This is a genomic window from Nocardiopsis sp. NPDC058631 (assembly GCF_042716955.1).
In the GTDB taxonomy this organism is placed as follows: Bacteria; Actinomycetota; Actinomycetes; order Streptosporangiales; family Streptosporangiaceae; genus Nocardiopsis.
This window is the reverse complement of record NZ_JBHXQY010000018.1, coordinates 1-56,352: the sequence shown is the minus strand read 5'-3', so window position 1 is coordinate 56,352 and position 56,352 is coordinate 1. Positions and strand designations below refer to the sequence as shown.

General features: G+C 71.8%; 49 protein-coding genes, 1 tRNA gene and 2 pseudogenes (1 of these 52 only partly in view). 16 read left to right on the top strand and 36 right to left on the bottom strand.

Annotated elements, in window-relative coordinates:
* From ACFWTE_RS09075 to ACFWTE_RS08985, 19 genes and pseudogenes are all read right to left on the bottom strand, one after another.
* Positions 1-726: the 5' portion of a F0F1 ATP synthase subunit delta gene (locus ACFWTE_RS09075; RefSeq protein WP_378778775.1), read on the bottom strand. 99 nt of this gene lie to the left of the window's left edge; only the first 726 of its 825 coding nucleotides appear in the window; it begins with the start codon at positions 724-726; the stop codon falls past the left edge of the window.
* Positions 726-1,268, bottom strand: coding sequence for a F0F1 ATP synthase subunit B (locus tag ACFWTE_RS09070; protein ID WP_378778801.1), 543 nt, complete (start codon positions 1,266-1,268; stop codon positions 726-728). The genes ACFWTE_RS09075 and ACFWTE_RS09070 overlap by 1 nt, the downstream gene beginning before the upstream one ends.
* Positions 1,269-1,324: 56 nt before the next feature.
* A complete protein-coding gene (atpE, locus tag ACFWTE_RS09065) occupies positions 1,325-1,552 on the bottom strand; it encodes an ATP synthase F0 subunit C (RefSeq protein ID WP_267946340.1) in 228 nt (75 codons plus the stop codon).
* Between the two features lie 121 nt (positions 1,553-1,673).
* Positions 1,674-2,504: a F0F1 ATP synthase subunit A gene (gene atpB, locus ACFWTE_RS09060; protein WP_378778800.1), complete on the bottom strand. Its 831-nt coding sequence runs from the start codon at positions 2,502-2,504 to the stop codon at positions 1,674-1,676.
* Between the two features lie 105 nt (positions 2,505-2,609).
* Positions 2,610-2,840: a hypothetical protein gene (locus tag ACFWTE_RS09055; protein WP_378778774.1), complete on the bottom strand. Its 231-nt coding sequence runs from the start codon at positions 2,838-2,840 to the stop codon at positions 2,610-2,612.
* 105 nt (positions 2,841-2,945) lie between these two features.
* Positions 2,946-3,368, bottom strand: a complete 423-nt coding sequence (locus tag ACFWTE_RS09050) for a hypothetical protein (protein ID WP_378778773.1) — start codon at positions 3,366-3,368, stop codon at positions 2,946-2,948.
* Between the two features lie 226 nt (positions 3,369-3,594).
* Positions 3,595-4,761: an MraY family glycosyltransferase gene (locus ACFWTE_RS09045; protein WP_378778772.1), complete on the bottom strand. Its 1,167-nt coding sequence runs from the start codon at positions 4,759-4,761 to the stop codon at positions 3,595-3,597.
* 12 nt (positions 4,762-4,773) lie between these two features.
* Positions 4,774-5,760 (bottom strand): L-threonylcarbamoyladenylate synthase, encoded by a 987-nt coding sequence (locus ACFWTE_RS09040; RefSeq protein WP_378778771.1) that lies wholly within the window; start codon positions 5,758-5,760, stop codon positions 4,774-4,776.
* An 83-nt stretch (positions 5,761-5,843) separates the two neighbouring features.
* On the bottom strand, positions 5,844-6,707 hold the full coding sequence (gene prmC / locus ACFWTE_RS09035; protein ID WP_378778770.1) for a peptide chain release factor N(5)-glutamine methyltransferase: 864 nt from the start codon (positions 6,705-6,707) through the stop codon (positions 5,844-5,846).
* Positions 6,704-7,774 (bottom strand): peptide chain release factor 1, encoded by a 1,071-nt coding sequence (gene prfA / locus ACFWTE_RS09030; RefSeq protein ID WP_378778799.1) that lies wholly within the window; start codon positions 7,772-7,774, stop codon positions 6,704-6,706. The genes prmC and prfA overlap by 4 nt, the downstream gene beginning before the upstream one ends.
* 111 nt (positions 7,775-7,885) lie before the next feature.
* Positions 7,886-8,095: a 50S ribosomal protein L31 gene (gene rpmE, locus ACFWTE_RS09025; protein ID WP_378778769.1), complete on the bottom strand. Its 210-nt coding sequence runs from the start codon at positions 8,093-8,095 to the stop codon at positions 7,886-7,888.
* Between the two features lie 196 nt (positions 8,096-8,291).
* Positions 8,292-10,121 carry an L-lactate permease gene (locus ACFWTE_RS09020; protein WP_378778768.1) on the bottom strand — a complete coding sequence of 610 codons (1,830 nt, stop codon included), beginning with the start codon at positions 10,119-10,121 and terminating at the stop codon, positions 8,292-8,294.
* A gap of 250 nt (positions 10,122-10,371) precedes the next feature.
* Entirely contained in the window at positions 10,372-12,438 is a 2,067-nt protein-coding gene (rho, locus tag ACFWTE_RS09015) for a transcription termination factor Rho (protein ID WP_378778767.1), read from the bottom strand.
* Between the two features lie 440 nt (positions 12,439-12,878).
* A pseudogene (gene thrB, locus ACFWTE_RS09010) lies at positions 12,879-13,816 on the bottom strand (homoserine kinase).
* 98 nt (positions 13,817-13,914) lie between these two features.
* Entirely contained in the window at positions 13,915-14,973 is a 1,059-nt protein-coding gene (gene thrC / locus ACFWTE_RS09005) for a threonine synthase (RefSeq protein WP_378778798.1), read from the bottom strand.
* Between the two features lie 291 nt (positions 14,974-15,264).
* Positions 15,265-16,551: a homoserine dehydrogenase gene (locus tag ACFWTE_RS09000; protein ID WP_378778766.1), complete on the bottom strand. Its 1,287-nt coding sequence runs from the start codon at positions 16,549-16,551 to the stop codon at positions 15,265-15,267.
* A 67-nt stretch (positions 16,552-16,618) separates the two neighbouring features.
* Positions 16,619-18,004 (bottom strand): diaminopimelate decarboxylase, encoded by a 1,386-nt coding sequence (gene lysA, locus ACFWTE_RS08995; protein ID WP_378778765.1) that lies wholly within the window; start codon positions 18,002-18,004, stop codon positions 16,619-16,621.
* 131 nt (positions 18,005-18,135) lie between these two features.
* Complete coding sequence (locus tag ACFWTE_RS08990) at positions 18,136-19,248, bottom strand: DALR anticodon-binding domain-containing protein (RefSeq protein WP_378778764.1); 1,113 nt, start codon at positions 19,246-19,248, stop codon at positions 18,136-18,138.
* A complete protein-coding gene (locus ACFWTE_RS08985) occupies positions 19,245-19,637 on the bottom strand; it encodes a response regulator (RefSeq protein ID WP_378778763.1) in 393 nt (130 codons plus the stop codon). The genes ACFWTE_RS08990 and ACFWTE_RS08985 overlap by 4 nt, the downstream gene beginning before the upstream one ends.
* 131 nt (positions 19,638-19,768) lie before the next feature.
* Here ACFWTE_RS08985 and ACFWTE_RS08980 point away from each other — a divergent pair.
* The 3 genes from ACFWTE_RS08980 (at position 19,769) to ACFWTE_RS08970 (ending at position 21,625) form a co-directional block, all read left to right on the top strand.
* A tRNA-Arg gene (locus ACFWTE_RS08980) sits at positions 19,769-19,840 on the top strand.
* Positions 19,841-20,065: 225 nt separating this feature from the next.
* On the top strand, positions 20,066-20,860 hold the full coding sequence (locus ACFWTE_RS08975) for a GntR family transcriptional regulator (RefSeq protein WP_378778762.1): 795 nt from the start codon (positions 20,066-20,068) through the stop codon (positions 20,858-20,860).
* A 3-nt stretch (positions 20,861-20,863) separates the two neighbouring features.
* Positions 20,864-21,625: a glycosyltransferase family 2 protein gene (locus tag ACFWTE_RS08970; protein ID WP_378778761.1), complete on the top strand. Its 762-nt coding sequence runs from the start codon at positions 20,864-20,866 to the stop codon at positions 21,623-21,625.
* Between the two features lie 116 nt (positions 21,626-21,741).
* Here the strand turns inward: ACFWTE_RS08970 and ACFWTE_RS08965 are convergent, their stop codons facing one another.
* Both ACFWTE_RS08965 and ACFWTE_RS08960 read right to left on the bottom strand, forming a co-directional pair.
* Positions 21,742-22,443 carry an exonuclease domain-containing protein gene (locus ACFWTE_RS08965; protein WP_378778760.1) on the bottom strand — a complete coding sequence of 234 codons (702 nt, stop codon included), beginning with the start codon at positions 22,441-22,443 and terminating at the stop codon, positions 21,742-21,744.
* Positions 22,444-22,645: 202 nt separating this feature from the next.
* Positions 22,646-23,854, bottom strand: coding sequence for an MFS transporter (locus ACFWTE_RS08960; RefSeq protein ID WP_378778759.1), 1,209 nt, complete (start codon positions 23,852-23,854; stop codon positions 22,646-22,648).
* A 147-nt stretch (positions 23,855-24,001) separates the two neighbouring features.
* On the opposite strand from ACFWTE_RS08960, the gene ACFWTE_RS08955 reads away from it, so the two are divergent.
* Together ACFWTE_RS08955 and ACFWTE_RS08950 are read left to right on the top strand one after the other, a co-directional pair.
* Entirely contained in the window at positions 24,002-24,454 is a 453-nt protein-coding gene (locus ACFWTE_RS08955) for a MarR family winged helix-turn-helix transcriptional regulator (protein ID WP_378778797.1), read from the top strand.
* Between the two features lie 120 nt (positions 24,455-24,574).
* Complete coding sequence (locus ACFWTE_RS08950) at positions 24,575-25,093, top strand: LURP-one-related/scramblase family protein (protein ID WP_378778758.1); 519 nt, start codon at positions 24,575-24,577, stop codon at positions 25,091-25,093.
* A 190-nt stretch (positions 25,094-25,283) separates the two neighbouring features.
* Here the strand turns inward: ACFWTE_RS08950 and ACFWTE_RS08945 are convergent, their stop codons facing one another.
* A complete protein-coding gene (locus ACFWTE_RS08945) occupies positions 25,284-25,751 on the bottom strand; it encodes a hypothetical protein (protein ID WP_378778757.1) in 468 nt (155 codons plus the stop codon).
* Positions 25,752-25,988: 237 nt separating this feature from the next.
* On the opposite strand from ACFWTE_RS08945, the gene ACFWTE_RS08940 reads away from it, so the two are divergent.
* Together ACFWTE_RS08940 and ACFWTE_RS08935 are read left to right on the top strand one after the other, a co-directional pair.
* Positions 25,989-27,209 carry a sensor histidine kinase gene (locus ACFWTE_RS08940; RefSeq protein ID WP_378778756.1) on the top strand — a complete coding sequence of 407 codons (1,221 nt, stop codon included), beginning with the start codon at positions 25,989-25,991 and terminating at the stop codon, positions 27,207-27,209.
* Complete coding sequence (locus ACFWTE_RS08935; protein ID WP_378778755.1) at positions 27,197-27,841, top strand: LuxR C-terminal-related transcriptional regulator; 645 nt, start codon at positions 27,197-27,199, stop codon at positions 27,839-27,841. Before ACFWTE_RS08940 ends, ACFWTE_RS08935 begins: the two co-directional genes overlap by 13 nt.
* Positions 27,842-27,866: 25 nt before the next feature.
* Here the strand turns inward: ACFWTE_RS08935 and ACFWTE_RS08930 are convergent, their stop codons facing one another.
* The 4 genes from ACFWTE_RS08930 to ACFWTE_RS08915 form a co-directional block, all read right to left on the bottom strand.
* A complete protein-coding gene (locus ACFWTE_RS08930) occupies positions 27,867-28,754 on the bottom strand; it encodes a bile acid:sodium symporter family protein (protein WP_378778754.1) in 888 nt (295 codons plus the stop codon).
* A gap of 279 nt (positions 28,755-29,033) precedes the next feature.
* Positions 29,034-29,588, bottom strand: coding sequence for an ATP-binding protein (locus ACFWTE_RS08925; protein ID WP_378778753.1), 555 nt, complete (start codon positions 29,586-29,588; stop codon positions 29,034-29,036).
* Between the two features lie 275 nt (positions 29,589-29,863).
* Positions 29,864-31,399, bottom strand: coding sequence for a glycerol-3-phosphate dehydrogenase/oxidase (locus ACFWTE_RS08920; protein WP_378778752.1), 1,536 nt, complete (start codon positions 31,397-31,399; stop codon positions 29,864-29,866).
* A 79-nt stretch (positions 31,400-31,478) separates the two neighbouring features.
* Positions 31,479-32,066 (bottom strand): TetR/AcrR family transcriptional regulator, encoded by a 588-nt coding sequence (locus ACFWTE_RS08915; protein ID WP_378778751.1) that lies wholly within the window; start codon positions 32,064-32,066, stop codon positions 31,479-31,481.
* A gap of 92 nt (positions 32,067-32,158) precedes the next feature.
* On the opposite strand from ACFWTE_RS08915, the gene ACFWTE_RS08910 reads away from it, so the two are divergent.
* A complete protein-coding gene (locus ACFWTE_RS08910) occupies positions 32,159-33,736 on the top strand; it encodes an FAD-binding oxidoreductase (protein WP_378778796.1) in 1,578 nt (525 codons plus the stop codon).
* Positions 33,737-33,806: 70 nt separating this feature from the next.
* On the opposite strand, the gene ACFWTE_RS08905 is transcribed toward ACFWTE_RS08910, so the two are convergent.
* The gene (locus ACFWTE_RS08905) at positions 33,807-34,427 is read right to left on the bottom strand and encodes a hypothetical protein (RefSeq protein WP_378778750.1); all 621 of its coding nucleotides are present in this window, start codon (positions 34,425-34,427) and stop codon (positions 33,807-33,809) included.
* Between the two features lie 513 nt (positions 34,428-34,940).
* On the opposite strand from ACFWTE_RS08905, the gene ACFWTE_RS08900 reads away from it, so the two are divergent.
* A complete protein-coding gene (locus ACFWTE_RS08900) occupies positions 34,941-37,493 on the top strand; it encodes an ATP-binding protein (RefSeq protein ID WP_378778749.1) in 2,553 nt (850 codons plus the stop codon).
* Positions 37,474-38,151, top strand: a complete 678-nt coding sequence (locus tag ACFWTE_RS08895) for a response regulator (RefSeq protein WP_378778748.1) — start codon at positions 37,474-37,476, stop codon at positions 38,149-38,151. The genes ACFWTE_RS08900 and ACFWTE_RS08895 overlap by 20 nt, the downstream gene beginning before the upstream one ends.
* 23 nt (positions 38,152-38,174) lie before the next feature.
* Here ACFWTE_RS08895 and ACFWTE_RS08890 read toward each other — a convergent pair whose 3' ends face one another.
* Together ACFWTE_RS08890 and ACFWTE_RS08885 are read right to left on the bottom strand one after the other, a co-directional pair.
* On the bottom strand, positions 38,175-39,104 hold the full coding sequence (locus tag ACFWTE_RS08890; RefSeq protein WP_378778747.1) for an aminoglycoside phosphotransferase family protein: 930 nt from the start codon (positions 39,102-39,104) through the stop codon (positions 38,175-38,177).
* A 370-nt stretch (positions 39,105-39,474) separates the two neighbouring features.
* A complete protein-coding gene (locus ACFWTE_RS08885; protein WP_378778746.1) occupies positions 39,475-40,152 on the bottom strand; it encodes a sirohydrochlorin chelatase in 678 nt (225 codons plus the stop codon).
* A gap of 789 nt (positions 40,153-40,941) precedes the next feature.
* On the opposite strand from ACFWTE_RS08885, the gene ACFWTE_RS08880 reads away from it, so the two are divergent.
* From ACFWTE_RS08880 to ACFWTE_RS08870, 3 genes are all read left to right on the top strand, one after another.
* The gene (locus ACFWTE_RS08880) at positions 40,942-41,754 is read left to right on the top strand and encodes an aminoglycoside adenylyltransferase domain-containing protein (RefSeq protein WP_378778745.1); all 813 of its coding nucleotides are present in this window, start codon (positions 40,942-40,944) and stop codon (positions 41,752-41,754) included.
* A gap of 78 nt (positions 41,755-41,832) precedes the next feature.
* Complete coding sequence (gene def / locus ACFWTE_RS08875; protein WP_378778744.1) at positions 41,833-42,396, top strand: peptide deformylase; 564 nt, start codon at positions 41,833-41,835, stop codon at positions 42,394-42,396.
* A gap of 217 nt (positions 42,397-42,613) precedes the next feature.
* Entirely contained in the window at positions 42,614-43,576 is a 963-nt protein-coding gene (locus ACFWTE_RS08870) for a hypothetical protein (RefSeq protein WP_378778743.1), read from the top strand.
* Between the two features lie 307 nt (positions 43,577-43,883).
* Here the strand turns inward: ACFWTE_RS08870 and ACFWTE_RS08865 are convergent, their stop codons facing one another.
* Positions 43,884-44,270, bottom strand: a complete 387-nt coding sequence (locus ACFWTE_RS08865; protein WP_378778742.1) for a VOC family protein — start codon at positions 44,268-44,270, stop codon at positions 43,884-43,886.
* Between the two features lie 63 nt (positions 44,271-44,333).
* Here ACFWTE_RS08865 and ACFWTE_RS08860 point away from each other — a divergent pair, with 63 nt between their 5' ends.
* A complete protein-coding gene (locus ACFWTE_RS08860; RefSeq protein WP_378778741.1) occupies positions 44,334-45,308 on the top strand; it encodes a helix-turn-helix transcriptional regulator in 975 nt (324 codons plus the stop codon).
* Positions 45,309-45,447: 139 nt separating this feature from the next.
* On the opposite strand, the gene ACFWTE_RS08855 is transcribed toward ACFWTE_RS08860, so the two are convergent.
* From ACFWTE_RS08855 to ACFWTE_RS08845, 3 genes are all read right to left on the bottom strand, one after another.
* Positions 45,448-46,731, bottom strand: coding sequence for an MFS transporter (locus ACFWTE_RS08855; RefSeq protein ID WP_378778740.1), 1,284 nt, complete (start codon positions 46,729-46,731; stop codon positions 45,448-45,450).
* Between the two features lie 82 nt (positions 46,732-46,813).
* Positions 46,814-47,602, bottom strand: coding sequence for an alpha/beta hydrolase (locus tag ACFWTE_RS08850; protein ID WP_378778739.1), 789 nt, complete (start codon positions 47,600-47,602; stop codon positions 46,814-46,816).
* Between the two features lie 17 nt (positions 47,603-47,619).
* Entirely contained in the window at positions 47,620-49,617 is a 1,998-nt protein-coding gene (locus ACFWTE_RS08845) for a type II CAAX prenyl endopeptidase Rce1 family protein (protein WP_378778738.1), read from the bottom strand.
* Positions 49,618-49,799: 182 nt separating this feature from the next.
* On the opposite strand from ACFWTE_RS08845, the gene ACFWTE_RS08840 reads away from it, so the two are divergent.
* Positions 49,800-52,001, top strand: a complete 2,202-nt coding sequence (locus ACFWTE_RS08840; protein ID WP_378778737.1) for an elongation factor G-like protein EF-G2 — start codon at positions 49,800-49,802, stop codon at positions 51,999-52,001.
* Here the strand turns inward: ACFWTE_RS08840 and ACFWTE_RS08835 are convergent.
* Complete coding sequence (locus ACFWTE_RS08835) at positions 51,998-52,801, bottom strand: M48 family metallopeptidase (RefSeq protein ID WP_378778736.1); 804 nt, start codon at positions 52,799-52,801, stop codon at positions 51,998-52,000. The two genes, ACFWTE_RS08840 and ACFWTE_RS08835, sit on opposite strands and share 4 nt — an antisense overlap.
* 6 nt (positions 52,802-52,807) lie before the next feature.
* Positions 52,808-54,661 (bottom strand): amidohydrolase, encoded by a 1,854-nt coding sequence (locus ACFWTE_RS08830; protein WP_378778735.1) that lies wholly within the window; start codon positions 54,659-54,661, stop codon positions 52,808-52,810.
* Positions 54,662-55,107: 446 nt separating this feature from the next.
* Here ACFWTE_RS08830 and ACFWTE_RS08825 point away from each other — a divergent pair, with 446 nt between their 5' ends.
* Positions 55,108-56,256: an acyltransferase family protein gene (locus tag ACFWTE_RS08825; RefSeq protein ID WP_378778734.1), complete on the top strand. Its 1,149-nt coding sequence runs from the start codon at positions 55,108-55,110 to the stop codon at positions 56,254-56,256.
* Here the strand turns inward: ACFWTE_RS08825 and ACFWTE_RS08820 are convergent.
* A pseudogene (locus tag ACFWTE_RS08820) lies at positions 56,235-56,352 on the bottom strand (hypothetical protein); the annotation flags it as partial. The gene ACFWTE_RS08825 and the pseudogene ACFWTE_RS08820 overlap by 22 nt on opposite strands.

Genomic DNA, 56,352 nt, shown 5'->3' with positions numbered 1-56,352 from the left:
GGGGACGACCTCGGTGTTCAGGTGGATGTCCCGGCCGTAGGTGCGCGAGAGCGCGGCCCCGAGCCGGGACTGCTGGTTCTCGTTCAGGGGGACGGCGCTGCGGACGACGGCCACGTAGCGCTTGGCGCGCTCCGCGACGAGTTGTCCGAAATGATCCAGCGCCTGTTCCAGGGTACGTCGCCTGGGGCGGGTGACCGCCTCGCCGATCAGCGTGAGCGTCGCGGCGTTCACCTTGCCCGAGAGCAGGTTCTCCAGGAGGGAGAGTCGCCGCTCGGGAGCGACACCCTCACGGGTGAGGGCGTCGCGCAGCGCGGGCTGGGCGGCGACGATCCGCTGGAAGCGGAACAGTTCGTCCTCCAGCTCGCCGAGCGCCGAGGCGTTCTGGAGCGAGGCGACGGTCGAGTAGACCGCCATCCGCTCCATCGCGTCCACGAGGTCGCGCGGTCCGGACCACTTGGCCGAGACCACGTCGCCGGCCACGATGACGGTGGACGGCGAGACCTTGGTCTCCAGCAGCTGCCCGATCAGCTCGGTCTTGCCCTCGGCGGAGTTCGCCTGGTCGGCGAGCCACCGGCGGAGCGAGTGCTGGCTCCCGAGAAGGGCGACGACCTCGAAGAGTTCGCTGCCCAGGGCGACACTGCTCTGTGCGGTGCCCGCCGACGCCAGGACGTTGTCGTCCAGGCGCCGGGTCACCTCGACCAGCGACGTGCGGCTGATACCACGCATCAGCGCACCTCGGCTTGCTGCGTGCTCTCGCTCTGCTCCAGTTCCTCCAGGAACCGGTCGATGACACGGCTCTGGGCGGCGCTGTCGCTGAGGGTCTCACCCACGATGCGACCGGCCAGGTCGGCGGACAGGCCACCGATCTCACCGCGCAGCTGCACCATGGCCTGCTGGCGGTCGGCCTCGATCTGGGCGTGGGCCGCCTCGACGATACGACGGGCCTCGGTCTGGGCCTCCTCGCGCGCCTCGGCGATGATCGCCGCCCGCTGCTCCTTGGCCCTCTCCAGCTCCTGGGCGGACTCGCGGTGCGCCTCTTCGAGCTTCTCCCGGTACTGCTGGCGGATCTCCTCGGCCTCGGCCTCGGCGCGCTTGGCCCGCTCGATGCCACCCTCGATGGCGTCATGACGCTCGTCGAGGACCGCCATCACCTTCGGGACAGCCTTGCGGGCCACAAAGAAGTAGACCACGGCGAGCGCGATCGCACCGAAGGTGAACTTCACCCAGTCGATCCGCAGAATGTTGTAATCGGCTGCCAACTCCACCAACATGGTCAGCCCTCCTTCGCGTCAGTTGCCATCAGAAAACGGTTGGCAAGTTTCGACTAGCCCTGGGGAGCGGCGAAGGCGAGAACGAAGCCCAGGATCGCCAGGGCCTCGATGAGGGCGAAGCCGAGGTAGATGTTGGTCTGCAGCGGGCCGCGGGCCTCGGGCTGGCGGGCGATGGCCTGCATGCCGAGACCGAACACGATACCGACACCAATACCGGCGCCGATGACGCTGATGCCGTAACCGATGGTGTTGATGTTGCCGGTGATCGCAGCGATGTCCATTGATGTTTCCCTTTACTCGACGTCCGGCGTTGCTCGTCGCAATTAGTCAGTTCGCCGGTGTGGACGGGTCAGTTCTTCTCACCCCTGGACGGCCGGTCGGCCGGCAGGGGAGGGAAGGGGTCTAGTGGGCCGCTTCGAGCGACTGGTTGATGTACAGGCTCGCCAGCAGCGTGAAGATGAACGCCTGGACGAGCATGATCACGATCTCGAAGACGAAGAAGGCGAGGTAGCCGAACAGTGCCGCACCCGAGAAGAGGAGCGAGACACCGACCAGCAGGGGCTCGGCCGTCAGGTTGAGCATGTACCAGCCGCCGTAGGCGAACACGGCGAGCAGCAGGCTGCCCGCGAACATGGTCGCGAACAGACGCAGCGCGTGCGTGACCGGGCGGATCAGGAAGACCGAGAGGATCTCGATCGGGGTGACAAGGACGTAGATGGCCTTGGGCATCCCGGGCGGGAAGATCTGGTTCCGGAAGTAGCCCCAGCCGCCCTGGTGGCGGATACCGATCACGATGGTCATCACGTAGATGACCACGGCGAACATCGCGGTGAAGGCCAGGTTGCTGTTGACCGGGAGCATCCCGGGGATCAGCCCGGTGAAGTTCATGGCCAAAACGAGTGTGAAGACACCCGTCATGAACGGGATGAACCGGTCGCCTTTGGCGCCCATCGTCGGGCGGGTGATCTGGTCCCGGATGAACAGGACCAGCATCTCGCCGACGCTCTGCCTGCGGCCAGGGACGAGGCTCAGCTTCCTGCTGAACCACGACCACAGAAGCAGGACAGCACCGACGGCGACCAGAAGCAGGACCAGGTACAGGTCGATGCCCGCGCTGCCGGGGATGTTGGCGAACCACGGTTCCGGGAAGAACATCCCGATGGTGGGCGGCGTGAACCCGCAACCGTTGTCACCGAACAGGTGGCAATTCGGTTCGGCCGCGAGAATGCGCACGTCAGCACTCACGGCGAATCCTTTCGTCGTGACGCAAGAATGCCTCGTTGATGGTTGTTACAGAGCGTCGTCGCACGATCGTCGACGCCGGACTGGCGGGAGGGTTCAGACCTGGCGGGTCTTGACGACGATCAGGTAGATCGCGCCGACCATGCCCAGAACCGCCCCGATGGGCAAGAAGAGCGCCTGGAATCCCAGGAGCTTGTCCGCGGCCCAGCCGATCGCGCTCCAGACGAGCACGCCCGAGAGCAGAGTGGAGAAGAGTGCCCAGCCGTCGGCTTCGCGCGGTGCCGGGGGCTCGCGCTTTTCCGTCGTTCTGGCTGGTTCGCTGCTCATCTCGCTCCGGAATATAGCATGTGGGCCTTGGCGGGAACGGGGCCGTCCGCCTGCCGAGGTTCAGGGTAATACGCCCTCCCCGACGGGCTGCAACGGGGCACCCCATCACGCGCTCTCCGAACCTTCGTTCGGGTTCACGTGAAGGATCTTGGCCTTCGAGATCGCCCAGGTCTGTCCGCCCAGCCAGGCGAGAACGACCGCCAGAGCGCTGTACACGAAGGCGGAACTGCTGAGGTCCTCGATGAGGGGACTTCGGCCGAGGGTGACGAGGATGATGCCCAGCAGCGCCATCTTGACGACGAAGCCGAGCATGTTCGCAGCCAGGAAGAGGTCCTTGTTACGGCGCGTGATGATGAGGACCGCCCACTGTCCCAGCCCGAAGCAGCCGAGCACGATCACCACGGCGAACAGAGAGCTGAGCGCTCCCGTGACACCGGCGAAAAGCGCGGATACCGCAATGGCCAGGACCCCGCACGCAGCGCTGGGAAGCGCGGCGCCACGGAGGATCCGGGCGTCGTGTTCCTGCATCACAAAGCTCCGTTGGGGTTCAGTGGTTACCTGCTCGTGAAAGCTATCACAAGGTTCTCGGTGCTGAATCCGGGGGTTCCTTAACGCGACCTTAACGCTCCGGGAAACGCCCGTTCCGGGCACTTCCCGGGCCCTCTGTCACCTTCACCACACCGCTTCCGACCACTACTCGCGCAGGTCATCGCCCCCGCCTTTCGAGGCCTTGGTCCCGAACACCGGGGCGCCCTCAGGCATCAGATGGCGAATCGTGACCTGACTCCGTCTTAACGCGCTCTTTGCGCTCCCACGGCAGAAGGCCCCGGCGCCGCAGGCGGGGCAGCGCGATGAGTCCGACCGCACACGTGGCGACCAGCGCGGTGACCGTCAGCACGATCACCGGGGAGTCGAAGACCGACAGGGACACCGCCGCGAACGCCACGATCCCCGCCCACAGGTACATGAGGAGCACGGCCCTCATGTGGCTGTGGCCCATGTCCAGCAGGCGGTGGTGGAGGTGGCCCCGGTCCGGGGCGAACGGGGACTTGCCCGCGAGGGTCCGGCGCAGCACCGCGAGCACCAGGTCTGCCAGCGGCAGCGCGATCACCAGCAGCGGCAGCGCGATCGGCAGGAACACCACGAGTCCGCCGGAGTTGAACTCCTCACGCGCCGTGTTGGCGTCGAACTGGCCCGTCACCGTGATGGTGATCGAGGTGAGCAGCAGCCCCAGCAGCATCGAGCCGGTGTCACCCATGAACACCCGTGCCGGGTGGAAGTTGTGGAAGAGGAATCCGGCACAGGTGCCCGCGAGAATGATCGCGATCATCGCCGGATACGACTGGCGGACGAAACCCTGCTCGACCGCGACCACGTAGTAGTACGCGAAGAACGCCAGGGAGGAGATACCGACGATGCCCGCCGCCAGCCCGTCGAGGCCGTCGGCGAAGTTCACCGCGTTGATGGTCACCACGATGAGCAGGATCGAGACCATCGCGCCCAGCCACGGCCCCAGCGAGAGCTGGGTGCCGGGCAGCGGCAGCCACAGCAGCTGTACCCCGTTCGCGACGAGGATGCCCGCGGCCACGACCTGGCCCGCGAGCTTGCTGAGCGCGTCCATGCCCCAGCGGTCGTCGATGATCCCGATCACCGTGATGAGGCCGCCCGCCAGGAGCAGACCCAGCCAGGTGTCGGCCACGAAGACGTTCTGCAGGTGCGGGAGCTGCGCGGAGATCAGCAGGGCGGCAGCGAACCCCCCGTAGATGGCGAGCCCGCCCAGGCGCGGAATGGGTTCGGTGTGCACGTCACGGTCGCGCACCGGGGGGGTGGCGCCGATCTTGATGGCGAACTTGCGCACCAGCGGCACGAGCAGGTACGTCACCGCCGCGGCGATGACGAAGGTGAGCGCGTACTCTCGCACGGCCTGACCCCTCTAGTTCTCGGAACGGTCGCCGTCGGGGCGCTGCCCCGCTGCGGGAGCCGTGTCGGCCTTCCCGCCTTCGCCGGCCCCGCCGGCCACCCCCGGCGCCTCGGGGCCGGCGGCCCGGTCGGCACCGTCCGTCTCCGTGCCCGCCGCAGCGGCCTCACCGGTGGGCGCGGCCTCGCCCGTCTCCGGGGTCGTCCCGTCCCCGGACGCCGGTGGCGCTTGCGGTTCCGGCGTCCCACCGGCGACGGGCCTTTCGGAGGTGGACGCCGACGCGCGTTGCGCCTTCGCGGCCTCGCCCGCCTTGGCGACCTCCTCCTCCTTCACCGGCTTCATGCGGCCCTGCCGCAGCTCCCCGATGACCGTGCCGCACACCGCGCGCAGCTGCTCGATGGAGATGGCGCCGGCCCGCAGCACCCTGGGCACCGCGTAGGTCAGGTCGACGATGGTCGAGGCGACGGGTGAGTCGGTCTCCCCACCGTCCAGGTACACGGCGACGTCCTCGTCACCGAGCTGTTCCAGGGCCTCGTCGATCCGCGTGGCCGCCGGTCGGCCGGACTTGTTGGCGCTGCTCACCGCCATGGGCCCGACCTCCTTGAGGAGTTCCAGGGCCACGGGGTCCATCGGCATCCGGACGGCCACGGTGCCCTTGGTGTCACCGAGGTCCCAGGACAGGCTGGGGGTGGCGGTGCACACGAGGGTCAGCGGTCCGGGCCAGAACTCCTCCATGAGGTCGCGGCCGTGGTTGCCGAGGTCCTCGATGAGGGCCGTCGCCGCGCGCATCGAGCCGACCAGGACCGGCGGCGGCATCTCGCGCCCGCGCCCCTTGGTGGCGAGCAGGTTCGCCACCGCGGCGGGGCTGAAGGCGTCGGTGCCGATGCCGTACACGGTGTCCGTGGGCAGCACCACCAGCTCACCTCGGCGTACCGCGGACGCGGCGTCGGCGACGCCGTCCTTGCGGGCGGTCTCGTCCGCGCAGTCGTAGATGCGGCTCACCTGCGTTCACCTCATTCTCGAACGGGGTCGACCGGGTTGAGCGGTCCGACGGGAGTACGGGGGGTGGTGTGGGGCACGGCCTGTCAGCCGTCCTCGTCGACACGGCGCATGACCACGAAGCGGTCGCGCCGGGCCATGTCCTTGCGGTTGAGGACGTCGCGCCAGCCGTTGTCCTCGGGGAACAGCCAGGGGATGTCGATGCCCTGGCCGTCGTGGTGCTCGACGGCCATCGACCCGCCGGGGCGCAGCAGCCTGCGGCCGACCGCCTCCAGTTCCCGGATCATGTCGAGGCCGTCCTCACCGGCCCACAGGGCGGGCGCGGGGTCGTAGTCGCGCACCTCGGGCGGGATGGTGCCGGACCCGTGGGTGGGGACGTAGGGGGGGTTGCTGATGAGGAGGTCGACGCGGCCGTTCAGCTCGGGCAGCGCGGTGCGCATGTCGCCGTGGTGGGAGGTGACGCGGTCGGCGTGCCCGCTGGCGTCGATGTTGCGGCGCGCCCACCCCAGGGCCAGGGGGTCGATCTCCACGGTGTGCACCCGCGAGCGCGGCACCTCCTGGGCGAGGGAGATGGCGATGGCGCCCGACCCCGTGCCCAGGTCGACGACCAGGGGGTCGGCGACGTCCATGGCGCGCAGCGTCTCGATCGCCCAGTCGACCATGATCTCGGTCTCGGGCCGGGGCACGAACACACCGGGTCCGACCTGGAGGTCCAGGTAGCGGAAGTAGGCGTGGCCGGTGATGTGCTGCAGGGGTTCGCGTGCCTCCCTGCGGGACACGCACTCCCAGTACCGTGCGTCGAAGTCGGCGTCGGCCACCATGTGCAGCTCCCCTCGACGGACACCGTGCACGAACGCCGCGAGTTCCTCGGCGTCGGTACGGGGTGAGGCCACGCCCGCTTCGGCCAGCCGGAGCGTGGCGCGGGCGACCTCGTCGAGTAGCAGGTTCATGATGACTGGGCGGCTTCGAGCCTCTCCTTGGTGTCCGCGTCCACGAGGGCCTTGACGACCCCGCCCAGTTCCCCGTCGAGGACCTGGTCGAGGTTGTAGGCCTTGAAGCCGACGCGGTGGTCGGAGATACGGTTCTCGGGAAAATTGTAGGTGCGCACGCGCTCGGAGCGGTCCACGGTGCGAACCTGGCTCTTGCGCTCGGCGGAGGCCTCGGCGTCCGCGCTGGCCTGGGCCTCGGCGTAGATGCGGGCGCGCAGGATGCGCATGGCCTGCTCCTTGTTCTGGAGCTGGCTCTTCTCGTTCTGGCAGGAGGCGACGATGCCGGTCGGCAGGTGGGTGATGCGCACGGCCGAGTCGGTGGTGTTGACGCTCTGGCCACCGGGCCCGGAGGATCGGTAGACGTCGATGCGCAGGTCCTTGGCGTGGATCTCGACCTCCACGTCCTCGGCCTCGGGGACGACCAGCACGCCGGCGGCGGAGGTGTGGATGCGGCCCTGCGACTCGGTGACCGGGACCCGCTGGACGCGGTGCACGCCGCCCTCGAACTTGAGCATGGGCCACACGCCCGCGCCCGGTTCGGGGTTGCCCTTGTTCTTGAAGGCGATCGTGATGTCCTTGTAGCCGCCCAGGTCGGAGTGGGTGGCGTCGATGACCTCGGTCTTCCAGCCCTGGCGTTCGGCGTAGCGCAGGTACATGCGGACCAGGTCCCCGGCGAACAGGGCGGACTCCTCGCCGCCCTCTCCGGCCTTGACCTCCATGATGAGGTTCTTGTCGTCGGAGGGGTCGCGTGGGACGAGGAGGACCCGAAGCCGTTCGGTGAGCCGCTCGGCCTCCTCGGTCAGGCGGTCGGCCTCCTCGGCGAACGAGGAGTCCTCGGCGGCGAGCTCGCGCGCGGCCTCGATGTCGTTCTCGACTTCCTTCAGCGCGCGGTAGGCCTCGATGATCGGGGTGAGCTGTGAGTAGCGTTTGCCCAGCGCACGCGCCCTCGCCTGGTCGGCGTGCACCTCGGGGTCGGCGAGCTGCTGTTCCAGCTCGTAGTACTCCCCCAGCAGGTCATCCAGCTTCACTTCTGCCACGTCCCCGTCTTGTTCGGCTTGCCTCGCCTGTCCGTCTCCCCCTCGGGGGCCAACCTGGCCCCGTGGCGCCGGCGGTGCCGTGCCACGGGGCAGCGGGCTGCGCTACTTGCGCTTGCCGAAGCGCTTCTCGAAGCGGGCGACGCGACCACCCGTGTCGAGGATCTTCTGCTTGCCGGTGTAGAACGGGTGGCACTCGGAGCACACCTCGGCGCGGATCTTGCCCTCGGACACCGTGCTGCGGGTGACGAAGTGGGCACCGCAGGTGCAGGTCACCTCAGTGGCGAAGTACTCGGGGTGGATGTCGGCCTTCATCGTGCTCTCCTCATCAGGGGCGCGACCGCCGGACGCATGCCAAGCCGCACCACCCGTCGGGTGGGTCGGCGTGGTGGGTCATGCGCGAACCGGTGTCGCGGCGATCCAGGTAGTCAGGGGCGGGTCCTGCCGGTGGACGGCGGACCTTTGCCCCGATACCAGTTTGCCAGACCCACAACGATGCCGGGACCAGTGTCTATTCCGCCCCCTTCCCCCCTCCGCCGGGGGCGGGGTCCCGGACGGCCCCGGGCGCCCTTCCCGCGTCCGCCCTGCGCATGAGGAGGACCAGCGCTGCCAGGGCCGCGAGGACGAGGGCGAGCATCACGGTTCCGGCGTTGGCGCCGAACCCGTGGACGAACACGTAGCTGACCGAGCCGGCCAGGAGCACGTAGTAGACCATCGGCAGGACGGTCTGCCGGATGAGGTCGCCCTCCCTGCCGACCAGGCCGACCACCGCGGAGGCCGCGACCACGTTGTGGACGGTGATCATGTTGCCCGCGGCTCCACCGACGGCCTGGGTGGCGACGACGGTCTCCGGCGGGATGCCGATGCGCTCTCCTGTGGAGAACTGGAACAGGGAGAACATCAGGTTGGAGACGGTGTTGGAGCCTGCGACGAACGCGCCCAGGGCACCGATCCACGGCGCGTAGAGCGGCCAGGCGGTGCCGCCCAGCTCGGCGGCGCCCGTGGCCAGGGTGAGGGGCATGCTCTCCAGGGCGGTGTCGCCGAAGTCGGCACCCGTGTTGATGAACACGCGGACGAGGGGCACGGCGAAGAGCAGCGCGACGGCGGCTCCCGCCAGCTGCGACCCGGCCATCTTCCAGGAGTCGGCGATCTGGCGCGCCGTCATACGGTGCAGGCCGCAGGTGACCAGGCAGACCAGGATGAAGGTGGCGCCCGGCGAGTAGAGGGGTTCGATCACCTGCGCGACGGGGGTTGCGAAGATGTCGCTCGCCCCGACCGTGATGCCGGTCAGCCACTCCTTGACGGGTCCGATGGTGCGGGTGGCCACCAGGAGCGCGGCGACCAGAAGGTAGGGGGTCCAGGCCCGCAGGAGTCCGATCCGCCGGTCGTCGGCGAGGACGGTCTCGCCGTCACCGGGCGCGATCCTGCCGCTCCACCGGGCCAGCCAGTCCTCGCGCGGCGGGAAGTCCCACGCCCGTTCGGGCATCAGGAAGCCCTTGCGTGCGGCGAGGACGACGATGACCAGTCCGGTCAGCCCCCCGAGGAGACTCGTGAACTCCACGCCGAGGAAGAGGTTGTAGAGCACGGAGGGGACGGTCATGGCGAAGGCGGAGAAGAGCGCGAACTTCCACACTCCGAGGCCGTCGGAGAAGCGCCGCCCGCCGCCGTAGAAGCCGCAGAGCATGCAGCAGATGATCAGGGGGACGAGGGTGCCCGCCACGGCGTGCAGCAGGACGGTCTGGAACCCGATGTGGCTGATGAACCCGGGCAGGGTCAGTCCGAGCACGGCGGCGCGCTCGGCGACCTCGGGGGACCCCTCCAGTCCCCCGGCGACGCCGACGAGGATGGGGGTCCCGACGGCGCCGAAGCTGACCGGTGTGCTCTGGATGACCAGGCCGACCATGACGGCGGCCATGGCGGGGAAGCCCAGTGCCAGCAGGAGCGGGGCGACGACGGCGGCGGGGGTGCCGAACCCCGAGGCGCCCTCGATGAAGCTGCCGAACAGCCAGCCGATGATGATCGCCTGGACACGGCGGTCGGGGCTGATGTCGGTGAAGGTGGAGCGGATGGTGGCGATGGCGCCGCTCTTGGTGAGGGTGCTGAGCAGGAGCAGCGCGCCGAAGATGATGTACAGGAGCCCGGCGGCGAGGATGAGCCCCTGGACGGTGGAGGCGGCGACGGCCGTCCAGTCCGCCTGCCAGCCGAGGACGGCGATGGCGACGACGACGGCGTATCCGACGGGCATCGCGTACATGGCGGGGACGCGGAATCCGACGAGCAGGACTCCGACGAGCAGGATGGGGGTGAGCGCTAGGAGGCTGAGCAGGGCGAGGTTGTCCATCGGGACGGCTCCCTGGAACGGGGGTGGTGCACTCGACCCCGCGACGATAGGCCGGTGCCCCCGAGGGAGCCATCCCCCCTGTGTGATCCGAGACACACCAGTGATCTTTTTCGGCTGCCGGTGCGGTTCTGTCGCCATGCGGAACCACGGGTTCCCTCGACCCCCTCCCGGCCCAGGGCACCACCCCCGGCGCACGCGACGGCCCCCTCCCGGTCGGGAGGAGGCCGTCGGCGTTCACGTGTGTCCGGGGCTAGCGCTCCGGTCCCACGGTGGTCTTCTGGATCTGGAGCAGGAACTCCGCGTTGCTCTTGGACTCCCTCATCTTGTCCAGGAGCAGCTCGATCGCCTGTGTGGTGTCGAGCGCGTGCAGAACCCGGCGGAGCTTCCAGACGACGCCCAGTTCCTCCGGCGACATCAGGATCTCCTCCTTACGGGTGCTGGAGGCGTCCACGTCCACGGCCGGGAAGATCCGCTTGTCCGCGAGGCCCCGGCTGAGCTTGAGCTCCATGTTGCCGGTGCCCTTGAACTCCTCGAAGATCACCTCGTCGGCGCGCGAGCCGGTCTCGACCAGCGCGGTCGCCAGGATGGTCAGCGAGCCGCCGCCCTCGATGTTGCGGGCCGCGCCGAAGAAACGCTTCGGCGGGTAGAGGGCGGTGGAGTCCACACCACCGGACATGATGCGTCCGCTCGCCGGGGCGGCCAGGTTGTAGGCGCGGCCCAGGCGGGTGATGGAGTCCAGCAGGACGACGACGTCCATGCCCATCTCGACGAGCCGCTTGGCCCGCTCGATGGCCAGGTCGGCGACGACCGTGTGGTCCTCCGCGGGACGGTCGAAGGTCGAGGAGATGACCTCGCCCTTGACCGTGCGCTGCATGTCGGTGACTTCCTCGGGCCGCTCGTCGACCAGGATCACCATCAGGTAGCACTCGGGGTTGTTCTCGGTGATCGCGTTGGCGATCGCCTGAACCACCATCGTCTTGCCCGCCTTGGGCGGGGAGACGATGAGCCCGCGCTGGCCCTTGCCGATGGGCGCCACCAGGTCGATGATCCGCGTCGTGAGGATGTGCGGCTCGGTCTCCAGTCGCAGGCGCTCCTGGGGGTAGAGCGGGACCAGCTTGGAGAACTCCTGGCGGCCCCGGGCCTGGTCCGGCGACATGCCGTTGACCGAGTCCAGCCGCACCAGGGCGTTGAACTTCTCCCGGCGCTCGCCGTCCTTGGGCTGGCGGACCGCGCCGATGATGTGGTCGCCCTTGCGCAGGCCGTGCTTGCGCACCTGGGCCAGGGAGACGTACACGTCGCTGTGGCCCGGCAGGTAGCCGGTGGTCCGGACGAAGGCGTAGTTGTCCAGGATGTCCAGGATGCCCGCGACGGGCAGTAGGACGTCGTCCTCGCCGATCACCGGCTCCGGCTCCTGGCCCCCGCCGCGTCCGCGGCGGTCGCGGCGGTCCCGGCGGCGTCCCCGGCGGCGTCCGCCGAAGTCGTCGTCGTCGCCTCCGGAGTTGCGGTCCCTGTCCCTGTCACGGTCGCGGTCGCGGTCCCTGTCGCGGTCCCGGCCCTGGCTCTGGCCCTGGCTCTGGCTCTGACCCTGGTTCTGACCGCCTCCGCTCTGCTGCGGGGCACTGCCGTTGGCGTTCTGGTCGTCGCCACCGCGGTTGCGGTTGCGGCGGTTGCGCTGGCGCTCGCGACCCTGCCCGGACCTGTTGTCACGGTCCTCGGCGGAGTCGGGGCCGTTCTTCTGGGGGGTACTGGATGTCTTGGTCACGCTGCTCGCGGAGGTAGAGGAGTCGGCGCCGTCCACCGACCTGGCCGGGTCGCCGGTCTCGTCACCGCGCCTGCGGGACGAACGCCGGCTGCGGGACGACTTGTCGCCCCGTCCACCCTGGGGGTCGGTCACGGCCTGGTCCGACGGCCGGTCGGCCGCGCGCTGGCGCGGGGCTTCGTCCGTGCTCGCCGTGTCGGGGGCCTGGGCCTCGATCGAGCCGTCGGTTGCCTCGACCTTACCGGCCTTGGGGGCCGGGTCGGCTTTCTTTGCGGTTTTGGCCTTCGCCGGGCCGCCCACGGGGCCACCCTGCTTGGTCTCGATCGCGGCGATGACGTCGCTCTTGCGCATGCGCCCCGTACCGGTGATGCCCAGGCTGGAGGCGAGCTTCTGAAGCTCGGGGAGTTTCAGAGCCGCGAGCCCGGTACCGCGCGACGCCGTGCGGGACCTGGACGGCGCACCTGTGGGCGCGCCATCGCCAGCCTCCGCTACGGAGGCGCCGGTGGAGGCTTTGCTGTCGACCGCCGCGTCCGTATGGAGTTCGGTGGTGTCGCTCACTAAGGGTCCTTCCCAAGGAGCGGGCTTCGGCCGTCAGCGGATTGCTTGATCGGCCGGCCCGGTGGTGCGAACCGGCAGGGGCCGGGTAGGGCGTGCCCCACGTGGATGTCGGAAACCGGTATGGAGACGGTCCCCTACCCAATCGCGGCGGGCTCTGGGTACAGCCAGACGTCGGGGCGGATGGCTCGGTGGTGATGCCCGTCAACCGTGGTGACACACTCATCCGAGGAGGAGTGGACTTCGATGACGTTGGCACAGTCGCGGGAGAACCGCTGACTCGACACGTTGGCCGCCGCTTCCGAGTGGTCGTGAGACCGGACCACCGGAGTATGGGATGCGGAAGCCGCTGTGGCGGATGAGCACTCGCCCCGCAACGGGGCATCTGGTGCTTCACCAAGCCTAACATCACCAGAGGCCACGGCTATTCCTCGACACAGGTGCTACGGATGGGGAGATGGGGACCGCACCCCTCCGGCTCAACGTGCAGGGGGCGTATGTCCCAATCATTACCCGCCCTCCGACGAATCGAATCAACCTGCCGGATGATTTCCGGCGAATCAGCCTCCGCCGCACCGGAGCCGACCGAGCACAACACCAGCACCGTGGGCCCCGCACCGGAGACCACGGCGGGCAACCCCTCGTGTTCACGCAGGTCACGAATGAGGTCGAGGGTGCGTGGCATCGCCGGCGCCCGGTAGGACTCGTGTAGCCGATCCTCGGTCGCCGCGTACAGGGTTTCGGGATGGCCACATACGGCCGCCGTCATGAGCGCGGAACGGCCGGCGTTGAAGGCGGCGTCTGCGTGCGGCACCGTCTCGGGCAGCAGCCCTCTCGCCCGCTCGGTGGACAGCCGCTCGCCCGGGACGCACAGCACCGGAAGGATCCGCTCGTCCGGGGAGAGGCGCACCGCGCCCCACCGCTCTCCGTCCCGGTAGGCGACCGTGTACCCGCCGTAGACACAGGGCGCCACGTTGTCGGGGTGGCCCTCGATGTCGGCGGCGATCTGGTAGATGCCGTCCCGGTCCGGGCCGCCGTCGGGACCGACCCGCCCCAGCAGGGCGCTGGCGGCGGCGACACCGCCGACGATCGCGGAGGAGGACGAGCCGAGCCCCCGCGCGTGGGGCACGTTGTTGACGCACGTCAGGTCGAGCCCGGGGAGCACCTCCCCGGCTCTCTCGAAGGTCTCGCGCATGGCGCGGACGACGAGGTGCCGCTGGTCGAGCGGGACCTCTCCCGCGCCCTCACCGCTCACCCGGACGCGGAGTCGGCCGTCGTCTCTGAGGGTGGCCTCGAACTCGTTGTACAGGCGCACGGCCAGGCCGAGGGCGTCGAAGCCCGGACCGAGGTTGGCGCTGGTGGCGGGCGCGCGGACGGACACCGCGGTGGGGCGTGGTGGGGTCACGGCGGACTTTCTCCTGTGCGGGGCGCGCGACGGGTCATCTCCCGCCGCGCCGGGGCCGCGGACGGCGGTCGTCCTCAGGCGAGGTCGAGGGCCTGGGCGGCGGCGAGTGCGTCCACGGGGACGGTGACGGCGGAGGAGGCTCCGGCCAGTGCCCAGTCGGGGTCCTTGAGGCCGTTGCCGGTGACGGTGCAGACCACGCGGCTGCCGCGCTCGACCTGGCCGGCCCCGACGGCCTGCATGAGACCGGCGACGCTGGCGGCGGAGGCGAGTTCGACGAACACTCCCTCCTCCGCGGCGAGGAGCTTGTAGGCGGCCATGATCTGGCGGTCGGTGACCTTGTCGATCAGTCCGCCGGACTCGTCGCGCGCCTGCTCCGCGAGCTTCCAGGAGGCCGGGTTGCCGATGCGGATGGCGGTGGCGATGGTGCTCGGGCTGGTGACGGGGGCGCCGTTGACGATGGGCGCGGAGCCGCTGGCCTGGAATCCGAGCATGCGCGGGCTCTTCGAGGAGATCCCGTCACGGGCGTACTCGCTGTAGCCCATCCAGTAGGCGCTGATGTTGCCCGCGTTGCCCACCGGGATGCAGTGGACGTCCGGTGCGTCGCCGAGGGCGTCCACGATCTCGAACGCACCGGTCTTCTGGCCCTGGAGCCGGTACGGGTTGACCGAGTTCACGAGGGCGACGGGGTAGTCGACGCTGAGCTTGCGGGCCAGTTCGAGGCAGTCGTCGAAGTTGCCGTCGACCTGGAGCAGGCGGGCTCCGTGGACGAGTGCCTGGGCGAGCTTGCCCATGGCGATCTTGCCCTGGGGCACCAGAACGGCACAGGTCATGCCCGCGCGGATGGCGTAGGCGGCCGCGCTCGCGCTCGTGTTGCCGGTGGAGGCGCAGATGACGGCCTTGGCGCCGTCCTCGGCGGCCTTGGAGATGGCCATCGTCATGCCGCGGTCCTTGAAGGAGCCGGTGGGGTTGAGCCCCTCGACCTTGAGGAAGACCTCGCAGCCCGTGAGTTCGGAGACGCGCGTGGCCGGCAGCAGGGGCGTGCCGCCCTCCTGGAGGGTGACGACGGGGGTGTTCTCGTTGACGGGGAGGCGGTCGCGGTACTCCTCGACGATGCCTCGCCACGCCCGTGCCATGCTCACGACTGAGTCCCTTTCGGGTGGATGCGGCTTCGCTTGCGCGCGGTGGATTGCGGTGGGGTTCTCCACGGTGCGCGTTGGCGCCTCAGGGTCCCGACCAGCTACGAGTCTACGACCCCGCACACAGTATCTCGAATCGCGGTCGTCAGCGTCTCATCATGTGGCCCATCCGGGCATGGTCGGGAGGCCGCGCGGAAGATCCGCGCGGCCCCGCCCCCGCACCGGGGGCGCACCCCCGGCCGGCCTCCGCGGCCGTGCCGGTACGCGAGGTCGGCGCGCCCCCGGATGTCAGTCCGAGAAGGTCTCCACCCGCATCACGCTGGCCACCTCACGGACCATGTCGTGCTCGCGCAGCAGCTCGACCGTGGAGCTGAGCGCGGCGTCCGGCGCGGGGTGGCTGACCAGGACCAGCTGCGCGTCGTCCCCGGTCCCCTCCTGCCGGACGTTCTTGATGGACACCCCGTGGTCGGCGAAGATCTCCGCGACCTTGGAGAGCACACCGGGACGGTCGGCCACGTCCAGCGCCACGTGGTAGCTGGTGATGGTGTGGCCCATGTCGTGCACCGGCAGCCCCGTGTCGTGTGCCCCCTCGGCCACGGACGTGTCCGCGAGGCGGTTGCGCGCCACCGCGACCAGGTCGCCCAGGACCGCGCTCGCGGTCGGTGTGCCGCCCGCGCCCGCCCCGTAGAACATGAGGCGTCCCGCCGACTCGGCCTCGACGAAGACCGCGTTGTAGGCCTCCTTGACACTGGCCAGCGGGTGCTCGACCGGCAGCATCACCGGGTGGACGCGCACGCCCACCGACCCGCCGTCCTCGGAGCGCTGGCAGATCGCCAGGAGTTTGACCACGCAGCCCATCGCACGCGCGCTGGCGATGTCACCCGCGGACACGCCGGTGATGCCCTCGCGGTGGACGTCGGCGGCGGTCACCCGCTGGGTGTGGAAGGCCAGCCGCGCCAGGATCGCGGCCTTGGCCGCGGCGTCGAAGCCCTCCACGTCGGCGGTGGGGTCGGCCTCCGCGTACCCGAGGGCCTGGGCCTCCTCCAGGGACTCCGTGAACCCCGCACCCTGGGAGTCCATCCGGTCGAGGATGTAGTTGGTGGTGCCGTTCACGATGCCCAGCACGCGGTTGACCCGGTCACCGGCCAACGAGTCCCTCAGCGGGCGCAGCAGCGGGATCGCCCCCGCCACGGACGCCTCGTAGTACAGGTCCACCCCGGCGTCGCGGGCGGCCGCGTGCAGGGTCTGACCGTCCTCCGCGAGCAATGCCTTGTTCGCCGTCACCACGGACTTGCCCGCCTTGACCGCGGCGAGGATCAGCGAGCGGGCCGGTTCGATCCCGCCGATCACCTCGACCACGAGGTCGATGTCGGGACGCGTCACCAGGGCCGTGGCATCGGTGGTCAGCAGCGCTGGGTCGACCCCGCGGTCGCGGTCGATGCGACGCACCGCGATCCCGCCGATCTCGATCGGCGTGCCCACCCGCGCGGCCAGCTCCTCGGACTGTTCGTTGACCAGGCGGACGACTTCCGAACCCACAACGCCGCATCCGAGCAGCGCCACCTTCATCGCCATTTGGGCGTGACTCCCACTTCTCTCGTGTCCCCACCTCGCGCGGCTGCGCCGCCTCGGAGTGGACTGTTCAGCCGACGTCGAGGCGGAGCAGGTCCTCCTCGCTCTCCCTGCGCACGATGACGCGCGCGCTCCCGTCCCTGACCGCCACCATGGCCGGCCTGGGCAGATGGTTGTAGTTGCTCGCCATGGAGTAGCAGTAGGCACCCGTGGCGGCCACCGCCACCAGGTCGCCCGGCCTCAGGTCCTCCGGGAGGTAGAGGTCGTGGACGATGATGTCGCCGCTCTCACAGTGCTTGCCCACCAGGCGCGACAGCATGGGGGCGGCGTCGCTCTCCCGGGACACCAGCTGGCTCGTGTACTCCGAGCCGTACAGGGCGGTACGGATGTTGTCGCTCATCCCCCCGTCGACACTGACGTAGGTGCGGATCCCCTCGACGTCCTTGACCGTACCCACCTCGTAGACGGTGATCCCGGCCGGGCCCGCCAGTGCGCGCCCCGGCTCGACGGCGATGCGCGGCATGGGCAGCCCCGCGTCCTGGCACTCCCTGCGCACGATGGAGGTCAGGCCCGCGGCGATCGCCTTGGGGTCGAGGGGGTCGTCGCCGGAGGTGTAGGCGATGCCGAGTCCGCCGCCGAGGTCGAGTTCGGCGAGGGTGATGCCCAGGTCCTCGTGGACACCGGTGAGGAACCGGGCGACCCGGCGGGCGGCGACCTCGAACCCGGAGGTGTCGAAGATCTGCGAGCCGATGTGCGAGTGCAGGCCCACCAGTTCGAGGTGGGGTGCGTCGAGAACGCTGCGGACGGCGTCGGCCGCGGCCCCGGTACTCAGCGCGAAGCCGAACTTCTGGTCGTCGTGCGCGGTGGCCACGAACTCGTGGGTGTGCGCCTCGACGCCCGTGGTCACACGGATGAGGACCTTCGGGTGGACGCCGAGTCCGGCGGCGACCGACTCCAGGCGCGCGATCTCGTCGAAGGAGTCGATGATGATCCGTCCCACACCGGCCTCGGCGGCGCGGTGCAGTTCGTGGACGGACTTGTTGTTGCCGTGCATGCCGATGCGCTCGGCGGGAACCCCGGCGGCCAGGGCGACGGCGAGTTCGCCGCCCGAGCACACGTCCAGCTTGAGGCCCTCCTCCATGACCCAGCGGGCGACGGCCTTGTTCAGCAGTGCCTTGCCCGCGTAGTAGACGTCGGCGTCGGAGAAGGCCGTGCGGTAGTCGCGCGCACGGCCGCGGAAGTCCTCCTCGTCCATGACGAAGAGGGGCGTCCCGTGGGTGGCGGCGAGTTCGCGCACGCCGACACCGCCGATCGTGACCTCCCCCTCCGAACGGCGGGCCGTCGCCGGCCATACCCGGGGGTTCAGGTCGTTGAGGTTCTCCGGCGGCAGCGGCGGGTTGTCCTCCGGCAGGATCTCCGCGTGACGGGATCCGGCGGGGTGGGCGTAGCGGCTCATGATGGGCTTTCGGCTGGAACTGTACGGCTGGGCGGGTCGGCGGGCCCCCGGCGGTGGCGCCCGGGCCCATTGTCCACCAACCCGATCGGAACGCGTGGAATGGGTGTGCCCCCGAAGGCACGGCGGGGTGTCTACAGCCTTGTGGGCGCTGACACCCCGAGCAGGAAGAGCCCGGTGCGGAGGACTCCGGCGACGGCGACGGGCAGTGCCGTGGCCGTGTCCGGAACCGCGGCGGTCCGCTCCGCCGGTCCGGCGGCCGAGTAGGGACACGTCCGCCACTCATCGTAGGCACTGGCCAGCGCTTCCAGGTATCTCACCAGGATATGGGGTTCCTCTCGGCGCGCGGCCGTGTCCAGGACGCCTGGCCCGTCGAAGAGGAGGCCGCGTACCGCCGCGGTGTGCGCGGGGCACCCGGTGGGGGGCGGCGCCCCCTCCGCCGTCCAGCGTCCGCGGGTGACGGCGTGGGCGTGCGCGTGGCGCAGCCGGAAGGCGGGGTTGGCGTCGGTGAGACGGGCCCAGGCCCCGGGGTACTCCGCGGACGGCAGGACCGGCAGGTCGCGGCCGGTGGTCTCGGTTGCGCGGGGCCGCTCGGGCACCGACCGGCAGAAGGCGACGCGCGCGCTGTCCTCCCCGACTGCGCCGAGGGCACGCGCCGCGGGGGTGACGAGTTCGCTCCGGTCGCCGTCCAGGTAGGGGTCGCGCCAGGACACCTCGGCGCCGCCCGGGCCCGGCGGCGGTGGCCGCGACCCGGTGGCCAGCGCTATGCGGCCCCGGGCGTCGGCGCGGGCGAGCCTGCGGGCCCGGGCTACCGGTCCCGCGACGTGCAGGGTGGTCCGCGGCCACTCCCCCTCGCCGTCCCAGGCGCGGCCGGTGAGGAAGCGGGGGCCGTCGGCCGCCTCGGCCACCAGGGCGTCGCGCTGGTCGTCGGTGAAGGTGATGTTGAGGAAGCCGCGTCCGTCACAGAGGACCCGGGCGAAGTCCGCCAGACCCGCCTCGCGCATGCTCTCCAGCTGCGCCGCCACACGGCCGCCGACCAGCAGGTGGAGGCGTCGGCCGCGTCCCCCTCCCGGAGGGAGCTGTGCGGCGACCTTCCCGAGCAGGCGCGGCGCCAGAGCGGTGGCGGCGTCGGCCGCCCCGTCGGCCTGGTCGTGGCGCGGCCACACGAACGGGACCTCGTCCGGAGGAAGGTCGAACGCGCGGGCGGCGGCCTCCCGCAGGAGGGCCTCAAGGCGTCCGGGGGTCATGCGGGGCCTCCGGCACGGTCGACGAGTTCGCGGATGACGTCGATGAGCGCATCGGGGTCGAAGGGCTTGGTGACGTAGGCGTCGACGCCGATCCGCTCGCCGCGCCGCTGGTCGTCGGCCTGGGTGCGGGCGGTGACCAGGATGATGGGGCAGTCCCGGGTGCGCGTGTCCGCACGGAGCCGCTCGGCGGCGGTCCAGCCGTCCATGCGGGGCATCATCACGTCCATGGTGATGACGTGGGGGGCGATGTGGGCGGCCCGGTCGAGGCAGTCCCGTCCGTCCACGGCAGTGAACACCTCGAACCCCTCCAGTTCGAGGTTGAGGCGGATCAGTTCCCGGATCACGTCGTCGTCCTCGACGACGAGAACCCGTGTGGGTAGGGCGTTCACGGGCGTGACACTACCGCCGCGCGGTGACACGGCACCACTGGAATCCGCCGATCGGCGCACCCCTCCCGGGAGCGCCCGCCAGCAGTGGACGAAGGGCCTGACTCCCCTGCTACAGTTGTTCACGCAAGCCAGCCCCCTTAGCTCAGGGGATAGAGCATCGGCCTCCGGAGCCGAGGGCGCAGGTTCGAATCCTGCAGGGGGCACACGGGCGCGTCAGCGCCATACGGAGACGACCAGCGGGAACACTGTTCCCCGCTGGTCTTTTTCTTTTCCCGGGACTCCGAGGGCCCCGACGCGCCCCGGACGCCGTGCCGGGGCCGTGTTCGGGCGCGACGGCCCGGAGGAGATCGACCCGCCTGGCAGGGGGACGACGTCCCCGACTCCTGGTGACGGTCCGTCTAGGACCGGTGGGAACGGGTGAGAGACGCATGGTCGGGGGCAGGGAGTACGAGCGGGTCGCGGGTGAGCTGCGGCGGCGGATCCGGGCCGGGGACCCGGCCCCCGGTGGGCCGATGCCCTCCGAGGCCGAACTGGCAGAACTCCACGGCACGGACCCGGCGGCCGTGCGCGGGGCGCTTGTGCTCCTCCGCGCCGAGGGCCTGGTCGGGGACAAGGGTGACTCGGTCACCGTCGTGCTCGCACCGCGGCGCACGGTGCGGCGGAGCAGCGAACGCCACCAGTGGGAGAAGGACCGGGCCCACGCGGGCCTGCGGGAGCGGAGCGCCACCGGGGCGACCGAGAACGACACCGGGTCCGTGGTGGACGACCTGGTGTTCAGCGCCCGCTACACGCGGGTCGGGGCCGACCCCGGCCTGGCGGAGGCCCTCGGGGTCCCGCAGGGGACCGCGCTGCTGGAACGCGTCTACCGGACACGCCACCGCGACGAGGACGCACCGTTCAGCGTGGCGTCCTCCTACCTCGCTCTCGACCTGGTGGAGTCCAATCCCGACCTGCTCGACGAGACCCGGGAACCGTGGCCCGGGGGCACGCAGAGCCAGCTGCGCACGGTCGGCGTCGAGGTGGACCGTGTGGAGGAGAGGATCACGGCGAGGCCGCCCACCCCGGACGAGGCGGACGGTCTCGGGCTCGGCGCGGGCACCGCCGTGATGGTGCTCAGGAAGACCTCGATCGACACGCGGGGCAGGGTCGTGGACTGGTCCGAGGTCATCCTTCCCGGCGACCGCTCCGAGGCGGTCTTCACGACGCGGCTGGAGCGCTGGTAGCCGATGACCCGGATCGTCTCCGTCATCACGGCCGTACACGCGCCGGGCGCCCCTTTCCTGCCCGCCGCGTACCGGTCCCTCGTGGAGCAGCGGCTCCCCCGCGGGTGGGAGTGGCAGTGGGTGGTCCAGGAGGACGGGAAGACGGACGCGGTCCGCCCCCACCTCGCGGAGGACGCCCGGGTGAGCTTCGGGCAGGGGCGGCCCGGCCGGGCGGGCATGGCCCGCACGATGGCGCTGTCCCGTGCGAAGGGCGAGTTCGTCAAGGTCCTGGACGCCGACGACCAGTTGACGCCGGGGGCTCTGGCGCGGGACGTCGCCGCGCTGGCGGGTGGGTCCGGAGCCGCGTGGGCGGCGTCGGCGGTCCTCGACCTGCTGCCCGACGGCACCACCGCCGGTTTCGGGGGCGACCCCGGCGAAGGGCCCGTCGAGCGCGGATCCGTCCTCTCCTACTGGAGGGAGCACGACTTCCTGGCGCAGGTGCACCCGGCGACGCTCTGCGTGCGCCGCGACCTGCTCCTGGCCCTCGGCGGTTGGATGGCTCTCCCCGCGTCGGAGGACACCGGACTGCTGCTGGCGCTGGACGCCGTGAGCCGCGGGTGGTTCACGAAGGAGCCCGGCCTGCTGTACCGGAAGTGGCCCGGTCAGGTGACGGCCTCGGCCGCGCACACCGACCGGGAGGAGCGGGCGGCACGCATGGCCGTGGTCGAGGCGCGGGCGCTGGCCCTGGCGGGCACCGGCTGGAGCTTCGTGCCGCCTCGGGGGTAGCGGGGCCCCTGGGCGAGGGGCCCGGGGACGGTGATCCGTCCTCGGGCAGGGGAGGGACGGCCCGATCGCCCGCGGGGGCCACCCCTCCCCCGGCCCTCGCCGCGGGGGCCGGGAAATCAGGCCTTGGCGAGCGGCCACGACCCGTCGATGACCGCCTCGGGGTCCCGGCCCCGTCGCAGGTAGGCCTGGAAGGAGGCCGCCTGGTCGGCCTTCCAGCCGACCTGGGCGGTGTGCAGGTCGTCCAGGCCCATCTCGGCCAGCTCGGGGTGGGCGGCGCCGAGCTTCCACGCCAGACGGGCGGCGGCGAGCGCGTCGGCGGAGGCCCCGTGCGCCTGCTTCTCGTCCAGGGGCACGCCGTGGTGCGCGCACACGTCCACCAGGGTGCGGCCGCCCCTGCGGTAGGGGTCCATCTGCTTGTCCAGCACCAGGGGGTCGACGACGCGCAGCTGCCCGAAGTAGCTCACCCCCGCGCCGTACCGTTCCAGTTCGGCCGAGAGCAGGCCGAGGTCGTAGGGGGCGTTGTAGATCACCACGGGCAGCCCGTCCACGACGACCCGCTCCAGGGCGGCGCCGATCTCGGCGACCACCTCGGCGGCGGGGCGGCCGTGCTCGCGGGCGTGCTCGGTGGTGATCCCGTGGATGGCGGCGGCCTCCGGGGGGATCTCCACCCCGGGGTCGGCCAGCCAGGTGGTGGCCTCCTTGGTGCGGGCGCCGGGGTCGATCCGCCACAGTGCGGCGGTGACGATCCGGTCGGTGGCCAGGTCCAGGCCGGTGGACTCGAAGTCCAGGGCGGCCATCGGTTGCGTGTGCCAGGTCATGACGTCCTTCGGGTCGGATGGTTCCTACCTTCCCGCACCTGGCGTCCCACACCGGAAGAAGCGCGGGTTCCTCGACCGGCGGCACCCCCGCCGGCACCCCACCGGCACGACCGCCCGGCAACGTCCGCATCACGCCGCCGGCGTGAGCCGGCTCCCACACACCGCGGGGCCGGAACGGGAGCTCGGGCGGAGCGAACCTCCGTCAGTCGACCGGGGCGGCCTCCCGCGCCGGGAGCGGACGGCGGGAGAACTCTCCTCCGGGCGCCAGCGCTGCGAAGACCATCACACCCAGGCCGACAAGGGTGATCAGCCCCCCGGTCCACAGAGGCGAGGTGTAGCCCTGCCCCGCGGCCAGGCCGAGACCACCTGCCCAGGCGCCCAGGGCGTTCCCGACGTTGAACGCCGCGATGTTGGCGCCGGAGGCCATCGTGGGCGCCGTGTCGGCGAACCCCATGATGCGCATCTGGAGCCCGGGGACGGTCGCGAACCCGAACCCGCCCATCAGCACCAGGGCGGCCACCGTCGCCCAGGGGAGGTGGGCGACCAGTGCGAACACGCCCAGGACCAGGGCCAGTCCGGTGAGCAGTATCAGGAGGGTGCGGCCCAGGTCGCGGTCGGCGAAGCGCCCTCCGAGCAGGTTCCCGGCGAACAGGCCGACACCGATGAGGACGAGCAGCCACGGCACCGCGGCCGAGGAGAATCCCGTGACCTCCGTGAGGGTGAACGCGATGTACGTGAATCCGCCGAACATGCCGCCGAAGCCGAGCACGGTGACCGCCAGCGAGAGCCACACCTGGAGGCTGCGGAACGCGCCGAACTCGACGCGCAGCCCTCCGGATCCACTTCGCTCCGCCTTCTCGGCCGCACCGGTGTCGGGGACGAGCGCGACGATGCCGACGAACGCGACGATCCCGATGGCGGTGATCGCCCAGAAGGTGGAGCGCCATCCGAGGGCCTGGCCCAGGAAGGTACCGAAGGGGACGCCGAGGACGTTGGCGGTGGTCAGACCGGCGAACATGACGGAGATGGCGGCGGCCTTGCGGTGCGCGGGCACGAGGCCCGCCGCGAGGACCGCGCCGATGCCGAAGAACGCACCGTGGCACAGTGCGGCGAGGATCCGCCCTGTGAGCATGACCTCGTAGGTGGTGGCGAGCGCGGAGACGGTGTTGCCCGCGATGAACAGCACCATGAGGAGCAGGAGTGCCCGCTTGCGGTTGACGGTGTGCAGGAGGGCCGTCAACCCGACACCGCCGACGGCGACGGCGAGCGCGTAGCCGGAGATGAGGTACCCGGCGACGGTGGGTGTGACGCCGAAGTCGGCGCCCACCTCGGGCAGCAGGCCCATGATGACGAACTCGGTGAGTCCGATGCCGAAACCCCCGACGGCGAGGGCGTAGAGCGCGAGCGGCATGAGGAGTGTGCCTCCGAACGGGACTTGGTCGTTGCGTGTGCACTAGTTGCATACGCAACGAAGATAGTTGCACACGCCCCCTATCGGCGCAAGCTGCTATTATGTGTGCCCCAGCACGCCGCTGGCCGAGGGAAACGGGGTGTGGCCATGGGCATCGCCGACGACGCCGTGGAGATCCGCGCGCACGGATGGCGGACGCTCGCCGCCGTCCACGGGCTGATCGAGGCCTCCCTGGAGAAGGCCCTCCAGTCGGGGCACGGCATCTCCGTGGTGGAGTACACCGTCATGGACGCCCTCGACCGCCAGGACGGCTGGCACATGCGCATGCGCCAGCTCGCCCGCGCCGCCGCTCTGTCCAACAGCGCCACCACCCGCCTGGTCACCAGGTTGGAGGACCGCGGGCTGCTCACCCGTGTGCTGTGCGCGGACGACCGGCGCGGCATCTACACCGAGCTCACCCCGGCGGGGAGGGCCCTGCTCGTCGAGGCACGTCCCACGCACGACGCCGTGCTCAGGGAGACCCTGGACGAGGCGGCCCGGACCCCGGAACTGGCCCCTCTCGTGGGGGCGCTGCGCGACCTCGCCCCGGTGGAGACCTGACAGGGGCACCACATCCACACCCTGCGACCCCTGCGCCCCTGGAGCACCACGGACGCGCGTGTCGTCCACAGGCTCTGGCCCGGGGTGGTGCGCCGGGTCGCCGTGCCCTAGCTTCGAGTCATGAAGTTCCTGGTACGCGAACGCGTTTTTGACATCGGTGACGACTACTGGGTGACCGACGAGAACGACCAGAAGGTCTTCCTCGTCGACGGCAAGGCCCTGCGGATCCGCACGACCTTCGAGCTCAAGGACACCGACGGCAACGTCCTCACCGTCATCCGCAAGAAGCTGTTCAAGATCCGCGACCAGATGCGCGTCGAACGCGACGGCGACACCGTCGCCACCGTGCGCAAGCGCCTGGTCAACCCCCTGCGCGACAAGCTCGTGGTGGACATGGAGGGCGCACCCGACTGGGAGGTCACCGGCGACTTCCTGGGCAAGGAGTACGTCATCAGCGACGAGCACGGCACCGTCGCGCACGTGTCCCGCAAGTGGTTCCGCATCCGGGACACCTACGCGGTGGACGTCAACACCCACAGACACGACCTCGGCGGCGACGCCGCCCTGGTGATCAGCGTCGCGGTCGCCGTGGACTCCCTCACCGGGGACGAGGACGAGGAGGAGAGCGAGGAGGACTGAGCACGGCGCCCCGCGGTGCCCGCCCCCTGCCCCGGGCCGGGCCCCGCCCGCGCGAAGAGACCGCAGCCCTCGTCAGGCGGCCCTGCGCGAGAAGAACGCAACCGCCACCGCCCACACCCCCGGCGGCCACGACCGCCGAGGGGGCGCGGGCACGGGGCGGTGAGGGGACCGGTCGGGCTGACCGGGGGCATCAGTCGCTGAGGACACCGACCATGCTCCGCTCCCACGGCAGGTAGGGCTGTCTGCTGCTGCGCAGCACGGGGCGCGGGTCCCGGTTCTCGGACACGCAGCGGGAGATCTCCAGGGCGGCCAGCTCACCGGTCATCCGGAAGGCTCGCGGTGTGGAGTCCTCCCGGTGCCAGCGGGCGTCGACCAGACGCACCAGGGCCACGAGACCCGGCTGCGCTCCGCCGCCGGCGTGCCATGCCAGCCGCAGGCCCTCGGCGAAGGCCACCGCCAGGTCGTCGGGCAGGCACTCCCTCCTCGGGCCGACGGGTGGGACCGCGTTGACGAACTCGAAACCGTCGGGGTGCCCGTCCGGCAGGGGCTCCGCCTCGGCCCAGGCGGCGGCGAAGTAGCCGCCGCAGCTCTGGAGGACGTTGCGGACGTAGATCCCGTGGACCGGGCGGGGCAGTGGCGTGCGGTTCGGGGAGAGCACCGGCCCCTCCTTTCTCCGTGTGTGCGCCGACGCCGGGGTCCTTCCCCGACTTCTTTCCTGAGATGCCCATGCGTTGGCGAACGGTTGTCCGGGAACCCCGGGTTTTCGCCGCGCACCCTCCGGACCGTAGGGCGAACAGGGTGGCTGGCTGTAGTGCCGGACACCTCCGGAATGGCCCAGACTGATCGGTGCCGAGCGGTTCGGACACGAACGGCGTGAACTGCGAGAGGACCGAGGATGAATGATGTCTGGGCTCGTGCGCTGTGGGCGAGCGGCTACCTGCTGGTGGCCTTCGGGTCCGGTCTGGCCATGCTGGTGGCGCTGCCCCTGACACTGGCCGTGGTGCTCACCGTGCCGATCGGCGGCATCGGGTTCATGCTGCTGCCGCACTGGCTCGGAGCCATGGGGAGGTTCGCCGCCTGGCACCAGGGCCAGGCCTCCCGCCTGCTCGGGGTTCCGGTGCCGGATCTCCCCGGCGCCGAGGTCCCCGGCTTCCGCGCACTGTGGCGCGAGCCGTCCACCCGCAGGGTGCTGCTGTGGATGCCCGTGTTCGCGGTGGTGAGCCTGCCGGTGGGCCTCCTGGGTCTGGGCGCGGTCGCCATGCCCCTCTCCGCGGCGCAGTTCCCGTTCTGGTGGGCGGCCCCCGAGGGCCAGGAGTTCCAGTTCCTGTGGTTCCCCGCCGACAGCTGGGGCACAGCTCTGACCACCATGGCCGTACAGCTCGTGCTCGGGTTCGTCCTGCTCCGGTGGGTCGTGGTCCGGGCGGCCAAGGCGCACGCCCGCCTGAACCTGCGACTGCTGGCCCCCACCGAGGCGGAGCTTCTGGCCGCACGGGTGGACGAGCTGAGCCGGACCCGCGCGGACGTGGTGGACGCCCACGGTGCCGAGCTGCGCCGGATCGAGCGCGACCTGCACGACGGCACCCAGGCACGGCTCGTGTCGATCGCGATGCAGCTGGGTGTGGCCCGGGAGGCGCTTGCGGAGGATCCCAAGCTCGCCGCGCTGCTGAAGAACGCCCACGAGGGGACGGAGGAGGCGATGACCGAACTGCGCGAGGTGATCCGGGGCATCTATCCGCCCATCCTCGCGGACCGGGGTCTGGCCGGGGCGCTGAGCGCGCTGGTCGCCCGCACCACGGTCGCGACCAGGCTGGACGTGGGCGAGCTGGGCACACTGCCCGTGGCCGCGGAGACGGCCGCGTACTTCGTGGTCACCGAGGCGGTCACCAACGCGGTGCGGCACAGCACCGCCCAGGAGATCGACGTGCGCCTGGAGCGGGTCGGCGGTGTCCTGCGGGTGTCGGTGCGCGACGACGGCGCGGGCGGGGTGGACGAGTCCCGCGGCAGCGGGGTGACCGGGATCCGTCGCCGGGTGGCCGCCCTGGACGGTACCGTGCGCGTGGACAGCCCGGCAGGCGGGCCGACCGTGGTCGATGTGGAGCTGCCGTGCGGATCGTGATCGCCGAGGACAACGTGCTGTTGTCCGCGGGCCTGGAGCTGCTTCTGTCCACGCGCGGGTTCGAGGTGGTGGAGGTCGCCGTGGACGCGGCGGCCTTCGCGGACGCCGTGGATTGGCACCGGCCCGACCTGGCGATCGTGGACGTGCGGCTGCCGCCGAACTTCCGGGACGAGGGCATCCACGCGGCGATCGCGGCCCGGCAGCGGCACGAGGCGCTGCCGGTGCTGGTGCTGTCGCAGTACGTGGAGCGCGACTACGCCGGTGAACTTCTGGCTGACGGCCGGGGCGGGGTGGGCTACCTGCTCAAGGACCGGGTGGGCCGGGTGAGCGAGTTCGTGGACGCCCTGCGCAGGGTCGCGGAGGGCGGCACGGTGATGGACCCCTCGGTGGTGCAGCAGCTTCTGGCGCGACGGTCCCGGGATCCCCTGGAGACCCTCACCCGGCGCGAGAACGAGGTGCTGGCGCTGATGGCGGAGGGGCTGGGCAACGGGGAGATCGCCGAGCGGATCGTGGTGACCGAGAACGCGGTGCACAAGCACGTCGGCAACATCTTCGCGAAGCTGGGGCTGTCGCCGTCCGACAGCGGGCACCGCCGGGTGCGCGCGGTGCTCGCCTACCTCGACGGCAGGTGAGCAGCGCGCCTGTGCGGCCGGCGGGTCAGCCGTCGGCGGCCCCGGCGTCCTCACGCGCGCCGCGCCGGTTGAGCAGCATTCCGGTCGCGCCCGCGGTGAAGAACATGAGCACGCCGTACACGGCCGACGGGATCGCGATCTCGGTGCTGTCGAGCAGCGCGGGGCTGAGCGCGATGGCCAGGGACAGCGTGGTGTTGTGCAGGCCGATCTCCATGCAGGACGCGATCGCCTCGGGGCGGCCCGTGCCGATGACGCGCGGTGCCCAGTAGCCGACGGCGAGGCTGGCGATGTTGAACAGCAGCACCATCAGGCCCACGGCGACGATGTAGTCACCGAGGTTGGCGCGCTCCTGGAAGATGGCGACGGCGATGACGCCGAACAGCACCAGCACCGACGCGATCTTGACCGGCCTCTCCATGCGCTGGGCGAAGGAGGCGGCCCTGGCTCTGACGAGCATGCCCGCGGCGACGGGAACCAGGATGATCGCGAAGACCTGGAGGACCTTGTCCGCCTGCAGGCCGAGGGTGTCCCCGTCCCCCATGAAGAAGGCGATCGACAGGTTGGTGATCAGCGGCAGGCTCACCATCGCCGTGACGGAGTTGAGCGCGGTCAGGGAGATGTTGAGCGCGACGTTGCCCCGGAACAGGTAGCTGTAGAGGCTGGCGGTGGTGCCTCCCGGGGAGGCGGCCAGCAGCATCATGCCGACCGCCAGGGCGGGTGGCGGCTGGAAGAGCAGGACCAGTCCGAACGCGAACAGCGGCAGGAGGAGGATCTGGCAGCCGAGGACGAGCGCGACCGTGCCGGGCAGCCTGACGAGCCGGACGAAGTCACCGGTGGTCAGGCTCAGGCCGAGGCCGAGCATGATGATGGCGAGCGCGGCGGGGAGCGCGATCGTGGCGATGGCGGAATCCATGGGGACACCTCGGGATCGGGCCGCGCGGGGGGGGTGCGGCTCGGCGGTCGGGGGGCACGGGCCGGCATGGGGTGCCGGTCGTCGCGGACCGCGTTCGGTGACGGTGCCGACGTGGAGTCGCCTGGGGGTTCCGGGCGCGACCGCCCGGGCTGATCGGGGATCGCGCCGTCCCGTGATCTGCGCCACCCTTGCTACTCGCCGGTATGTTGGCACGGCGGAGGCGGCCCTGACAAGGGCCCGTGCCCGGCCGGGGCCGACCGCTCCGCGCCTCCCCCCTGGTCAGGCGGCGGGCCAGGAACTGCCCCGCAGGTCGTAGGCCAGGTGGAACCAGACCTTGCGGAAGCTCGGGTGCCCGTTGTCGCCCCACGTGGTGGCGAAGCTGTCGACGAGGGCCAGTCCGCGGCCGTTCTCGGCGGTGAGCCGGTCGCCGACCATCGGAGCGGCGCTCAGAGGGCCGTCCTCCCCCGACGGCGCGCTGGTGGGCCTGCCGTTGTCGCGGCAGGCCAGGGTCAGGCCGTTGGGTCCCCGGGTCACCTTGAGCACGAACGTCTGGTCCTTCTCACCGGAACGGCTGTGCCGGAGGGCGTTGGTCGCCAGTTCGGTCCCCAGCAGGGAGAACACGTACCGGAACTCCGAGTCCCGGGTCGCCGCGCAGGTGTCCAGGAAGGCGCGGGCCAGCGGTACGCTCGCGGGCTCCCCGGGGAACTCCCAGTGGCGCTTGGTGTAGGGGACCGGCGGCCGGCCGTTGAAGTAGTGCCGGTACTCGTCCGGGACACCCGCGAGGACGGAGTCCTCCTCCTTGGCCAGGGTGGGCACGGAAACGAGCGTGGGCATGGGTGACTCCTTCGGCGGGGCGGCTCGGTGAACAGGCGAACCGTGGGAGGGGGCGGCTGCGGGAGCGTTCGACGGCCGCCAGGGGGAGGTGCGGCGCGGAACGGCTACGACCTTACGCGATAAGACCCCTGCGGGACAGGGGATGCGGGTGTGGCGAGTACCTGGGATACCGGGGCACGGACCGCCCGTGGTTCCGCGCCGCGTGCGGCCGTGTCCGGGCCCTCCCGCTTGCTCCCCCGCCCGGCTGTCGGCGGCCGCATGGGGGGCGCGGCCCTTCAGACCACCGCGTCGAGTGCGCTCTCGGCCGCCGCCTCCGCCTCGGCCCTCTCCGACGGGACCAGACCGATCCGGGTGCGGCGGTCCAACAGGTCGTCCGCGTCCATGGCCCCCTCGTGGCGCACCCCGAACCGGAGTTCGGCGCCGGTGACACCCCGCACGACCGGCGCGAGCAGGTCGGGGGCGCCCGCGGCCCCGGCCAGGACGTCGACGGCCTCGGTGCCGTACCGGTCGACCAGGCGGCGCGGGGCGTCCACCGCGTCCAGCTCCTCGCGGGAGGCTGCGCCGACCAGGGCCAGGGAGCGCGTCCGGCAGGGGCGCGCGGGCAGGCGGTGGACGCGCACCGCCGCGTCCACGGCCTCCTCGGCCATCGCCCGGTAGGTGGTGAGCTTCCCGCCGACCACGGTGACCGTCCCGTTCGGTGCGACGGAGACGGCGTGCTCGCGTGACAGGTCGGCGCTGTCGCCGACCCCCTCCAGGAGCGGGCGCAGTCCGGCGAACGCGCCGATGACGTCACCGCGTCCGAGCCCGGTCTCCAGCGCCGCGTTGAACTGGTCGAGCAGGAAGTCCACGTCGCTGTCGGGCACCTCCGGGACACACGGGGCGGGTCCGTCCAGGGGTTCGTCGGTGAGCCCGGCGAACACGCGCCCGTCCGGCTGGGGCAGGGCGAACACGAAACGGCTGACGCTGCCGCCGATCGGTACGGTGAGCGCGGCCTTCGGGTGGCCGAGGGCCGCCCCGTCGAGTACGAGGTGGCTGCCCCGGCTGGGCCGAAGCCGCACGCGGGGGTCCAGGAGGTCCGCGTGGACCCCGGTGGCGTTGACGACGGCGCGCGGGCGCACCGGGATGATCCGGCCCGTGGCCCCGTCCCGCAGCACCGCTCCCTCCGAGGTGACTGCCTCGGCGGAGCAGCGGGTGATGACCCGGGCCCCCTCGCGGGCGGCGGTACGCGCCAGGGCGATCACGAGGCGGGCGTCGTCCACGAGCTGTCCGTCGAAGGAGAGGATGCCCCCGAGCAGGTCGCGCCTGGCGGTCCCGGGGAGCAGTCGCAGGGTCTGGCGGGCGTTGAGCAGGCGCGGGCGGGGCAGCACGCTTCCGGGGGTTCCCGCCATCACGCGCAGGAGGTCGCCCATGCCCATGCCCGCGCGCACGGCCAGCGCCCTGGCCAGCCCGCTCCCGCGGTGGACCGGCACGACCATCGGCAGGGGGCGGACCAGGTGGGGCGCGGTCACCCGCATGAGCACGTCGCGTTCGCGGGCGCTCTCGTAGGCGATGCCGACCTGCCCCCTCGCCAGGTAGCGCAGGCCTCCGTGAACGAGCTTGGAGCTCCACCGGCTGGTGCCGAAGGCGAGGTCGTGGCGTTCGACCAGCACGGTGGAGAGACCGCGCGAGGCGGCGTCGAGTGCGGCTCCGGCCCCCGTCACGCCTCCCCCGACGACCAGGACGTCCACCTCGGGCCGGGCCTCCAGTTCGGCGAGGTCCGCGGTTCTCCGGGCGGTGTTCAGTGACGGGGACGCGGGACTCGTGGTGCTCATGCGGGCGGTCCTTTCCGGGGGGCGGTGTGGCGGGTCGACCGGTGTGCGGTGTCATCCGGCCCGGTGGGGTCGCGGCGGGTCAGGGGGCGAGGTAGCCGTCGAGGAGGACGGCGAGTTCGCCGACGAGCCGGTCCTCGTCGAGGACGTCGGCGAACAGGCGGCGGGAGGTGACCGTGCCCTGGACGGTGACCAGGACCAGACGGGCCAGGGCCGCGGGATCGCCCGCGCGGACCGAGCCGTCGCGCTGCCCCTCGGCGATGACCGGTTCCACCAGGTCGAGGGCGGCCCGGTGGCTGGCGCCCAGCCGGTGGAAGGTGTAGGTCGCCAGGAGTTCGGGCTCGGTGTCCACGATCCGGGTGAACAGGGGGTGCGACAGCATCGTGCGGGCGACCCGGGCCGCGTGCCGGACCAGGCCCGAACGCACGCTCTCCCCGGCCGGGCCGTCGGTGGAGGCCACGTCCTCGTCCCTCAGGATCTGGCGCAGCTCGCGGGTGAGGAGGTCGGCGACGAGCGCGGTCGCGTCGGGCCAGCGGCGGTACACGGTGGGCCTGCTGACCCCGGCGCGGCGCGCCACGTCGGTCAGCGTGGTGCGGCGCACCCCGAAGGCCTCGACGCAGGCGCGGGCCGCGTCCAGGATCCGGTCCTCTACGTTACGTTTTGACGCCATATGTAAAACTGTAGAGCATGGCTCACGAGAACACACCACCCGGCGGCGGTCACGCCCCCGGCACCGGTCCGGGCACGGACACCGCACCCGACATGAGCTGGTTCGCCTGGGGGGACCCCGCCAGGGCGCAGGAGCTCGACCCCGGCCTGCGCGACCTCGTCGCCCAGGTGCTCCGGGCCAGGATCGAGGCGCTGCCCCCGGTCCCGGAGGAACAGGTGGAACTGCCTCCCAGCAGGCTCGACGTCCGGGTGCGCGACCTGTTCGCCGAGGTGGTCGGTTCCGCTCACGTGAACACGGAGGACCCCGTCCGGTTGCGCCACTGCGGGGGCAAGAGCACCCCAGACCTGCTCCTGCGCCGCGCGGGGACGGCGGACCCCGCGCCGGACGCGGTCCTGTACCCGGCCGACCACGACGAGGTGGAGCGACTGCTCGCCGTGTGCTCGGCCGAGCGCGTCGCGGTGGTGCCCTTCGGCGGCGGCACCAGCGTGGTCGGCGGCGTCGCCCCGCTGCGCGGGGGCTTTCACACCGTGGTCGCCCTCGACCTGCGCCGCCTGGACCGCCTGGTGTCCGTGGACCCCGTGTCGATGACGGCCGTCCTGGACGCGGGCGTGCGCGGGCCGCACGCCGAGGCGATGCTGGCGGAACACGGGCTCACCCTCGGCCACCTGCCGCAGAGCCACGAGTACGCGACCATCGGCGGTTACGCGGCGACCCGCTCCAGCGGCCAGGCGTCCTCCGGGTACGGCCGGTTCGAGGACATGGTCGTGTCGCTGCGCGTGGCGACCCCTCGCGGCACCCTGGAGGCGGGCGGCCCTCCGGCGTCGGCCGCGGGACCGGACCTGTGCCGCCTGCTGCTGGGCTCGGAGGGCACGCTGGGCGTCATCACCGAGGTGGGCGTGCGTGTGCGCAGGCGTCCCGAGCGAGTTCTGGACGAGGCGTGGACGTTCCCCGACTTCACGACGGGGGTGGACGCGCTGCGCGCCCTCGCGCAGTCGGACACCCGGCCGACCATGGCGCGTGTGCTGGACGAGTCGGAGACGTTCGTGGGGGCGGCCATGGGGGGCAGGGAGGCCTCCCCCGGGTGCCAGGCGGTCCTGGGTTTCGAGGGGGCGTCCGCCGAGGTGGACACCCGCGCGGCCGCGGTGCGGGAGCTCATGGCGGAAGCGGGCGGCACTCCGCTCGGCCCCGAACCGGTGGCGCACTGGCGCGACAACCGGTTCTCCTCCCCCTACCTGCGCGACACGCTGCTGTCGGCGGGCGTCATCGCCGAGACGCTGGAGACCGCCGCGTCGTGGACCGACCTGCCATCGCTGTACGCGGCCGTGTCCGAGGCGCTCACCGGGGCGCTGGAGGGTGACGAAGGCGGCGCCGTGGTGATGTGCCATGTGTCGCACACCTATCCCACGGGCGCGTCCCTGTACTTCACGGTGGCGACGGCGGCCGGAGCGGATCCGGTGGCGCGCTGGGGCCGGGCCAAACGCGCGGCCTCGGACGCGATCGTGGCCAACGGCGGCACGATCACCCACCACCACGCGGTCGGGTCGGACCACCGGCCGTGGATGGCGGCGGAGATCGGACCGCTGGGCGGCGACGTGCTGCGCGCGGTCAAGGCCGCCCTGGACCCCGAGGGCGTGCTGAACCCGGGCAAGCTCATCCCCGACCCGCAGTAGCGGGCCGCGGTACCGGCGGAGGGTCCCGGCGGCGCCCCGGCATGTGTCGGGGTAGCACCGGGCCCCTCCGTCAGGCCCTCTCCGCCTCGCGGGAGATCTGGCGTTCGACCTGCCCCGCGAAGTCGCCGAGGAAGTCCAGGGCCCCGTCCTCGCCGATGCCCCCGTCCTCCAGCGGCAGGCTGATCGTGACGGCCACGTTCACGAGGGTGAAGGAGGCCTGCGCGAGGACCTCCTCGGCGTACTCCTCGTCCTGGTACAGGACCGCGAAGCCCCCGTCCCCCGCGGAGACGGTCCGCCGGTCGAGGACCTCGCCGCTCACACCCTCGGGCGGGTTGTCCCTCTCCAGGTCCTCGCGGGCGTCCCCCATCTCCTCGCGGAGGTCGGTGACGGCCTCACCGCCGTCCTCGTAGTCGTACAGGAACGCCTGGACGTCGAGGAGGAAGACGTAGGAGTCGCTGACGGAGCAGGCGAGGTGGCCGATCTGGCCGCCCTCCTCGTAGCCCGTCTCCTCGGCCGGGTAGTAGTCGCCCTCGGCCAGGGGGTCGGCGGCCCCCGGGATGCCGTCGACCACCTCGGCCGGCAGCAGTTGCCGGCAGCCGGGCAGGTCCGCGTAGGGTCGGCCCCCGGCGGCGGTCCACACCACGGCGCTGAGGGAGGCGACCACCACCAGGGCGGCGACGGCCCCGATCACCGGACCCGGTCCGCGCCGCCCCGGTCCGCCGGGGCGCCCCGGTACGGGCGGCTGCCGGGGAGGGAGGCCTCCGGGAGCGCCGTGGCCGGGCTGGACGTACCGCTGCCCCGGATGACCGCCGTACGTCGGTCCCTGCGGCCCGTGGGGGCCCTGCGGGGGCTGCTGCCCGGGGTGGGGGGACCACCCCTGGCGGGGAGGGCCGGGCTGACCGGGGAACGGCTGTCCTCCGGGGGGACCCGGGAACGAACCGTCGTCGGGGGGATGGGTCATCGGTCTCGCTGCGGGGGCGCCCGGCCAGGGGACGGGTGGCCGCCGCACCTCCTCACAGGTGGTCTCGTGTCACACGGAACGGCCCGGGCCGCCCGCACCGCGACGCGGCCACGCGGGGCGTGCGTCGGGTTGTCGCGTCCAGTATCGCCAACCGCGGTTCGCCCGGCCCACCCGGAGGCCGGAACCGGACGAAACCGACCTCACGTCGGGAACCATGCCCGGACGCACCCGGATGCCCCGACAATGGATGCCGTGGCACGAGGAAAACTCCGTATCTACCTGGGATCGGCCCCGGGGGTGGGTACCACGCACAATGTCCTGGTCGAGGCCCACCGCAGGGCCGCGCACGGCACCGACGTGGTGGTCGCCGCCGTCCACACCCACCGCCGGGAGCGCACGTCCGCCCTCCTTGAGGGGTTGGAGGGCGTCCCGCCCCACCCGTCCGGCTCGGTGGACACCGCGTCCGTGATCTCCCGGGCGCCCGGCATGGCCCTGGTCGACGACCTCGCACGGCCCAACCCGCCGGGGGCGCCCAATGCGAACCGCTGGCAGGACGTCGAGGAGCTGCTGGAGGCGGGCATCGACGTCCTGTCGACCGTGGGCATCCACCACCTGGAGTCCCTGAACGACGTCGTCCACCAGATCACCGGGGTACGGCCCCGGCAGACGATCCCCGACCACGTGGTGCGCCGGGCGGCCGAGGTCGAACTCGTGGACATCACCCCGCAGGAGCTGCGCCGCCGCATGGCGCACGGCGACATCCACCCGGTCGAGCGGGTCGACGCCGCCCTCGCCGACTACTACCGGGAGGGCAACCTGGCGGCGCTGCGCGAGTTGGCGCTGCTGTGGATCGCCGACCGCGTGGAGGAGAGCCTGTCCCGCTACCTCGGCGAGCACGAGATCCATCGGACCTGGGAGGCCCGCGAGCGGGTCGTCGTGGCGCTCACCGGGGGGCCCGAGGGCGAGACGCTGATCCGCCGGGCCGCACGCGTCGCGGCCAGGTCCCGGGGCGGCCGCCCCCAGCCGAGCCACCTGCTGGCCGTGCACGTGGTCCCCCCGCAGGGGATCGCGCAGACACCCACGGACGACCTGCTGCGGCAGCGGAGGCTCCTCGCCGAGCTGGGCGGGACCTACCACCAGGTGGTCGGCCACGACGTCCCGACCGGCCTGCTGGAGTTCGCCCGGGGTGTGCACGCCACCCAGATCGTGCTGGGCTCGTCTCGCCGCCGCACCTGGCAGTACGTGTTGGGTCCCGGGGTCGGCGCGATCGTCGCCCGCGACTCCGGCGACATCGACGTGCACATCGTCACCCACGAGCGCGTGGGCAGCGGCCGATGGCCCCTGCCGCCTCCCGGACGGGGGCTGGGCGAGCACCGCCGTGTGACCGGGTGGTCGCTGGCCCTGCTGGCGCCCACCCTCGTGTCGCTGGTGATGGCGCTGCCCCTCTTCTCGAATGTGGGTCCGGCCTCCGACACGTTGCTCCTGCTGCTGATCACCGTCGCCACCGCGGCCGTGGGCGGGCTGAGCCCCGCGCTGGTGTCGGCTCTGTGGAGCGCGATCCTGCTCACCGTCCTGTTGTCCCCGCTGCACGGGCGGCCGTCGGTGTCGTTGGACAACGTGGTCGCGCTGACCGCGTTCACCCTGGTCGGGGCGCTGGTCGCGATCGTGGTGGAGATGGCGGCCCGCAGGTCGGCGCAGGCCGCGCGGGCCCGTGCCGAGGCCGACGCGGTGACCCTCCTGGCAGGCAGCATCCTGTCGGGCAAGGAACCCCTCCAGGCACTGCTCCGACGCATCAGGGAGACGTTCGGGCAGCGGTCGGCGACGCTCCTGGAGCGTTTGGACGACGGCCGGTGGCGGCCGGCCCACAGTGTCGGGGCCCCGGCCTGCGACTCCCCCGACGAGTCGGACGTCCTGGTGTCGGTCTCCGACAACCTGGCTCTGGCCCTGCGCGGCCGGGTGCTGCCCGCCGCGGACCGGGGCGTGCTGCGCGCGTTCGCCGCGCACATCGGCATCGCACTGGAACACCAGCGGTTGGAGTGGGACGCCGCCGAGGCGAGGAGCCAGGCGGCGGGCAACCGCATCCGCACCGCCCTGCTGGCCGCGGTGTCGCACGACCTGCGTACGCCGCTGACGTCGATCAAGGCGAGCCTGGCGAGCCTGCGTGCCACCGACATCACGCTCACCCCGCAGGACCGGGAGGACCTGTTGGAGACCGCGGAGGAGTCCACGGACCGGCTCAACCGCCTGATCGACAACCTGTTGGACATGAGCCGTGTGCACACCGACAACGTGCGTCCCAAACTCCGCGCGGTGGGCCTTGAGGAGGTCGTCCCGATCACCCTCCTGGGGCTGCCCCACGACGCCGTCACCGTGGACGTCCCCGACGGCCTGCCCCGCGTCCTGGCGGACGCCGGGCTGCTGGAACGGGCGGTGGCGAACGTGGTCGCCAACGCGGTGCGCTACAACCCCGACCCGCGTGTGCCCGTCCTGGTCGCCGCGAGCGCGCACGGCGACAGCGTGCAACTGCGTGTGGCGGATCGGGGGCCGGGCGTCTCGGACGAGGGCAAGCAGCGCATGTTCGAGGCGTTCCAACGCCTGGGCGACGCGCCCCAGGGGACCGGCGTGGGGCTGGGGCTCGCCGTCGCCCGTGGTTTCGTCGAGGCGATGCACGGCAGACTCGACCCCGAGGACACCCCGGGGGGCGGGCTGACGATGGTCTTCACCCTGCGGGCGACAGAACCTGACCAGAGGGACACCGGTGGCGAGAGGGGGACCGATGCGGGTCCTGGTCGTTGACGACGACATGCAGATCATCCGGGCCATGCGGATCAACCTTCGCGCGCGCGGGCACGACGTGGACACGGCCGCCGACGGTGCCACGGCGCTGAACCTGGCCGCCGGGAACCACCCGGACGTGGTCCTCCTCGACCTGGGGCTGCCGGACATGGAGGGGCTGGAGGTCATACGGCGCCTGCGCGGCTGGTCCCAGGTACCGATCATCGTGCTCTCGGCCCGGCACTCCGCCGGGGAGAAGGTGCGGTGCCTGGACTCGGGCGCCGACGACTACGTCACCAAGCCTTTCGGGATGGACGAACTGCTCGCCCGGATGCGGGCGGCCGAACGCCGGTCGGTCCGCACGGAGGAGGCCCCTGTCGTGCGCACGTCGTGCTTCACGGTGGACCTGGGCGCCAAACGGGTCCTGCGCGACGGTGCGGAGGTGCGGCTGACCCCGACGGAGTGGCACATCCTGGAGATCCTGGCACGCCACGCCGGGCAGCTGGTGAGCCAGCGCCAGCTCCTCCACGACGTGTGGGGGCCGGCGTACCAGAGCGAGACCAACTACCTGCGGGTGTACATGGCGCAGCTGCGCCGCAAGCTGGAGCCCGACCCCGCCCGTCCCCGGTACCTGATCACGGAGGCGGGCCGGGGCTACCGCTTCGAGGGGGCGGGCTGACCCCCGGGGCCCGCCCCGCCGGGTCAGCGGGCGACGGCGGCGCCCCCGGCCAGCTCCATGAGCACGTCGAACTCGTCGGTGCCGACCTGGCCCCGGCCGGCCTTGGCGACCGCCTGGCAGGGCGCGAAGGCGCGTACCCACTCGAACATCCGGTCGGCGTCCACGCCCATGGCGCCGGAGAGCACGTGCACGCGGCGCTCCACCTCGGCCACCCCGGTGGCCTTCCACAGGGCCCAGTCGACGGCGTCGACCGCACCGTCGCCGAGGCACGCGCGCGGGTCGACGGCGACCAGGCCCCGCGCACCCCCGTCGATGACGTTGCCCGGGTGTAGGTCGCCGTGCACGGGCACCACGTCGACGGTCCCGTTGGCCAGGTCCCGGGCGAGGCAGAAGCCGCGGTGCATGGCGGCGGCCGACACCACCTCGGCCGCGGGGCCCTCGCCGCGCTCGCGGTTCCAGTAGTCGAAGACGAACTGCACCCGCGACGTCAGCGGGCGGAGTTCCGCGAGCTCACCGGGGGCCACCTCGGTGGCGTGCAACTCGGCGATGAGCGCACCGACGGTCTCCATCGGCGGCATGGTGCCCCGGTCGGCGATCGTGTCTCCGTCGATCCGCTCCATGAGGACGGCTCCCCGGTCTTCGTCGAGGTCCCACACGCGGGGTACCCGGTGGGAGTCCGCCCACATACGGAGCATCTTGGCCTCGGAAACGGCCAACCCGCTCTCCGGGGAGAGCTTCAGCACCCCCTCGGCCCCGTCGGCACGCCTGACGTGGATCACCACGGACGTGCGCCCGCGCGGGGCGGGGGCCTCGACCGTCAGCCGCCACCGGGAGGCGAGCTCCTCGACGATCGCGGGGAGCTCGGTCAGCCACTCGCCCACGTGGCTGCCGAAGCGCCGTTCCAGACGCCGACGCTGCCGGTCGCCGACGAACTGCGCTGTGACGTGGTTCATACATCCACCTTAGGTTCGCTCACGACGATGCCTGTCGGGGTCGAGCCCCGCCGCGGCTCGGCGGGCCACCCTGCCCGTACCGCGCGGGCGCCCTCGGGGCCCGCGCCGGTCGCAGGAGGCCTCCTCGCCGACGGGGGAGTGCACAGCTCCGGAGGAGTCGCACCGTGGCCGGTCCGCGTCGCCGGGACGCGGACGGGGCGCAGGTGCCGCGTTGTGGGTGCGGGGAGTTCCCGCCCTCACGACACCTACCCAACCTCGCGGTCCCGGTAACGGCACGGCCGCGACCCGAACCCCCTTCGTTACCGAACGGCGCGGGAACGTCACCCGCCGTGGGGCCTGCCCCGGAAACCCGGAGGCCTCCTCCGCCGGGTCAGACCAGCCTTCCCTTGGCCGCCCGGTGCTGGGCGAGGAGCGTGTCCACGACCAGCTCCGAGGGCCACAGCGGGGTGGTGAGGGCCGTGACGTCGAGCCCGCGCAGCAGGTCGAAGTCGGGCCCGTCGACCAGCCTCCACGCGGCGACGGCGACGTTGTCGCGGCCGTCGCGGCGCAGCCGGTCGACGGCGTCGAACACCGACGGCGCCCAGGTGCGCAGGTAGCCGACCTGGACCGGGGATCCGAGGCGGCGGCTGAGCATGCGCGCCACGTCCATGACGACCTGGCGCTCCTCCGTACCGGTGGTGCCGTCAGCGGCCAGGACCACACCGTCGTCCCGGCTCCAGCCGGAGTCGGTGAGCCTGCCCGCGAGGTCGGCGACGATGGACGGGACCGCCCCGAGGGGCGGTGTGTGGCAGGCGTTCCCCAGGCCGCCGAGGTCGAGCCTGGAGAGGAGGTGGGCACTGGCGACGTCGCCGCCGGCGACGAACGCGGGGACGACCACCTTGGGCCCGCGGACGGCGTGGATGGCTGCGGTGACCTCGGCGGGGCTGCCGAAGGCCGGTGCGACCGGCACCTCGCCCCGGTCGGCCACCGCCGCGGCCAGGCCGCACAGGGCCTCCCGCCGGTGGGCGTCACGTGAGTCGTCGGCTACGAGGACCATCGTCGGGACCATGCACGGCTCCTTGGAATCGCAGTGAGATCTACCGTTGTCCGCCGAGAGTAAAGGGGCACAGTTTCAGGGAAGTGCTCTCGTGTTACATGGAGGGAAACAGCAGACAATGGCTGTGATGGTTATCACCTGGGTAAGTCTTGGTGAACCATAACAATCGCCGAAAAACTGGAAAGTGTCTACTTGTCCGGGAAGTGGCGTACGCCTCAGTGCCACCGCCCGACCGGAGGAGTGACACCCGGAACGACGGGAACCACATCTTCCACCTGCCCTGATGCCGAAACGTCCGCCTCCGTACGGAATCCTCGACCCGGCGGGCATGTCCGACGCCACACCACGCATTGCCACCCCGAGTGAAAAATCCCTTTGGTCACGAGTTCTGTAGAGAAATACCGCGCAAACAATTTCCCATGCATTCGCCCGGTGCGGATGCACGTGCCACCGAATGTGCGCCGGACCGGGCACCGGACCCGGGAACGGTTTTGCGGTGTTATCGAAGCGCACCCGAGAACCACGGAACTGGCAACTCTTGCCACACCGGCCCCGTTCCTGTCAAGGGTGTGAACTCCCCCGCAACGTCATAGCTGCACACCACCTGACGTGGGGGGACAGGATGCCGGTCCGGCGTGATCACTTGCCATGGGCCACCGACCCGCCCACACTTGGTACCGAGCGGAGCATGTCCCCGCAGGCCCACGCGCCCCGGGACCGCTCACGGGCAACCGCTCGCCGGACCCCACCGCCGGCGGCGGCCCCCGCGACCCACACCGCACCGTGCAGACTGGAGTGAGCATGGCCGTCCACCCTCGGGTGCAGACGCTGACCCAGACCTTCCTCGCCCACGCGGACCAGGAGGCCCCCGGCCTGGTCGAAGGCCTCTACCTCACCGGTTCGGTCGCCCTCGGCGACTACCGCCCGCACACCAGCGACGTCGACTTCGTCGTCGTCACGCACAGGGCCCCCGACCCGGGCGAACTGGAGCTGCTGCGCGGAGCGCACGCGCGCACGCGCGCGGCGGTCCCCCGGCCCCAGTTCAACGGCGTCCACGTCACCTGGGAGGACCTCGCCCGCGACCCCGCCGCCTGCGGCCCCGTCGCCTCGGTGGTCGGCGGCCGGTTCCGGCAGCGCGCGAGCGCCGACGTCAACCCCGTGACCTGGCACATCCTCGCCGAGCACGGGGTCACCATCCGCGGCCCCCACCCGCTCGAACTGGACGTGTGGGACGAGCCCGAGAGCCTGCGCGCCTGGTCCCTGGGGTCTCTGGACGAGCAGTGGCGGCGCTGGCGCGAGAAGGCCGGACGCCTGGTCACCCCGCGCGGTATGGCCGTCCTCGGCTCACTGGCCCCCTCCTGGAGCGTGCTGAGCGTCAGCCGCCTGCACTTCACCCTGAAGACCGGGGAGATCACCTCCAAGTCGGGCGCGGGCGCCTACGCCCTCCACGCGTTCCCGCAGACGTGGCAGCACATCGTCAACGAGTGCCTGCGCGTGCGCCGCAACGCCGACGCACCCTCCCTGTACGAGAGCGCGCTCGCCCGCCGCCGGGCCGCCCTGGACTACATCGAGATGGTGCTGGACGACTCCCTGCGCCCCGGCCTGGCCGCCTGACCGCTCTCCGCCCGGGTCCGCTCGGGAGACCCGGAGACCGTGGGCTCTGTCCCGGTCGGCCCGACTAACCTGGGGTTCATGACCATGCGCCCCATCGTCCGCTTCGGCGACCCCGTCCTCGTCACCCCGACCACACCCGTCACCCGGTTCGACCAGCACACCGAGGCCCTGGTCCGGGACCTCCTCGAAACGGTCGAGGCCCCCGGCCGTGCCGGGCTCGCCGCCACCCAGATCGGAGTGGGCCTCCGCGTGTTCAGCTACAACGTGGAGGACCGGATCGGCTATGTGATCAACCCCGAGATCGCGGAGCTGTCGGAGGAGGTCCAGGAAGGCGAGGAGGGCTGCCTGTCGGTCCCCCGGCTCTGGTACCCCACCCGCCGGGCCGAGCGCGCCGTCGTCACCGGTGTGGACCTGCGCAACGAGCCGGTCACCGTGGAGGGGACGGGGCTGATGGCCCGCTGCCTCCAGCACGAGACCGACCACCTCGACGGCATGGTCTACGTGGAGCGGCTCGACCCCGCCAACCGCAAGCGCGCGATGCGTGACATCCGCCGCTCCGACTGGTTCATGCCCGCGTCGCCGACCGGACCGTCCGCTCCCACCGGGGACCGGCTTCCCAGCGCCTTCGGCGGAGCGGGCTGAGACCGCCACCCGCCGGACGGACCGGCCTGCGAGGGTCGGTCCGGTCTCCGGCCCCGGGTATCTTCGGACACGTCCCCCGCGCCCACGCAGTCACGTGAGTCGACGCACTAGTCACGTCACGCCACGATCTCGTAAGGTCTGCTGAGCATCCCCCACCCCACGGCACGCACCGCGCCGTCGGCCCAGCGGATACGCCCGGACCGCCCTCGGAGCACACATGACGACCACTCCTCCCCACACCTTCCGCGGCAAACGTGCCGCGCTGTCCCTCGCCGCCGTCACGGCGGCGCTCCTGATCGGCCTGCCCGGCACCGCGCAGGCGGAGCCCGGTGACGACGAGGTCGACATCGACGAGCTGACCCAGCGTGCCGAGGACCTTGAGGAGAGCTACGACGGCGAACTGATCCAGTTCACCGAGATCAAGGAGCGCGTCGAGGCGGCCGAGGAGGACCTGGAGGAGGTCGAGGAGCGCCTGGAGGCCTCACGGGCCGGCGTGTCCACCATCGCCTCCTCCCAGTACAAGAACGACACCGGTCTCGACCCCGCGCTCAACGTCATGTTCTCCAGCGACCCGGAGGAGATGTTCAGCGACGCCGCGACCCTCTCCTACCTGGGGCAGAGCCAGTCCGAGCAGATCTCCGGGCTGATCGACACCCGCGACGAGGCGGCGGAGGTCGCCGAGAACCTCCAGTTGGAGATGGAGGAGGCCGAGGAGCTCGTCGAGGACCTGGAGTCGCAGCGCGAGGACATCGAGGAGCGCATCCAGGAGTACGAGGAGGAGCAGGTGCCCGAGACCCCGGGCACCGGCAGCATCCCCGAAAGCGCCAAGGGTTGGGGCTGGGACGGGGCCACCCCCCGCATGGCCGCGATCCGGGACGAGATCGTCATGCAGTACGGCGCCCCCTACCCAGTGGGCTGCCTGCGCTCCAGCGCCGACGACCACGGTGTGGGCCAGGCCTGCGACTTCATGATGAGCTCCGGAGGCGCGATCCCCTCGGCCGAGAACAAGGCCCTGGGCGCCCAGATCTCCCAGTTCGCGATCGACAACGCCGACCGGCTGGGCGTGAAGTACATCATCTGGGAGCAGCAGATCTGGCAGGCCGGTTCGTGGACCTGGATGAGCGACCGGGGCGACAACACCCAGAACCACTACGACCACGTGCACATCTCGTCGTACTAGTAGTAGGTCGAATCCCGTCAGATGCGCTGTTCGCACGCCCTGTGAAGTCGTTTTTGCGGGTGGAACGCCTGAGCGAGGACCATCGACTCGGGCGTGCAGACACTCCGATCCCGCTCCCCCCGCCCGCGGTTCCGGCGATTGCACCGAGCACCCCTCTGCATCTGACGCAGAGGGGTGCTCCGGGTTGAAACGGGTGGCTATCGAGGGTGCCGCACACCTGGTGCTTGCCGCCGGCCAGAGGCCACACCCTCGGACATGAGACCGAGTGCGCTCTGCTTCGCGGCCTCAGGAGGACCGGGCCGACCGCTCAGACCAGGACGGAGATGCAGAACGGGTGTCCGGCGGGGTCCAGCAGAACCCTCCACCGATCGGGCTCGGGCTGGCTCGACGGCTCGGTCGCGCCCAGGGCCAGGAGCCTGGCTTGGGCGGCGTCCAGGTCGTCGACGCCCAGGTCGAGGTGGGCCCGCTTCTCCTGGGCGGGATCCGGCCAGGTGGGCCGCTGGTAGCCCGACAGCCGGGAGAAGCCCAGCCCGGCCGACCCCTCCTGGCCGAGCAGGATGAAGTCGTCGCTGGAGTAGGCGACGGGCAGGCCGAGAGCTTCGCCGTAGAAGCGGGCCAGCTCGGCGGGGTCGGGGCAGTCGAAGGTGACCGCCGTGTAGCGCATCGTGGGTACGACCGTGGTTTCGGTGCTCATGGACAGCACGTTAGGGCGCGATCAGGACAGATCCGGTCCTGGTCGTGGGAGAGACTTCAGGACGTGATCAGCACATCCGCCCGCTTGTTGCACCTGCTCTCACTGCTGTCCGCGCGGCCGTCGTGGACCTGCGGCGACCTGGCTGAACGCATGGCGGTCAACGAACGCACGGTCCGACGGGACGTCGCCAGGCTCCGGGAACTCGGCTACGGAGTCGACTCCGGCCCCGGACCGTGGGGCGGCTACAGCCTCAGTGGCGGTGCCCGGATACCGCCGCTGGTCCTCGACGACGAGGAGGCGCTGGCCGTCGCCGTCGGGCTGCGCGAGGCGGCGCTGAGCGGAGTTCTCGGGAGCAAACAGGCCGCGTTGTCGGCCCTGTTGAAGCTGCGACAGGCCCTGCCGTCACGGGTCGCGGACCGACTCGGTGAGATGGACTCAGCCTTCGTGCACACGACCAGACCGGACCAACCACAGATCGCCCCCGGCGCGCTGCTGGAACTGGTCACCGCGTGCCGCCTGGGTGAGCGCGTTCGCTTGTCCTACCGCGACCGGAAGGGGCGGGTGACGGACCGGGACGCCGATCCCTACCGCCTGGTGCGCACGGACCGCCGTTGGTACTTCGTCGCCCGCGACGTGGCGCGCGACGAATGGCGGACGTTTCGAGCCGACAGGATCGAGCGGATGCGGCCGACCGGACACGCGGTCGCGCTGGTGGATCCGCCCGACCCGGCACTGCTTGTCTCCGGTGCGCTGGCGAGCGGTGTGTATCCGCTCTATGCGACGATCCTCCTTCCGCTGCCGATGGAACAGGCGGTCCGGCTGGTCCCGCCGACGGTCGGCATCCACCGCTCCGAGGGCTCCGAGGGCTCCGAGGCCACCGTCGTCGAGATCGGCGGACCCGATGCGGACGGCCTCGCCCGGTACCTGCTCGGCCTGGCCACCCCGTTGCGTGTCCTGGCACCGGATGAGGTACGGGAAGCGCTGGCTCGCCGCGCCCGCGAGCTTTTCGACGGCAACGCGGACGGTCGGCCTGCGTAGAGGAGCGCTGTGCGGGGAACCATCGAGGCCCCGGGCCGGCGGCCACGAGGACCGTGGGCATTCGCGCGCCTCGGAAAGGACCCTCCGCCGCCATACGGCCGGAAGGACGCGCGGCTCCGTCCCCTCGCCTCACAGCGGTTCAGGGGCCGGGGCGCGCGCCCCGGCGGGTGAGCGCGAGCGGGACCGCTGCCAGCAGAGCCACCGCCGTCACCGCGAAGGCGGGGGCGTAGCCGAAGAGCTGGATCAGCAGGCCGAGGAGCATCGCCCCCGCGCCGGCTCCCGCGTCGTAGCCGATGTTCCACACCGCGCTGGCCCGGCCGTAGCCCGCGGGGCCCGCGCGGTCCAGCATGAGGGTGACGGCCTCGTTCTGGACCGCGCCGAAGCCGAGCCCGAACACCAGGGCCCCCAGGACGACCAGTAGCACCGTCCCGGTACCCGGTCCTGCACCACCGTCGCCGTGCGTCCACAGGGCGGCGGTGACCAGGGACATGCCGATGACGGCGCCCACGGTGCCGGGCAGCAGCAGGAGGGTGCGCCGGTAGCGGTCGTGCAGCATTCCCGCTGTCCACCGGCCGGCGACGACCGCCAGCGCGTAGGCGGCCAGGGTGGCGCCCACCAGCCACGCCGCCTGCTCGAACGGGATCGCCAGGAAGGTGATGATCGCTCCGGCCGCGGAGGCGGTCAGCAGCATCAGGACCAGCGGGGCGGCGAGGGCCAGCAGCAGCGGAAGGCCCGAGGGCGCGTCCGGGGTGTCGGTCGCGGCCCGTACGGGGTTCCGCAGCGCCGCCCGGTTGCGGCCGCCGTCGGCGAACCAGACGCCCCCGGCCAGCAGCGCGCCCACGACCGAGCACAGTCCGGTGATCCAGAACGCGGGCGCGAAGCCCACGTTGAGGGCCAGGGCCACACCGCCGGGCAGGATGAACACCTGCGGCAGGCCGACCGCGAGCCCGTAGTAGCCGGTGGCACGCCCGACCTGGCTGCGCGGAACCAGCCGCGCGGCGAGCGCGGTGCCCGCGACGCTGACCATGCCGAAGCCGACACCGCGCACGGCCGAGACGGCGAGGAGCGGGCCCAGGTCCGTGGTCAGGGCGAACAGGGGGGTCGGCAGGCCCATGACCAGCGCCCCGACGGGGAAGGCCCACCGGTAGCCGCCCCGCTCCAGCATCCAGGGCATGGCGAGCTGGGTGAGCACCGTGGTCAGCATGAACGCGGCGGTGGTGCTTCCGGCGCCGAACTCGCCCACACCCCCGCGCGTGGCCCACAGGGGCACCAGGGGGAGGACGGCGGCGAACCCGCAGAGACCGATCGCGGTGGCCGCGATGAGCAGCGCGAAGCCCTTGCCCCTCAGGCCGGGCAGGTCGTCGGTGGTGAACTCGGCGGGCGTCGCCCCGTTCTCGGAGGAGGGCGAACCAGATCGGATCATCCCTCCTTTCTAGTGCACGGGGGGATGCCTGTCGACGGCGTCTCCGACCGGTCGTGCGCCGCCCGCGACCGGGCGCGCGGGGTCAGTCCTCGCGGACGATCCGCTCGCTGAGCCAGTCCCTGAGACGTAGGCCCAGCTCGGGGGTGACGGCGCGTTCGGCGTGCCCCATCCCGGGGACGATCCACAGCTCGCGCGGCTCGCGGGCGGCGTCGTGGATGGCGGTGGCGTGGGAGACCGGGAAGTAGGTGTCGGCCTCGCCGTGTACGACCAGGAGCGGTGTCGGTGACAGCTCGCCGGCGATCTCACGGGGCTCGGCGGGTCGGGAGTCCCACTCGCGGTCGGTGACCCGGACCTTGCGGAAGGTGCGCAGGACGAAGCGGCCGGCTGTGCGCCCGATTCCGAGATGGAGCAGACGCATCCTGCGCGTGCCCCGGTAGTACCAGCGGCTGGGCCCGCTGACCGAGACCACCGCGGTGACCCCGCCGTAGATGGCGGCGTGGCGCACCGCGACGGCCGCACCCATGGAGAAACCGACCACCGCGATGGACGTGTAGCCGAGTTCCCGCAGGCGGACGGCGACCGCCTCCAGGTCGTGGATCTCCTCGTTGCCCACGGTGCTGCGCCCGCCTGAGCCGTGGTGACCGCGGAAGTCGAAGGTCATCACGTCGCCGACGGGGAGGAGCGTCTCGGCGATCGCGGACGTGTGCGGGCTCCGGTAGGTGCCGGTGAACCCGTTGGCGAGGATCACCGCCTCGGTACGGGCCTGGTCGCCGCGCCGGAGGACGGCGTCGATCCCGACCCCGTCCGCGGTGGTCAGCCAGTAGCGGCTCTCTCGTGGCTGGTCGACTGGTTCGTGAATGGCGTCGGGCACCTCCCCATCGTGCCCGATCACCTCCCGTGGGTGGGACCCGGCCCCGGCGTGTCGCCCCCGTCGCCGTACCTGTGGTCGATCCACTCGTCGGGGTACAGGCGCCGCCCGTCGTTGGGCGGTGTCTGCGGAGGGCTGCCCAGGACGTCGCCCCTGTCGCCGTAGGGGTCCGGGCCCTGTGGGGGCGGGGCGGCGTGCGAGGGCCCGTGGCCGGCGCCGTAGCCGGGGGGCGCGGGGTCCCAGGAGGGCGCGGGGTCGTGCCCGGGTGCGTGACCGTACCCGGGCGCGGGGTCCCAGGAGGGGGCGGAGCCGTATCCGGGCGCGGGGTCCCAGGAGGGGGCGCCGCGGTCGGGGGTACCGGTGGCCTCGGGACCGTCCCACGTCGGAGCACCGTACGCGGGCGGTCCGCCGTAGGGCCCGCTGTTCATGACGGTCCCACCGGCACCACCCTGAAACGGCGGGCCCCCGGGTGTGCCCTGAGAGGGAGGGTCGACGGGTGCGCGGCCGAAGTCCTGGCCGCCGGAGGGGAAACCGTCGTCCGGCCCGCCCCACCCCTGTCGGGAGGGGGCGCCGTGCCTCGGAGCGTTCTGCGGGGCCACACCCTGACCGGGGCCGTCCCAAGGAGCGCTCTGCGCGGGGCCGCCCCAGGAGGGGCCGCCCTGGGCGGGGGTGCCTCCGAAGGCAGGCCCGCCACCTCCCGGGGCGTCGTACCCGTGCGGGCCCCCAGAGGGCCCATTGTTCATGGCAGTCCCACCAGCACCGCCCGCACCACCCCGGAACGGCGGGGCCCCGGAGCCGGGACGATCCGGCGCGGAGCCACCGGTGCGGAGATCCTGTGGCGGAGCCTCCCCGAGGGCACGGGTCCCGTGCGCGGGGGTTCCTCCGCGAGCGGGGGGCGCGGTGCCCGGGAACCCGTCCGCAGGTGCCGGGGGCTCGTCCTCGACCGGGGGCATCACCCCGGTGTCGCCGACGGCGGGCCGGTCCTCGTACCCGTCGTACCCCTCCTCGTAGCCGGCCTCCTCGTAGTCGTCGTACCCGTCGTCGTACTCGTCGTCGTAGTCCTCGTGGAGGCGCTCCCCCTCCTCGCGGACGGCGGGGGGCGGGAAGACCAGCGAGCGCAGATCGAGCGCCACATGCACGAGGATCGGCACCCAGATACTTCCCGTACCCAGGTACAGGACCGTGAAGAGGGTCCCCGACGTACCGGCGCTGACCAGCCCCCACCAGCCCTGGTAGAGGTGCGCGACGGAGAAGAGCACCACCGACAGCACCGCGGCCGCCCACAGCGGCACACCCGTGCCCGCGACGAGGGCGATGAACAGCCCCCGGTACAGCAGTTCGCCGAACACTCCTCCGGTGACGGCGACCCCCGCGGCCACCGCCCGCTCCCGCGTGGTGCGCGGTACGAGGAGGCCTCGGTCGCGCTCCGGCTCGGGGAGGGTCATCGGGGCGGCCGCGGCACGGCGGCCGCGGTGCCCGGTGGCCCGTCGGCCGCCGGCCCGGGGGGATCCGCCGTCTCCGCGGTCCCCGGGCGACTCGGCGCCCTCCGGATCGTCCTGGTCGGTCGGTGCTCCGGGGCCGTCCGGGCCGGACCGGCCCCCTCGCCGACCGCCTCCGCCCCGCCTGCCCTTGCCCGGGACGAGGCTCGTCGGCCGGGGCAGGTTCGCAGGCAGGCCGTTGACGAGGACCCACAGCGCCGCGAGGGCGATCAGGCCTCCGACGGCGCCCCCGACGACCGGCCCCCACGCGTCGGGCAGCCGCAGCCCGAGGTCCGAGGGGAGCAGGTCCGGCGAGAGCAGCAGGACCCCGAGGACGACCAGGCCCCAGAGGACATGGACCGCCATGGTGACGGCGTGCACCTGTGTCAGCGCACGTGCGTCACCACCCCGCCTACCGGAAAGCCACGCAAAGGCCTTCCTGCCGAGAAGGGGTTCGCCGACCGCCGCGAAGAGGAGCAGCAGGACCGTGAGGACGGTCCCGGCGAAACTGAACTGAGGGAGAGTCTCCGACCATAGCACGGGGCAATAGTAGAGGGTCCGAAACCCGCCATAGTGCACAAGCCGGATTCCGGAACCGAAGCCCTCTTGCCGTGGAGCCCGCAAAGGGTGACGGTAGGAGTGTCACAGGTCACCCAGCGGACGGTGACGTCCGGCCCGCCGTGACCACCGCCCCACGGATCCCGAAGGGCTGGGCAGCAGGGATGGCAGACCGAGCCGTAGACGTACCGTGGGCCGAGAGGCCCCAGAACATCCGCAACATCGCACTGGTCGGCCCGACCGGCTCCGGAAAGACGAGTCTGGTCGAGGCCCTGCTCGTCGCCGCCGGGGAGATCGGCCGCCCCGGCCGCGTGGAGGAGGGCACGACCGTCAGCGACCACGACGACGTCGAGGTCCGCCAGAAGAGGTCGGTCCACCTGACCGTCAGCCCGGTCATGGTCGGCGACGTCAAGGTGAACCTGCTGGACACCCCGGGATACGCCGACTTCATCGGGGCGATGCGCGCGGGACTGCGCGGCGCGGACGCCGCCCTGTTCGTCATCTCCGCCCTGGAGGGCGTCGACGGCCGCACCCGGGTGCTCTGGGAGGAGTGCGCCGCGATCGGTATGCCCCGAGCCGTGGCGGTCACCAAGATCGACCACCCCCGCGCGGACTACGACGACGTGGTCGCCCAGTGCCAGGAGGCCTTCGGCTCCGGTGTCCATCCCGCCTACGTCCCTGCGGTCGAGGGGAGCGGGGACGACCGGCGCGTGGTCGGCGTCTGGGGGCTCGTCTCCGAGCGCTACTACGACTACTCCGAACGCTCGGACGCGAGCGGCCACGGGTTCGGACCGGAGTCCGCCCCCGGTGCGCGTCCGGCCCCGGAGTGGCTACGTGGGACCGCGGAACCGCTCCGGCGGGCCCTCATCGAGGAGGTCATCACCGAGAGCGAGGACGAGGCCCTCATGGACCGCTACATGGAGGGCGGCGAACTCGATCCGGACCTGCTCATCGCGGACCTCCAGAAGGCCGTCGCCTCGGGAGGGTTCCACCCCGTGCTGGCGATCAGCCCCACCAGGGGCGTGGGTGTGCGGGAACTGCTGCGCGAGCTGCCGTTGTCGTGCCCCGACCCGACCCGGCGCCCGTTCCCCTCCGTGGCGACCCCGGAGGGGAGGCCGGTACCCGGGCTGTCGTGCGACCCGGACGGCCCACTCGTCGCGGAGGTCCTCAGCACGGCGAGCGATCCGTACGTGGGCCGCGTGAGCCTGGTGCGCGTGTTCTCGGGGACGCTGACCCCCGACGCCGCCGTCCACCTGCACGGCCACGGCGTTCCCTGCGGCCTGACGGGGACGGGTGACCTGGACCGGGTCGGCAACGACGAGCGTGCGGGCGCCCTGTCCGTCCCGCTGGGGAGGGAGAGCCGCCCCGTCGGGCGGGCCGTCGCGGGCGACGTGTGCCTGGTGGCGAAGCTGCCCGACGCCCGCACGGGCGACACCCTCTCCAGCCCGGAACGACCGCTCAGGGTGTCGCCGTGGCGGTTCCCGCAGCCGCTGCTCCCGGTGGCGGTGGCCGCCGCGTCCTCCGCCGACGAGGACAAGCTCTCCCAGTCGGTGGCACGGCTGGTGGCCGAGGACCCGTCCCTGCGGGTCGAGGTGAACCCGGAGACCCACCAGATGGTGCTGTGGAGCCTGGGCGAGGCACACCTCGACGCCGCCCTGGACCGGCTGGAGCACCGCCACGGCGTCCTGGTGGAGACCGGCGAGGTGCGTGTACCGCTGCGTGAGACCTTCGCGGTCCCCGCGCAGGGCACGGGCCGCAACGTCAAGCAGAGCGGCGGGCACGGCGAGTTCGGTGTCTGCCGGATCCGGGTGGAGCCGCTCGGGTCGGGGTCGGGCCTGGAGTTCGTGGACGAGATCGTCGGCGGCGTGGTGCCCCGCCAGTTCGTGCCGTCGGTGGAGAAGGGCGTGCGCGCCCAGATGGAGGAGGGCATGGACTCCGGTTACCCGCTGGTGGACATCCGGGTGACGCTGTACGACGGCAAGGCGCACTCGGTGGACTCCTCGGACATGGCCTTCCAGAAGGCGGGACGCCTGGCCCTGAGGGACGCCGCCGCGGCCGGGGGGCTCGCGATGCTGGAACCCGTCTCGGGGGTGGCCGTGGAGGTGGACGACTCCTACCTGGGTCCGGTGATGAGCGACCTGTCCGCCAGGAGGGGCAGGGTGGTCGGCACCGAGACGGCGGCGGGCGGCCGGGCGGTGGTGCGTGCGGAGGTTCCGGAACTGGAGATCGCCCGGTACGCGGTGGAGCTGAGGTCGCTCTCCCACGGCACGGGGGTGTTCACCCGGGAGTACCTGCGCCACGAGCCCCTCCCCTCGCAGGTGGCGGCGAGGCTGTCCGGCCCGCGCGGGGCGCGGGGGAGGTCCTAGAAGACCCGGCCCGGTCTGCTGCGGTCGGCCAGCGCGGCGAACCGGAACGTGTTCACCGGGTGGCTGGACAGGAAGTTGACCAGCAGCACGAAGAACCCGGTGTCGGTGCGGGCGCGCGCGGCGATGTCGTCGAAGTCCACGGACGGGTAGAGGTACTTGCCCACCGCCAGGACCCTCAGGCCCTGCATGCCCTCGGGGCAGAACTCGTAGGCGTGGTTGTCGGCCGTGTACTCCTGGGCGCGCCCCAGGGAGCTGCCCACGCCGGGGATCACGTTCGCCACCGAGATGCCGAAGTGACGCCAGAACGACGTGTGGCCGGCCGCGATGTGCCCCACCTCGTGCCCGATCACGAACCGCAGGGCGTCGGGGTCCGCGAGAAGCCCGCCCACCTCGAACAGGTCGCTGTTGACCGCGACGTAGCGGCGGAACCCGTGCCCCGAGGCGTAGGCGTTGATGACGCCGTTGCCCAGTACGACGTACGCCTCGGGCGCCTGCCGCATACGGAACGCGGCGGCGGCCTCGGCGACCATCCTGTGCGCCTCGGGGAACTGCTCCTCGGTGATGCGCACCCCGTTGACCCTCTGCCGTGCGTACAGCTGCCCGCGCACGAAGTAGACGAGCGCGGGCAGGCTGAGCAGCAGCAGGGGTTCGTTCGGGTCACCGGCGTAGGCGCGGCTGACCGCGCCCACCACGGCGAAGACGGTCACCGCGACACACACCACGAGGACGGGGATCTCCCGGGGATGACGCAGGGACCTGCGCAGGCGGCGGTCACCCCACCGCCAGGGGCCGTCCCCCATCCGCGGTCAGAGACGGTACTCGGCGTCGGGAAGGTCGTCGTCGGGGCCCGGGGGCGGCGGCGCGTTGTGGGCGCTGCCCCGGGGCGGCGGCCCGCCGTAGGACGGACCCGCGGGCGGGCCCTGCGGCGGCGCCTGGGTGACCCCGTCGTCGTCCAGGATCGAGGCCATGTCCGCCGACAGGGTGGACTCCTCGACCTTCCCGCTGCGCCACTCGTCGCGCAGCTCCTCGTCCTGGGCCCCCATCACGGCGTCCATGTCGGCGTCGTAGGTGGACTTGGCTGGATCCTGCGGAGGGTCGGGCCAGGAGGAGGCCAGGAACGCGCTGTCGTAGGCGTCGTTGGGCTCGGGCAACCCGGTGTGCGCGGGCCGGCCCGCCGTGGCGGACTGGCCGGGCGGCCGGCCGAACGGGTCGGAGAGGGGGTCGGCGAACGGGTCCGCCCCGCCCCTGGCGAAGGGATCGTCGTCCGGGACGACCGGGTCGCCGGTGGGCGCGGGGCCCGGGAAGGACGCACCCTCCGGGGCCGCCGGAGCACCGCTTCGGCCGCTGTCGGAGCCCAGGTAGGACAGGGCGGCGACGGTGATCGCCGCGAGCCCCGCGCGCAGGGTGGGTTCGCGCGCGGGCGCGAAGAACGGCGAGTGGTTGCTGGGGACGTTGCCCATCTTCTCGTACGGGGTGTCGCCGGGAGCGGCCTCCCACACGTCGTGGGGGGTGGCGCCGACGAACCAGAACACGTACGGGATGGGCTGCGCTTCGCCGGGGAGTCCGAAGTAGTTGAAGTCCTCGGTACCCGGCGAGGGGTCCGGCAGGTGGATCACGTAGTCGTCGCCGAAGTAGGCGTGGTGGGCCGCTGCCACCTCCGCCGAGCAGGTGGCGTCGTTGCGGGTGACGCCGCAGGACACGAACATCTCGACGTCGGGTTCGCGGGTGGCCCCGGAGGCCGCGGCCTCGGCGCGCACGATCCGCTCGATCGAGGCCTCCAGCTGGTCAGCGACGCTGTCGTTGAGGGCCCTGGTGTTGATCTCCAGGTAGGCCTCGTCGGGGATGATGTTGGCCTTCGTCCCGGCCTGGAGCTTGCCGACGGTCAGGACCGCCATCTCGCTCGGACTGATCTCACGGGACACCACGCCCTGGAGGCGGGTGACGATGTTCGCGGCGATGACCACCGGGTCGACGGTGGTGTGCGGCTGGGAGGCGTGGCCTCCCTCTCCGTACACGCGCACCCGGTAGGCGCGCGAGGCGCCCAGGATGATCCCGGCGCGGTGGGAGATGAGTCCCGCGGGCTGCGGACCGAGGTGCTGGCCGAGGATGACGTCGGGGCGCCCGAAGCGGTCGTAGAGGCCGTCGGCGAGCATCGCCTGGGCGCCGTCGAGGGTCTCCTCGGCGGGCTGGGCGACGATCATGACGGTGCCGGCCCACTCGTCGCGGGTCTCGGAGAGGAGGTCGGCCGCGCCCACCAGGCAGGCGGTGTGGGCGTCGTGCCCGCAGGCGTGCATGACGGGCACCTCGACGCCGTCGGGGTCGAGGGCGCGGGACGTACTCGCGTAGGGGAGGCCGGTCTTCTCCTGCAGGGGGAGCGCGTCCATGTCGGCGCGGAGCATCACCGTGGGGCCGGGGCCGTTGCGCAGGATGCCCACCACGCCGGTGCCGCCGACTCCCTTGTGGACCTCGTAGCCGGTCCGGGTGAGCCACTCCGCGACGCCGCTGGCGGTCCGCTGCTCGGCGTGGGAGAGTTCCGGGTTCTTGTGCAGATCGACGTAGAACCCCTCCACGAGCGGGAAGAGCTCGTCGAGGAGTCGCATGACCACGCTCCCGTGCTGGGCGGCACGGTCGGGGTCCACCGCGTGCGGCACGGTTTCCACCGCCTTCTTCCGTATCTCGACTGGAGGGGGACTACCTGACGGCCCAGCCTAGCGGCGGGGCCGTCACAGCCACACACTGGCACGTTCACCCAGCGTCCGCCACGGTGCGCCGCATGGGTTAGGGTCTGCACACGGAAAGCCATCATCCGCCCGAGTCGATCACGTTGTGTGTGTCTCTCCCGCACCACTTTCACCGTGCGTGGGGAGGATCCGAGGAACTTTCCACAGATTTGGGCGAACCGCTGGCATACCTTGCAACATCACAGTAAGGTAACGCAGCACGATGATTCATCCGACCTTCCGGTGCCCCCCTCGCGCGCCACGCGGCACACTCCCATCCGTATCCCGGCCCCCGCGGTCGGTCCGGGCCCCGCGCACGGGGCCCGTCGGACCACGCACATGCCCCAGAAATCAGTGATCTTCGGAGCCCACCCGTGGCCTCATCCATGACCAGTCCGGCAGCCCGCCCTCCGGAACCAGGGCAGGGCGCGAACAACCGGGGTCCGGACCCCAAGACCGGCCAGGCGCCAGGCCGTGACGCCCGCCTCGACAACGCCAAGTTCATCCTCATCGCCCTGGTCGTCTTCGGCCACGCGATCGAGCCGCTCCGCGACCACGGGCCCACGGAGGCCCTGTACTACTGGATCTACTTCTTCCACATGCCCGCGTTCATCATGATCAGCGGGTACCTGTCGCGGTCCTTCGACGCCTCGTCGAACCGCGTGGAGAAGCTGGTCGTGACCGTCGCGGTCCCCTACCTCATCTTCTGGACGCTCCACCAGACGATCTACTTCTTCGAGCGCGGCGGCCTGCCCGACGCGGCCTCGGTACTCAAACCGACCTGGACCCTGTGGTTCCTGGTCGCGCTCTTCCTCTGGCGCCTGAGCGTGCCGGTGTGGAAGCAGCTCCGCTGGCCCGTGCTCATCGCCGTGGTCATCTCGATGTTCGGCGCCACCGCGAGCCTGGGCGAGACGCTGTCCATGGGCCGCGTGGTCAGCTTCCTCCCCTTCTTCGTGCTGGGGCTGAGCCTGCGGCGTGAGCACTTCGCGCTCCTGGACCGGCTGTGGGTGCGGATCCTGTCGGTCGTCGTGCTCGGAACGACGGCGGTACTGGCCGTGCCCATCTCCGACCGGTGGAGCCGCGACTGGCTCTTCTGGAAGGACAGCCTCACCGACCGGGACATCGACCCGCTCCTGCCCAGCTTCGGCATCCGCCTCGCCTTCATGGGCCTGGCCCTGCTGATGACCATCGCGGTGCTGGCGCTCACTCCGAAGCGGCGCACCTGGTTCACCTCGCTGGGCGCCTACACCCTGTACGTGTACCTCGGCCACTCGGTGGCCCTGCTCCTGCTCAAGGCCTCGCCCTGGTACGACATGGTGGGAGGCCCCACGGGCACGGCTCTCACGGCCTTCGGAGCGGTGTCCCTGACCCTGCTCCTGTGCACCCCGTGGGTACGCAAGGGCATGCAGTGGGCGGTCGAACCACAGCTGACGTGGTTCCTGCGCAAGGACTCCACGCTCCGCCCGGAGAACCGCGGGAGCTCGGGGACCGGCGGCTCCGGCGACGCGAGGAAGAAGGAGTCCGCCGGGGTCTGACCGAGGACCTCAAGGTGCAGCTCGCCCATACCGGAGATGATGGTCTGGCCGGTCTGGTCGTCCGTGGCGACCTGGAACGAGGGGTCCTCGTCCGCG

What these genes read in the sequence shown, in the direction of transcription:
- atpE (WP_267946340.1), bottom strand. Translation starts at nt 1,552, where the DNA reads ATGGACATCGCTGCGATCACCGGCAACATCAACACCATCGGTTACGGC.
- ACFWTE_RS09055 (WP_378778774.1), bottom strand. Translation starts at nt 2,840, where the DNA reads ATGAGCAGCGAACCAGCCAGAACGACGGAAAAGCGCGAGCCCCCGGCA.
- ACFWTE_RS09050 (WP_378778773.1), bottom strand. Translation starts at nt 3,368, where the DNA reads ATGCAGGAACACGACGCCCGGATCCTCCGTGGCGCCGCGCTTCCCAGC.
- prmC (WP_378778770.1), bottom strand. Translation starts at nt 6,707, where the DNA reads ATGAACCTGCTACTCGACGAGGTCGCCCGCGCCACGCTCCGGCTGGCC.
- rpmE (WP_378778769.1), bottom strand. Translation starts at nt 8,095, where the DNA reads ATGAAGGCCGACATCCACCCCGAGTACTTCGCCACTGAGGTGACCTGC.
- ACFWTE_RS09020 (WP_378778768.1), bottom strand. Translation starts at nt 10,121, where the DNA reads ATGGACAACCTCGCCCTGCTCAGCCTCCTAGCGCTCACCCCCATCCTG.
- thrC (WP_378778798.1), bottom strand. Translation starts at nt 14,973, where the DNA reads ATGGCACGGGCGTGGCGAGGCATCGTCGAGGAGTACCGCGACCGCCTC.
- ACFWTE_RS09000 (WP_378778766.1), bottom strand. Translation starts at nt 16,551, where the DNA reads ATGGCGATGAAGGTGGCGCTGCTCGGATGCGGCGTTGTGGGTTCGGAA.
- lysA (WP_378778765.1), bottom strand. Translation starts at nt 18,004, where the DNA reads ATGAGCCGCTACGCCCACCCCGCCGGATCCCGTCACGCGGAGATCCTG.
- ACFWTE_RS08990 (WP_378778764.1), bottom strand. Translation starts at nt 19,248, where the DNA reads ATGACCCCCGGACGCCTTGAGGCCCTCCTGCGGGAGGCCGCCGCCCGC.
- ACFWTE_RS08975 (WP_378778762.1), top strand. Translation starts at nt 20,066, where the DNA reads ATGGTCGGGGGCAGGGAGTACGAGCGGGTCGCGGGTGAGCTGCGGCGG.
- ACFWTE_RS08970 (WP_378778761.1), top strand. Translation starts at nt 20,864, where the DNA reads ATGACCCGGATCGTCTCCGTCATCACGGCCGTACACGCGCCGGGCGCC.
- ACFWTE_RS08965 (WP_378778760.1), bottom strand. Translation starts at nt 22,443, where the DNA reads ATGACCTGGCACACGCAACCGATGGCCGCCCTGGACTTCGAGTCCACC.
- ACFWTE_RS08960 (WP_378778759.1), bottom strand. Translation starts at nt 23,854, where the DNA reads ATGCCGCTCGCGCTCTACGCCCTCGCCGTCGGGGGTTTCGGCATCGGA.
- ACFWTE_RS08955 (WP_378778797.1), top strand. Translation starts at nt 24,002, where the DNA reads ATGGGCATCGCCGACGACGCCGTGGAGATCCGCGCGCACGGATGGCGG.
- ACFWTE_RS08950 (WP_378778758.1), top strand. Translation starts at nt 24,575, where the DNA reads ATGAAGTTCCTGGTACGCGAACGCGTTTTTGACATCGGTGACGACTAC.
- ACFWTE_RS08940 (WP_378778756.1), top strand. Translation starts at nt 25,989, where the DNA reads ATGAATGATGTCTGGGCTCGTGCGCTGTGGGCGAGCGGCTACCTGCTG.
- ACFWTE_RS08930 (WP_378778754.1), bottom strand. Translation starts at nt 28,754, where the DNA reads ATGGATTCCGCCATCGCCACGATCGCGCTCCCCGCCGCGCTCGCCATC.
- ACFWTE_RS08925 (WP_378778753.1), bottom strand. Translation starts at nt 29,588, where the DNA reads ATGCCCACGCTCGTTTCCGTGCCCACCCTGGCCAAGGAGGAGGACTCC.
- ACFWTE_RS08920 (WP_378778752.1), bottom strand. Translation starts at nt 31,399, where the DNA reads ATGAGCACCACGAGTCCCGCGTCCCCGTCACTGAACACCGCCCGGAGA.
- ACFWTE_RS08915 (WP_378778751.1), bottom strand. Translation starts at nt 32,066, where the DNA reads ATGGCGTCAAAACGTAACGTAGAGGACCGGATCCTGGACGCGGCCCGC.
- ACFWTE_RS08910 (WP_378778796.1), top strand. Translation starts at nt 32,159, where the DNA reads ATGAGCTGGTTCGCCTGGGGGGACCCCGCCAGGGCGCAGGAGCTCGAC.
- ACFWTE_RS08900 (WP_378778749.1), top strand. Translation starts at nt 34,941, where the DNA reads ATGGATGCCGTGGCACGAGGAAAACTCCGTATCTACCTGGGATCGGCC.
- ACFWTE_RS08895 (WP_378778748.1), top strand. Translation starts at nt 37,474, where the DNA reads ATGCGGGTCCTGGTCGTTGACGACGACATGCAGATCATCCGGGCCATG.
- ACFWTE_RS08890 (WP_378778747.1), bottom strand. Translation starts at nt 39,104, where the DNA reads ATGAACCACGTCACAGCGCAGTTCGTCGGCGACCGGCAGCGTCGGCGT.
- ACFWTE_RS08885 (WP_378778746.1), bottom strand. Translation starts at nt 40,152, where the DNA reads ATGGTCCCGACGATGGTCCTCGTAGCCGACGACTCACGTGACGCCCAC.
- ACFWTE_RS08880 (WP_378778745.1), top strand. Translation starts at nt 40,942, where the DNA reads ATGGCCGTCCACCCTCGGGTGCAGACGCTGACCCAGACCTTCCTCGCC.
- def (WP_378778744.1), top strand. Translation starts at nt 41,833, where the DNA reads ATGACCATGCGCCCCATCGTCCGCTTCGGCGACCCCGTCCTCGTCACC.
- ACFWTE_RS08870 (WP_378778743.1), top strand. Translation starts at nt 42,614, where the DNA reads ATGACGACCACTCCTCCCCACACCTTCCGCGGCAAACGTGCCGCGCTG.
- ACFWTE_RS08865 (WP_378778742.1), bottom strand. Translation starts at nt 44,270, where the DNA reads ATGAGCACCGAAACCACGGTCGTACCCACGATGCGCTACACGGCGGTC.
- ACFWTE_RS08855 (WP_378778740.1), bottom strand. Translation starts at nt 46,731, where the DNA reads ATGATCCGATCTGGTTCGCCCTCCTCCGAGAACGGGGCGACGCCCGCC.
- ACFWTE_RS08840 (WP_378778737.1), top strand. Translation starts at nt 49,800, where the DNA reads ATGGCAGACCGAGCCGTAGACGTACCGTGGGCCGAGAGGCCCCAGAAC.
- ACFWTE_RS08835 (WP_378778736.1), bottom strand. Translation starts at nt 52,801, where the DNA reads ATGGGGGACGGCCCCTGGCGGTGGGGTGACCGCCGCCTGCGCAGGTCC.
- ACFWTE_RS08825 (WP_378778734.1), top strand. Translation starts at nt 55,108, where the DNA reads ATGACCAGTCCGGCAGCCCGCCCTCCGGAACCAGGGCAGGGCGCGAAC.